General features: G+C 70.5%; 57 protein-coding genes, 1 tRNA gene and 1 pseudogene (1 of these 59 cut by a window edge). 33 read left to right on the top strand and 26 right to left on the bottom strand.

Translation table 11 applies throughout. The features are described 5' to 3' along the window. Nucleotides 1-1,347, top strand: the 3' portion of a protein-coding gene (locus tag ACIBCT_RS09815) for a serine/threonine-protein kinase (RefSeq protein WP_399186991.1). 534 nt of this gene lie to the left of the window's left edge; the window shows 1,347 of its 1,881 coding nt (coding positions 535-1,881); its start codon lies beyond the left edge, outside the window; the stop codon is at nt 1,345-1,347. 174 nt (nt 1,348-1,521) lie between these two features. Here the strand turns inward: ACIBCT_RS09815 and ACIBCT_RS09810 are convergent, their stop codons facing one another. Both ACIBCT_RS09810 and aceE read right to left on the bottom strand, forming a co-directional pair. Beyond that, nucleotides 1,522-3,099: an alpha/beta hydrolase gene (locus ACIBCT_RS09810; RefSeq protein ID WP_399186990.1), complete on the bottom strand. Its 1,578-nt coding sequence runs from the start codon at nt 3,097-3,099 to the stop codon at nt 1,522-1,524. Between the two features lie 92 nt (nt 3,100-3,191). After that, the gene (gene aceE / locus ACIBCT_RS09805) at nt 3,192-5,945 is read right to left on the bottom strand and encodes a pyruvate dehydrogenase (acetyl-transferring), homodimeric type (protein WP_399186989.1); all 2,754 of its coding nucleotides are present in this window, start codon (nt 5,943-5,945) and stop codon (nt 3,192-3,194) included. A gap of 557 nt (nt 5,946-6,502) precedes the next feature. On the opposite strand from aceE, the gene ACIBCT_RS09800 reads away from it, so the two are divergent. From ACIBCT_RS09800 to ACIBCT_RS09775, 6 genes are all read left to right on the top strand, one after another. Continuing rightward, the gene (locus tag ACIBCT_RS09800; protein WP_344896094.1) at nt 6,503-6,910 is read left to right on the top strand and encodes a secondary thiamine-phosphate synthase enzyme YjbQ; all 408 of its coding nucleotides are present in this window, start codon (nt 6,503-6,505) and stop codon (nt 6,908-6,910) included. Between the two features lie 123 nt (nt 6,911-7,033). Continuing rightward, nucleotides 7,034-7,462, top strand: coding sequence for a DUF3052 domain-containing protein (locus ACIBCT_RS09795; RefSeq protein ID WP_344896091.1), 429 nt, complete (start codon nt 7,034-7,036; stop codon nt 7,460-7,462). Nucleotides 7,463-7,552: 90 nt separating this feature from the next. After that, complete coding sequence (locus tag ACIBCT_RS09790; RefSeq protein ID WP_399186988.1) at nt 7,553-8,011, top strand: peroxiredoxin; 459 nt, start codon at nt 7,553-7,555, stop codon at nt 8,009-8,011. Between the two features lie 57 nt (nt 8,012-8,068). Beyond that, complete coding sequence (locus tag ACIBCT_RS09785; protein ID WP_399186987.1) at nt 8,069-8,380, top strand: hypothetical protein; 312 nt, start codon at nt 8,069-8,071, stop codon at nt 8,378-8,380. Nucleotides 8,381-8,540: 160 nt separating this feature from the next. Further along, a complete protein-coding gene (locus ACIBCT_RS09780) occupies nt 8,541-9,539 on the top strand; it encodes an ROK family protein (protein WP_399186986.1) in 999 nt (332 codons plus the stop codon). Nucleotides 9,540-9,569: 30 nt separating this feature from the next. Continuing rightward, a tRNA-Val gene (locus ACIBCT_RS09775) sits at nt 9,570-9,644 on the top strand. Nucleotides 9,645-9,831: 187 nt separating this feature from the next. On the opposite strand, the gene ACIBCT_RS09770 is transcribed toward ACIBCT_RS09775, so the two are convergent. From ACIBCT_RS09770 to ACIBCT_RS09755, 4 genes are all read right to left on the bottom strand, one after another. Then, on the bottom strand, nt 9,832-10,275 hold the full coding sequence (locus ACIBCT_RS09770; RefSeq protein ID WP_399187166.1) for a DUF6036 family nucleotidyltransferase: 444 nt from the start codon (nt 10,273-10,275) through the stop codon (nt 9,832-9,834). 82 nt (nt 10,276-10,357) lie between these two features. After that, nucleotides 10,358-10,579, bottom strand: coding sequence for a hypothetical protein (locus ACIBCT_RS09765; protein ID WP_399186985.1), 222 nt, complete (start codon nt 10,577-10,579; stop codon nt 10,358-10,360). A gap of 589 nt (nt 10,580-11,168) precedes the next feature. Beyond that, a complete protein-coding gene (locus ACIBCT_RS09760) occupies nt 11,169-11,573 on the bottom strand; it encodes a type II toxin-antitoxin system VapC family toxin (RefSeq protein WP_399186984.1) in 405 nt (134 codons plus the stop codon). Further along, the gene (locus tag ACIBCT_RS09755) at nt 11,566-11,847 is read right to left on the bottom strand and encodes a type II toxin-antitoxin system Phd/YefM family antitoxin (protein WP_399186983.1); all 282 of its coding nucleotides are present in this window, start codon (nt 11,845-11,847) and stop codon (nt 11,566-11,568) included. The genes ACIBCT_RS09760 and ACIBCT_RS09755 overlap by 8 nt, the downstream gene beginning before the upstream one ends. A gap of 245 nt (nt 11,848-12,092) precedes the next feature. Between ACIBCT_RS09755 and ACIBCT_RS09750 the strand changes: the two genes are divergently transcribed. From ACIBCT_RS09750 to ACIBCT_RS09740, 3 genes are all read left to right on the top strand, one after another. Beyond that, a complete protein-coding gene (locus ACIBCT_RS09750) occupies nt 12,093-12,377 on the top strand; it encodes a helix-turn-helix domain-containing protein (RefSeq protein ID WP_399186982.1) in 285 nt (94 codons plus the stop codon). A gap of 763 nt (nt 12,378-13,140) precedes the next feature. Next, nucleotides 13,141-13,389, top strand: coding sequence for a hypothetical protein (locus ACIBCT_RS09745; RefSeq protein WP_399186981.1), 249 nt, complete (start codon nt 13,141-13,143; stop codon nt 13,387-13,389). A gap of 216 nt (nt 13,390-13,605) precedes the next feature. Further along, complete coding sequence (locus tag ACIBCT_RS09740) at nt 13,606-13,944, top strand: helix-turn-helix domain-containing protein (protein WP_399186980.1); 339 nt, start codon at nt 13,606-13,608, stop codon at nt 13,942-13,944. Between the two features lie 185 nt (nt 13,945-14,129). On the opposite strand, the gene ACIBCT_RS09735 is transcribed toward ACIBCT_RS09740, so the two are convergent. Beyond that, on the bottom strand, nt 14,130-14,867 hold the full coding sequence (locus ACIBCT_RS09735) for a LysR family substrate-binding domain-containing protein (protein WP_399186979.1): 738 nt from the start codon (nt 14,865-14,867) through the stop codon (nt 14,130-14,132). A gap of 55 nt (nt 14,868-14,922) precedes the next feature. Here ACIBCT_RS09735 and ACIBCT_RS09730 point away from each other — a divergent pair, with 55 nt between their 5' ends. From ACIBCT_RS09730 to ACIBCT_RS09700, 7 genes are all read left to right on the top strand, one after another. Beyond that, the gene (locus ACIBCT_RS09730; protein ID WP_399186978.1) at nt 14,923-15,294 is read left to right on the top strand and encodes a DUF5997 family protein; all 372 of its coding nucleotides are present in this window, start codon (nt 14,923-14,925) and stop codon (nt 15,292-15,294) included. A 529-nt stretch (nt 15,295-15,823) separates the two neighbouring features. Then, nucleotides 15,824-16,339: a GyrI-like domain-containing protein gene (locus tag ACIBCT_RS09725; protein WP_399186977.1), complete on the top strand. Its 516-nt coding sequence runs from the start codon at nt 15,824-15,826 to the stop codon at nt 16,337-16,339. A gap of 83 nt (nt 16,340-16,422) precedes the next feature. Then, nucleotides 16,423-16,854, top strand: coding sequence for a hypothetical protein (locus ACIBCT_RS09720; RefSeq protein WP_399186976.1), 432 nt, complete (start codon nt 16,423-16,425; stop codon nt 16,852-16,854). A 307-nt stretch (nt 16,855-17,161) separates the two neighbouring features. Then, on the top strand, nt 17,162-18,055 hold the full coding sequence (locus ACIBCT_RS09715; RefSeq protein WP_399186975.1) for a sulfotransferase domain-containing protein: 894 nt from the start codon (nt 17,162-17,164) through the stop codon (nt 18,053-18,055). A gap of 123 nt (nt 18,056-18,178) precedes the next feature. Continuing rightward, nucleotides 18,179-18,682 carry an SRPBCC family protein gene (locus ACIBCT_RS09710; RefSeq protein ID WP_399186974.1) on the top strand — a complete coding sequence of 168 codons (504 nt, stop codon included), beginning with the start codon at nt 18,179-18,181 and terminating at the stop codon, nt 18,680-18,682. After that, on the top strand, nt 18,679-19,020 hold the full coding sequence (locus ACIBCT_RS09705) for a YciI family protein (RefSeq protein ID WP_399186973.1): 342 nt from the start codon (nt 18,679-18,681) through the stop codon (nt 19,018-19,020). Before ACIBCT_RS09710 ends, ACIBCT_RS09705 begins: the two co-directional genes overlap by 4 nt. Before the next feature lie 34 nt (nt 19,021-19,054). Beyond that, entirely contained in the window at nt 19,055-20,272 is a 1,218-nt protein-coding gene (locus ACIBCT_RS09700; RefSeq protein WP_399186972.1) for an RNA polymerase sigma factor, read from the top strand. 266 nt (nt 20,273-20,538) lie between these two features. On the opposite strand, the gene ACIBCT_RS09695 is transcribed toward ACIBCT_RS09700, so the two are convergent. Next, nucleotides 20,539-22,410, bottom strand: a complete 1,872-nt coding sequence (locus tag ACIBCT_RS09695) for an RICIN domain-containing protein (RefSeq protein ID WP_399186971.1) — start codon at nt 22,408-22,410, stop codon at nt 20,539-20,541. Between the two features lie 387 nt (nt 22,411-22,797). On the opposite strand from ACIBCT_RS09695, the gene ACIBCT_RS09690 reads away from it, so the two are divergent. Beyond that, nucleotides 22,798-24,090, top strand: coding sequence for a hypothetical protein (locus tag ACIBCT_RS09690; protein ID WP_399186970.1), 1,293 nt, complete (start codon nt 22,798-22,800; stop codon nt 24,088-24,090). A 39-nt stretch (nt 24,091-24,129) separates the two neighbouring features. Here the strand turns inward: ACIBCT_RS09690 and ACIBCT_RS09685 are convergent, their stop codons facing one another. Further along, nucleotides 24,130-24,732 (bottom strand): peroxiredoxin-like family protein, encoded by a 603-nt coding sequence (locus tag ACIBCT_RS09685; protein WP_399186969.1) that lies wholly within the window; start codon nt 24,730-24,732, stop codon nt 24,130-24,132. Nucleotides 24,733-24,774: 42 nt separating this feature from the next. Between ACIBCT_RS09685 and ACIBCT_RS09680 the strand changes: the two genes are divergently transcribed. Then, a complete protein-coding gene (locus ACIBCT_RS09680) occupies nt 24,775-25,389 on the top strand; it encodes a TetR/AcrR family transcriptional regulator (RefSeq protein ID WP_399186968.1) in 615 nt (204 codons plus the stop codon). A 181-nt stretch (nt 25,390-25,570) separates the two neighbouring features. On the opposite strand, the gene ACIBCT_RS09675 is transcribed toward ACIBCT_RS09680, so the two are convergent. The 6 genes from ACIBCT_RS09675 to ACIBCT_RS09650 all read right to left on the bottom strand — a co-directional run bounded on the left by ACIBCT_RS09675 (nt 25,571) and on the right by ACIBCT_RS09650 (nt 29,817). Continuing rightward, a complete protein-coding gene (locus tag ACIBCT_RS09675; RefSeq protein WP_399186967.1) occupies nt 25,571-26,308 on the bottom strand; it encodes a sulfite exporter TauE/SafE family protein in 738 nt (245 codons plus the stop codon). 46 nt (nt 26,309-26,354) lie between these two features. Beyond that, entirely contained in the window at nt 26,355-26,843 is a 489-nt protein-coding gene (locus tag ACIBCT_RS09670) for a GNAT family N-acetyltransferase (RefSeq protein WP_399186966.1), read from the bottom strand. 84 nt (nt 26,844-26,927) lie between these two features. Further along, nucleotides 26,928-27,263 carry a hypothetical protein gene (locus ACIBCT_RS09665; RefSeq protein ID WP_399186965.1) on the bottom strand — a complete coding sequence of 112 codons (336 nt, stop codon included), beginning with the start codon at nt 27,261-27,263 and terminating at the stop codon, nt 26,928-26,930. 156 nt (nt 27,264-27,419) lie between these two features. Next, a complete protein-coding gene (locus tag ACIBCT_RS09660; protein WP_399186964.1) occupies nt 27,420-28,961 on the bottom strand; it encodes an alpha/beta hydrolase in 1,542 nt (513 codons plus the stop codon). Between the two features lie 110 nt (nt 28,962-29,071). Further along, nucleotides 29,072-29,428 carry a DUF1905 domain-containing protein gene (locus tag ACIBCT_RS09655; protein WP_399187165.1) on the bottom strand — a complete coding sequence of 119 codons (357 nt, stop codon included), beginning with the start codon at nt 29,426-29,428 and terminating at the stop codon, nt 29,072-29,074. Further along, on the bottom strand, nt 29,425-29,817 hold the full coding sequence (locus ACIBCT_RS09650; protein ID WP_399186963.1) for a DUF1761 domain-containing protein: 393 nt from the start codon (nt 29,815-29,817) through the stop codon (nt 29,425-29,427). Before ACIBCT_RS09650 ends, ACIBCT_RS09655 begins: the two co-directional genes overlap by 4 nt. Nucleotides 29,818-29,933: 116 nt before the next feature. On the opposite strand from ACIBCT_RS09650, the gene ACIBCT_RS09645 reads away from it, so the two are divergent. After that, a complete protein-coding gene (locus tag ACIBCT_RS09645; protein WP_399186962.1) occupies nt 29,934-30,305 on the top strand; it encodes a YciI family protein in 372 nt (123 codons plus the stop codon). Further along, nucleotides 30,302-31,564 carry an RNA polymerase sigma factor gene (locus ACIBCT_RS09640; protein WP_399186961.1) on the top strand — a complete coding sequence of 421 codons (1,263 nt, stop codon included), beginning with the start codon at nt 30,302-30,304 and terminating at the stop codon, nt 31,562-31,564. Before ACIBCT_RS09645 ends, ACIBCT_RS09640 begins: the two co-directional genes overlap by 4 nt. Nucleotides 31,565-31,697: 133 nt before the next feature. Here the strand turns inward: ACIBCT_RS09640 and ACIBCT_RS09635 are convergent, their stop codons facing one another. From ACIBCT_RS09635 to ACIBCT_RS09615, 5 genes are read right to left on the bottom strand one after another with little or no spacing between them, the layout of a single operon-like run. Continuing rightward, the gene (locus tag ACIBCT_RS09635) at nt 31,698-32,621 is read right to left on the bottom strand and encodes a Gfo/Idh/MocA family protein (RefSeq protein ID WP_399186960.1); all 924 of its coding nucleotides are present in this window, start codon (nt 32,619-32,621) and stop codon (nt 31,698-31,700) included. A gap of 58 nt (nt 32,622-32,679) precedes the next feature. Beyond that, nucleotides 32,680-33,897 (bottom strand): ROK family protein, encoded by a 1,218-nt coding sequence (locus tag ACIBCT_RS09630; protein WP_399186959.1) that lies wholly within the window; start codon nt 33,895-33,897, stop codon nt 32,680-32,682. Nucleotides 33,898-33,917: 20 nt separating this feature from the next. Further along, nucleotides 33,918-34,784 carry a carbohydrate ABC transporter permease gene (locus ACIBCT_RS09625; protein WP_399186958.1) on the bottom strand — a complete coding sequence of 289 codons (867 nt, stop codon included), beginning with the start codon at nt 34,782-34,784 and terminating at the stop codon, nt 33,918-33,920. Continuing rightward, the gene (locus tag ACIBCT_RS09620; RefSeq protein WP_399186957.1) at nt 34,781-35,794 is read right to left on the bottom strand and encodes a carbohydrate ABC transporter permease; all 1,014 of its coding nucleotides are present in this window, start codon (nt 35,792-35,794) and stop codon (nt 34,781-34,783) included. The genes ACIBCT_RS09625 and ACIBCT_RS09620 overlap by 4 nt, the downstream gene beginning before the upstream one ends. 34 nt (nt 35,795-35,828) lie before the next feature. Beyond that, complete coding sequence (locus ACIBCT_RS09615) at nt 35,829-37,229, bottom strand: ABC transporter substrate-binding protein (RefSeq protein ID WP_399186956.1); 1,401 nt, start codon at nt 37,227-37,229, stop codon at nt 35,829-35,831. A gap of 151 nt (nt 37,230-37,380) precedes the next feature. Here ACIBCT_RS09615 and ACIBCT_RS09610 point away from each other — a divergent pair, with 151 nt between their 5' ends. The 4 genes from ACIBCT_RS09610 to ACIBCT_RS09595 are packed head-to-tail and all read left to right on the top strand — an operon-like array spanning nt 37,381 to nt 42,831. After that, on the top strand, nt 37,381-38,427 hold the full coding sequence (locus ACIBCT_RS09610) for a zinc-binding alcohol dehydrogenase (RefSeq protein ID WP_399186955.1): 1,047 nt from the start codon (nt 37,381-37,383) through the stop codon (nt 38,425-38,427). A gap of 14 nt (nt 38,428-38,441) precedes the next feature. After that, a complete protein-coding gene (locus tag ACIBCT_RS09605) occupies nt 38,442-39,266 on the top strand; it encodes a sugar phosphate isomerase/epimerase family protein (protein WP_344898092.1) in 825 nt (274 codons plus the stop codon). Then, nucleotides 39,263-40,735, top strand: a complete 1,473-nt coding sequence (locus tag ACIBCT_RS09600) for an MGH1-like glycoside hydrolase domain-containing protein (RefSeq protein ID WP_399186954.1) — start codon at nt 39,263-39,265, stop codon at nt 40,733-40,735. The genes ACIBCT_RS09605 and ACIBCT_RS09600 overlap by 4 nt, the downstream gene beginning before the upstream one ends. Next, the gene (locus ACIBCT_RS09595; RefSeq protein WP_399186953.1) at nt 40,732-42,831 is read left to right on the top strand and encodes a glycogen debranching N-terminal domain-containing protein; all 2,100 of its coding nucleotides are present in this window, start codon (nt 40,732-40,734) and stop codon (nt 42,829-42,831) included. Before ACIBCT_RS09600 ends, ACIBCT_RS09595 begins: the two co-directional genes overlap by 4 nt. Nucleotides 42,832-42,858: 27 nt before the next feature. On the opposite strand, the gene ACIBCT_RS09590 is transcribed toward ACIBCT_RS09595, so the two are convergent. Then, the gene (locus ACIBCT_RS09590; RefSeq protein WP_399186952.1) at nt 42,859-43,053 is read right to left on the bottom strand and encodes a DUF397 domain-containing protein; all 195 of its coding nucleotides are present in this window, start codon (nt 43,051-43,053) and stop codon (nt 42,859-42,861) included. A 74-nt stretch (nt 43,054-43,127) separates the two neighbouring features. Then, nucleotides 43,128-43,871 (bottom strand): annotated as a pseudogene (locus tag ACIBCT_RS09585) (helix-turn-helix domain-containing protein); the annotation flags it as partial. A 513-nt stretch (nt 43,872-44,384) separates the two neighbouring features. On the opposite strand from ACIBCT_RS09585, the gene ACIBCT_RS09580 reads away from it, so the two are divergent. Further along, a complete protein-coding gene (locus tag ACIBCT_RS09580) occupies nt 44,385-44,858 on the top strand; it encodes a hypothetical protein (protein ID WP_399186951.1) in 474 nt (157 codons plus the stop codon). A 14-nt stretch (nt 44,859-44,872) separates the two neighbouring features. Here ACIBCT_RS09580 and ACIBCT_RS09575 read toward each other — a convergent pair whose 3' ends face one another. Both ACIBCT_RS09575 and ACIBCT_RS09570 read right to left on the bottom strand, forming a co-directional pair. Beyond that, entirely contained in the window at nt 44,873-46,861 is a 1,989-nt protein-coding gene (locus tag ACIBCT_RS09575; protein ID WP_399186950.1) for a hypothetical protein, read from the bottom strand. 28 nt (nt 46,862-46,889) lie between these two features. Then, complete coding sequence (locus ACIBCT_RS09570; RefSeq protein WP_344898078.1) at nt 46,890-47,198, bottom strand: hypothetical protein; 309 nt, start codon at nt 47,196-47,198, stop codon at nt 46,890-46,892. Nucleotides 47,199-47,406: 208 nt separating this feature from the next. Here ACIBCT_RS09570 and ACIBCT_RS09565 point away from each other — a divergent pair, with 208 nt between their 5' ends. Together ACIBCT_RS09565 and ACIBCT_RS09560 are read left to right on the top strand one after the other, a co-directional pair. Further along, the gene (locus ACIBCT_RS09565) at nt 47,407-47,703 is read left to right on the top strand and encodes a hypothetical protein (RefSeq protein ID WP_399186949.1); all 297 of its coding nucleotides are present in this window, start codon (nt 47,407-47,409) and stop codon (nt 47,701-47,703) included. A gap of 192 nt (nt 47,704-47,895) precedes the next feature. After that, nucleotides 47,896-48,252, top strand: coding sequence for an MmcQ/YjbR family DNA-binding protein (locus ACIBCT_RS09560; RefSeq protein ID WP_399186948.1), 357 nt, complete (start codon nt 47,896-47,898; stop codon nt 48,250-48,252). Nucleotides 48,253-48,700: 448 nt separating this feature from the next. Here the strand turns inward: ACIBCT_RS09560 and ACIBCT_RS09555 are convergent, their stop codons facing one another. After that, nucleotides 48,701-49,051: a hypothetical protein gene (locus tag ACIBCT_RS09555; RefSeq protein WP_399186947.1), complete on the bottom strand. Its 351-nt coding sequence runs from the start codon at nt 49,049-49,051 to the stop codon at nt 48,701-48,703. Nucleotides 49,052-49,519: 468 nt separating this feature from the next. Here ACIBCT_RS09555 and ACIBCT_RS09550 point away from each other — a divergent pair, with 468 nt between their 5' ends. Genes ACIBCT_RS09550 through ACIBCT_RS09540 form a run of 3 tightly spaced genes read left to right on the top strand, consistent with a single transcriptional unit; the run spans nt 49,520 to nt 51,494 of the window. Continuing rightward, nucleotides 49,520-49,882, top strand: coding sequence for a GntR family transcriptional regulator (locus tag ACIBCT_RS09550; RefSeq protein ID WP_399186946.1), 363 nt, complete (start codon nt 49,520-49,522; stop codon nt 49,880-49,882). Beyond that, nucleotides 49,879-50,793 (top strand): ATP-binding cassette domain-containing protein, encoded by a 915-nt coding sequence (locus tag ACIBCT_RS09545; protein ID WP_399186945.1) that lies wholly within the window; start codon nt 49,879-49,881, stop codon nt 50,791-50,793. The genes ACIBCT_RS09550 and ACIBCT_RS09545 overlap by 4 nt, the downstream gene beginning before the upstream one ends. Next, the gene (locus ACIBCT_RS09540; protein ID WP_399186944.1) at nt 50,790-51,494 is read left to right on the top strand and encodes a hypothetical protein; all 705 of its coding nucleotides are present in this window, start codon (nt 50,790-50,792) and stop codon (nt 51,492-51,494) included. The genes ACIBCT_RS09545 and ACIBCT_RS09540 overlap by 4 nt, the downstream gene beginning before the upstream one ends. A 40-nt stretch (nt 51,495-51,534) precedes the next feature. Here the strand turns inward: ACIBCT_RS09540 and ACIBCT_RS09535 are convergent, their stop codons facing one another. Beyond that, nucleotides 51,535-52,344, bottom strand: coding sequence for an SAM-dependent methyltransferase (locus ACIBCT_RS09535; RefSeq protein WP_399186943.1), 810 nt, complete (start codon nt 52,342-52,344; stop codon nt 51,535-51,537). Between the two features lie 207 nt (nt 52,345-52,551). On the opposite strand from ACIBCT_RS09535, the gene ACIBCT_RS09530 reads away from it, so the two are divergent. After that, complete coding sequence (locus ACIBCT_RS09530; RefSeq protein ID WP_399186942.1) at nt 52,552-53,469, top strand: ATP-binding cassette domain-containing protein; 918 nt, start codon at nt 52,552-52,554, stop codon at nt 53,467-53,469. Beyond that, a complete protein-coding gene (locus tag ACIBCT_RS09525) occupies nt 53,466-54,323 on the top strand; it encodes an ABC transporter permease (RefSeq protein WP_399186941.1) in 858 nt (285 codons plus the stop codon). Before ACIBCT_RS09530 ends, ACIBCT_RS09525 begins: the two co-directional genes overlap by 4 nt. Nucleotides 54,324-54,434: the final 111 nt, after the last annotated feature.

The following is a 54,434-nucleotide window of genomic DNA, read 5'->3' as shown; positions in this document are numbered from 1 at the left end:
AGCGGCACGATCACCACCCGCGCGGTCGGCACCCCCGCCTACATGGCGCCCGAGCAGATCGCCGGAGAGCGGGTGGGCTTCCCCGCCGACGTGTTCGCCTGGGGCTCGACCATCGTCTTCACCGCCACCGGCAAGGCACCCTTCGGAAGCGAGACGATCGTGGCGACCCTCAACCGGGTCATCAACCACGAGGCCGACCTGAGCGGCGTGCCCGAAGGGCTGCGCGAGATCGTCGCGGCCTGCCTGAACAAGGAGCAGCGCCTGCGGCCCACCTCCGACGCCCTGCTGCGGCGCCTGCTCGGCCACCCGCCCGGCGAGGGGGAGGCGTCGGAGGAGGAGCTGGCCGAGGGGGCGCAGAACGCCACCGTCGACCTGACGGGACCCGGGGAACGGACGGGCACGGCCGGCACGGCGGGCACGGCGAGGACACGACGACGCCGTACCGCGATCACCGCCGTCGCCGGGGGCCTGGCGGTCCTCGGGGTGGCGGGCGCCTTCCTGGCCGCCCGGTCCGGCCTGCTCACCGCCGAGGCCGTGCCCACCCGGACCCTGGCGCAGACACCCCCGCCGCAGACCTCGGTACGGGCCACCCGGACCACCGCCCCCTCGCGCCTGCTCGACCGGATCAGGACCACCCGCACGCTCCGGGTGGGCTACCGCGACGGCCTGCCCGGGATCTCGCTGGGCGACCCGCCCCGGGGCTTCGAGATCGACGTGGCCGAGCGCGTGGCCACGGGCCTGGGCGTGCCGGCCGGCGGCCTGAGGCTGGTGCGCCTGGGTTCCATGCCCAGGGAGGACGCGATCGAGAAGGGCAGGGTCGATCTCGTGATCTCCAACTTCTCGATCGAGAACGCCGACCGCGAGCGGGTCGCCTTCGCCGGGCCGTACTACATCGCCCACCGCGACGTGCTGGTCCGGGCCAGCTCGAAGATCGACAGGCTGGGGGAGCTGCGGGGCAGGAGGATCTGCCTGACGCGGGGCCAGACCACCGGATCGTTGATCCGCGAACGGGGCGTCGCCTTCGTCGACGTCCGGGCGGACGACCCCGTGCAGTGCGCGTCCCAGGTGGCCGACGGCAGCGCCGACGCCATGACCGGGGACGACCTGCTGATCGCCGGGTTCGGGAGCCGCCTCCACGGCATCAGGCTCCAGATCGCCGGGCTCAGGCTCACCACCGAGCGGTACGGCGTGGCGATGAGGCGCGGCGACCCGGTGGCCTGTCGCAGGATCAACGAGGTGATCACCGCCATGTACGCGGACGAGAGCATGGAGCGCCTGCTCAGGAAACACCTGGGCAGGGTCGGGTTCCGCTTCGAGACCGCGCGGCCCCGCCTGGAGACCTGCTAGGCACCGGGAACCCTGCGGCCCCGCGATCGGGACGTGCGCGGACCTTCACGGCCTCACCGGTCCCGCGGCCGGGACGTGCGCGGATCCCGGAGCTCTCCGGTCCCGCGGCCGGGACGCGCGCGAGGGCACGTCCCCCGCGGCACCGCTCGCCGCCCCGCGGGGGACGGCCGGGGCTCACGAACCGACGCAGGTGACGCCCTTCGCCGGGACCTTCCCGCCGATCAGGTAGTCCTCGGTCACCTTCTTGACGCACGAGTCGCCCGACAGGTAGGCGCCGTGCCCCTCGCCCTTGTAGGTCACCAGCACGCCGGTGCGCAGCTCGGCCGTGAGCTTGGGCGCCCACTCGTACGGGGTGGCGGGGTCGCCGGTGCCGCCGATCACCAGGATCGGCGCCGAGCCCGAGGCGTCGACCCGCCTGGCCGCGTCACTGCCGGGGACCGGCCACATCGAGCAGATCAGCCCCATGCCGGCGCCGCCGAAGAGCGGGGAGATCTTCATCGTCTCGGCCTCGATCGCGGCCAGCTGGCCCGGGTTCGGCCGTTCGGCGGTGTCCACGCAGCTGATCGCCGGGAAACTGCTCATCAGGGTGGTGTAGTTCCCGTCCGGGAGGCGGCCGTTGTAGCTGTCGGCCATCGCCAGCAGGATCCGCCCGTCGCCCTTGATCGCCTCGCCCAGCGCCTGGTCCAGCAGCGGCCAGGTCAGCTCCGAGTACAGCGCCGCGGCGATGCCGACGCCCGCCAGCCCCTGCGTCAGCTGCCGGCCGCCGACCTTGAGGGGCCTGTCGTTCAGCTCGTCCATCAGCGCGGTGACGTTCTTGCCGGCGACGGTCACGTCGGCGCCGATCTCGCACTCGCCGGCCCGCTTCACGCAGTCCTTGAGGAAGGACTCGTAGGCGTGCTGGAACCCCTGGGTCTGGACCCTGGAGCGTTCGGCCATGGACACCCGCGGGTCCAGCGGGGCGTCCAGCACGAACCGGCCCACGTTGCGCGGGAACCTGGTCGCGTACACCGCGCCGAGCTGCGTCCCGTAGGAGATGCCGAAGTAGTGCAGTCTCTGCTCGCCCAGGGCCGCTCGGAGGCGGTCCATGTCGGCGGCGGCGTTCACGGTCCCGACGTGCGGGAGCAGCCGGCCCGAGGTCCGCCCGCAGGCCGCCGTGAACCTCCCGGTGACCCGCTGGATCTCGGCCCGCTCGGCGGCGGTGGCGGGCAGCGTGTCCATCGAGGTGTACTCGTCCATCACCGCCCTGTCGCCGCACCTGACGCCGGAGCTGCGGTCCACCCCGCGCGGGTCGAAGCTGACCAGGTCGTAGCGCTTGTTCAGGTCGGTGAAGGCCTTGGCGGCCTGGGCCAGGGTGTCGACACCCGAGGCGCCGGGGCCGCCGAAGTTGAACACCAGCGAGCCGATCCGTGCCCCCGGCCCCTGGGCCTTGATCCGGATGACGGCGATGTCGATGGCCTCACCGGCCGGGGCGGCGTAGTCGAGCGGGACCCTGAGCCTGCCGCACTGCTGGCCGGGGTCGGGCTTGGCCGGGATCTGCTCGCCGGGCCGCTTGACGTCGGTGCACGGTCCCCAGGTGATCGCGCCCGCGGGCACGGGGGTGGCGGGCGCCGCCGAGGGGCTGGACGAGGCCGGGCCGACGGCCGGTCCCGAACCGGCCGGGGCCGCGCGGTTCCCGCCCCCCTCACCGCTGCAGGCGGCGAGCGCGGTGGACAGGACGGCGATCGTCACGGCCGCCCTGAGGATTCTTGCCATGGAACAGCTCCCCTGGAGTCGTCTGCCGGGGGAAGCGATTCCACCCTAACCGGACGGGCCCCCCTGGAAAAGGAGAACCCGCCCGGACAGGATCACACTCCCATGGACTGGGTGTCGTTGCTCTCGGCGCCCCCGGCCTCGGTCACGCCGTTCTTCAGGTGGTACATGGCGATGGCGTCGCCCAGCACCTCCGGGTCGAGCTCGCCGCGCCCGACGAGCTGGGTGAGCACGGCCAGCGTGATCGACGCGGCGTCCACGTGGAAGTGGCGGCGCAGCGCCGACCGGGTGTCGGACAGGCCGAACCCGTCGGTGCCGAGCGAGCTCCAGTCACCGGGCACCCACTGGGCGATCTGGTCCTGGACCGCCCGCATGTAGTCGCTGACGCCCACGAACGGCCCCTGGGCCGCCGAGAGAGCCTGGGTGACGTACGGCACCCGCTTCTCGGCGTCGGGGTTGAGCAGGTTGTGCTCCTCGGCGGCGAGCGCGTCGCGGCGCAGCTCCGTCCAGGAGGTGGCCGACCACACCTCGGCCGCCACGCCCCAGTCCTCGGCCAGCATCCGCTGGGCCTCCATGGCCCACGGCCCGGCCACGCCGGAGGCCAGGATGTTGGCCTTGGGCGCCGAACCGGACACGGACGGGGCCGCGGCGAACCGGTAGAGCCCCTTGAGCAGCCCCTGCACGTCCAGGCCCTCGGGCTCGGCGGGCTGCGGGTAGGGCTCGTTGTAGACGGTCATGTAGTAGAAGACGTTCTCCGGCTCCTCGCCGTACATCCTCCGCAGGCCGTCCTTGACGATGTGGGCCACCTCGAAGCCCCAGGAGGGGTCGTAGGAGACCGCCGCCGGGTTCGTCGAGGCGATCAGCGGGGTGTGGCCGTCCTCGTGCTGCAGGCCCTCCCCGTTCAGCGTGGTACGGCCGGCTGTGGCACCGAGCAGGAAGCCCCGGCCCATCTGGTCGGCCAGCTGCCACATCTGGTCGCCGGTGCGCTGCCAGCCGAACATCGAGTAGAAGATGTAGATCGGGATCATCTGCTCGCCGTGCGTGGCGTACGACGAGCCCACCGCGATCGCCGAGGCCATCGACCCGGCCTCGCTGATGCCCTCGTGCAGGATCTGACCCTCGGTCGACTCCTTGTACGACAGCAGCAGCTCGCGGTCGACCGCGTCGTAGGTCTGCCCGTGCGGCGAGTAGATCTTCGCCGTCGGGAAGATCGCGTCGAGGCCGAAGGTGCGCGCCTCGTCCGGGATGATCGGCACGAACCGGTGGCCGATCTCCTTGTCCCGCATGAGGTCCTTGAGCAGGCGGACGAACGCCATCGTGGTGGCGACGTTCTGCTTGCCCGAGCCCTTCTTCAGCTGCGCGTACGCGGAGTCGCCGGGCAGCGTGACCGGCTTGGCGCGTACCACCCGCTTGGGCAGGAAGCCGCCCAGCGCGGCGCGGCGCTCCTTCATGTACTGGATCTCGGGGTCGTTCTCGCCCGGGTGGAAGTAGGGCGGCAGGTCGGCCTCGAGCGCGGAGTCGGGGATCGGCAGGTAGAGCCGGTCGCGGAACTCCTTCAGGTCGGCCTTGGACATCTTCTTCATCTGGTGCGTCGCGTTGCGCGCCTCGAAGTCCTTGCCCAGCGTCCAGCCCTTGATGGTCTGGGCGAGGATGACCGTCGGCTGGCCGACGTGCTCGCGGGCCGCCTTGTAGGCCGCGTACACCTTGCGGTAGTCGTGACCGCCGCGCGAGAGCTTGCGGATCTCCTCGTCGGACAGGTGCTCGACCATCTTGCGCAGGCGCGGGTCGTCGCCGAAGAAGTTCTCCCGGATGTACGCGCCGTCCTCGACGGAGTAGGTCTGGAACTGCCCGTCGGGGACCGTGTTCATCTTGTTGACCAGCACGCCGTCGACGTCGGCCGCCAGCAGCGGGTCCCAGTCGCGGCCCCAGACGACCTTGATGACGTTCCAGCCGGCGCCCCGGAAGTACGACTCCAGCTCCTGGATGATCTTCCCGTTGCCCCGCACCGGCCCGTCCAGGCGCTGCAGGTTGCAGTTGATCACGAAGGTGAGGTTGTCGAGCTCCTCGCGGGCGGCCACGCCGATCGCGCCGAGCGACTCGGGCTCGTCCATCTCGCCGTCGCCGAGGTAGCACCAGACGTGGCTGCGGCTGGTGTCCTTGATCTTCCGGTTCAGCAGGTAGCGGTTGAACCGGGCCTGGTAGATCGCCCCGATCGGGCCGAGGCCCATGGAGACCGTGGGGAACTCCCAGAAGTCGGGCATCAGGCGCGGGTGCGGGTAGGAGGGCAGGCCCTTGAACCCGTGCGAGAGCTCCTGGCGGAAGGCGTCGAGCTGACCCTCGTTGAGCCGGCCCTCCAGGAAGGCGCGGGCGTAGATGCCCGGCGCCGCGTGCCCCTGGAAGAAGACCTGGTCCCCGGACTCGCCGTGGTCCTTGCCGCGGAAGAAGTGGTTGAAGCCCACCTCGTAGAGCGAGGCCGCCGAGGCGTAGGTGGCGATGTGGCCGCCCACGTTGGTGCGGGCGTTGGCCCGGGTCACCATGACGGCCGCGTTCCAGCGCGTGTAGGCGCGGATCCGGCGCTCGACGTACTCGTCCCCGGGGAACCAGGGCTCGCGCTCCGGCGGGATGGTGTTGATGTAGTCGGTGCTGCGCAGGCCGGGCACGCCGACCTGGTGCTCACGGGCCCGTTCCAGCAGCCGGAGCATCAGATAACGGGCGCGAGTGCGGCCTTCCGTCTTGATGACGTTGTCGAGCGACTCGAGCCACTCCTGGGTCTCACTGGGATCGACATCAGGAAGCTGGCTGGGTAGGCCGTCACTGATGATCGAGAAACGCTGGCGTCCGGAAGCCACTGGGTCTCGCCTTCCGAGGATGGACTTTTGTCTGGTGTGGGTCGTCTTCCATCCTGGTCGCTTACCCCGGAAAGTGCATCTCTACTTCCCGGTAACCAGGAGATCACTGCTGGCAGAGGTAGGAAAGTGGCCTAGACCACCGATGGTAGGACGAATTGCCACCAAAGGTTACATGGTGGTTCCCCCTTTTTTACAGGTTCATCTCCCGGGAATCCGTCCGGCCCCGCCCGATCTTCCCGCGCCGGGCCCGGCGGGACGGTCCCGGCGGCCCGTACGGCGCCGCGGGCCACCTGCCCTCCCGCCTCCCGTGACCCTCCGGCGGCCTTCGCCGGGGCCGGTCCACGGTCTCGTTCCTTCCTTATATATGTAACGAACGACCTACGTCCGTGATGCCCGCCCGGGCCGCTTTCCGGGGTGGGCAGGGGGCGGGAGCGGGGTGGTACGTCCCCGTGTGGGGCGATCCGTCCGGGCAGGCACGCGCCGGACGGGGCGGCCCGGCGCGGCCGTGGCGGACCTCGGCCGTCACCGCAGCTCAGGATGGATCGTAGGATCGGTATGTGAGATCTCAGACGATCGAGGTGGTAACGGGTTCCCGGGAACGGGTGCACGACATCACCTCCGAGTGCGAGAGCTTCGTCCGGTCATGTGGGGGCGACGGGCTGCTGAACGTCTTCGTGCCCCACGCGACCGCCGGCGTCGCCGTGCTGGAGCTGGGCTCCGGCAGCGACGACGATCTGCTCGCGGCCCTGGGGGTCCTGCTCCCGGCCGACGACAGATACAGGCATGCGCACGGATCCAGGGGGCATGGACGGTCGCATGTCATGCCGGCCCTCATTCCGCCGTACGCCACCGTCCCCGTGCTGTCGGGACGGCTCGCGCTGGGAACCTGGCAGTCCATCGCGGTGGTGGACCTCAACGTCGACAACCCGGAACGCCAGGTCCGTTTGTCATTTTTGTCGGACTGATTCATACGTAGCCCAGTCGTTGCCGTGGCGACCGTTGACGACTGAGGGTCACAGCGTGTGGACTGTGCCGAAGCACTCTGAGCACCGTGTGAATGCGGGGCCATCCAAGCAGGAGGGACAAACGTGAGCGCGACCGCGGGTCAGGCGCAAGGCGAACGCGGCCTGGCCGAACGGCTCGGCCTCAAGCCGGGTCAGGTGGTGCAGGAGGTCGGATGGGATGAGGACGCCGACGACGATCTGCGCGACTCCATCGAGGAGCTGACCGGCAACGAGCTGGTCGACGAAGACTTCGAGGACGTCGTCGACGTCGTGCTGCTCTGGTGGCGCGACGGTGACGGTGATCTTTTCGACGCCCTGAGCAGCGTGGTGACCAACCTCACCGACGGAGGCCAGATCTGGCTGCTCACTCCCAAGGCCGGCCGGGACGGGCACGTGGAGCCGAGCGACATCGGGGAAGACGCCACCACTGCGGGTCTCTCGCAGACCAGCAGCATCAGTGCCGCCCCCGATTGGTCGGGGACGCGTCTGGCGACGCCCAAGGCGCGCCGCTAAGGGTCCGCCCTGCCGTACGGCTCGCGCGAGCCGTACGGCAGGATGATGACGCGTGCCGTCATCCCGCCGACGTCCGAGAGAGGACCCGCCATGGTGATCGAGGTGGGCGCCCAGGCTCCGGACCTCGAGCTGCGCGACCAGCACGGCACCCCGTTCAGGCTCTCCGCCCACCGGGGCGGAAGGATCGTGCTGATCTTCTACCCCCTCGCGTTCAGCGGCGTCTGCGGCAGCGAGCTCGACGCCCTCAGGGACGAGTTCCTGCCCGCCCTGCCCGGCGACGTCACGGTGGCCACCGTCTCGGTCGACTCGATCTTCGCCCAGCGCGCCTGGGCGGACCGGCAGGGCTACACCTTCCGGCTTCTCTCCGATTTCTGGCCACATGGACAGGCCGCCCGGGCATACGGTGTCTTCGACGAGGAGAACGGCTTCGCGAAGCGCGGGACCTTCGTCATCGACGGCGAGGGCGTGGTCCGCTGGCGTGTCGTGAACCCGATCCCGCAGGCTCGCGACGTCACCGAGTACCTCAAGGTGCTCGCCGAACTTCCCTAAGCGGTGATCCGGTGGCCGCCCGCGAGGCGCCGCCGGTCCGACCTCTCGGAGGCGATCATGCCCTGCTTCTCCTGCGGGGCCAGGCAGACCGACCCCGTACGCGGCGCCAGCCCATGGACGCGCGGGGTACGCGACGAGACACAGGTGCTCATCTGCCCGGACTGCCGGCGCACCCACGACGTCGATCTCGACACGTGCTCCTCGTGCGGCTCGGCCGCGCTGATCTGCCGCCTCGGCGAGGTCGAGTGCCGCTCCTGCGGCGCGGTACGGCTCGCCCGCGGCGGCGGCCGGCCGGTCGCCTCCTGCGCCCCGGGCCTGGCCGACGAGGTCGAGGCCGCCCTGGCCCGGGTCCTGCGCCGCGTCCCCTGAGCGGTCGCGGCCTGTCGCCGACCGGCCGGACCGGGGCCATCTCGCCCTGTGGGCGACGGTCCCGGTGGAACAGGGAAAAGGACATCCGGCCCGTGGCGGCTCGTCGGGGGTGCGCTAGGGTCGGGCTCGATCCCGCCCCTTCGACCCGCTGGATGGGTGCATGAGCTCCTTCGTCGTTGCCCTGGACGTCGGTGGGACGTCGATGAAGGGCGGCCTCGTCACCCGCTCCGGAGAGATCGTCCGTACCGGACGCCGGGCCACCCCGCGCGACCGGGGCCCGGACGCCGTCATCGCGGAGATCCGCTCCTTCATCTCCGACCTCGCCGCCTCCGGCGACGGCCCTCCCGCCGGGGTGGGACTCGCGGTTCCCGGCCTGGTCACCGCCGAGACGGCCGTCTACTCCGCCAACATCGGCTGGCGCGACGTCCCCGCCACCGACCTCGTCCCGCTGGACGTCCCCGTGCGGCTCGGCCACGACGTGCGCACCGGCGGCCTGGCCGAGAGCGTCCTGGGCGCCGGCCGGGAGCTGTCGGACTTCCTGTTCCTGCCGATCGGCACCGGCATCGCGGGCACCACGATCCTGCGCGGCGAGCCGTACGCCGGAAGCGCGGGCTGGGCCGGAGAGATCGGCCACATCCCGGTCCTGCCGGAGGGGGAGCGGTGCGCGTGCGGCCAGATCGGCTGCCTGGAGACCTACGCCTCCGCCTCGGCCGTGGCCCGCCGCTACTCCGCCCGGCTGGGCACCTCACCCGTCTACCCGCCCCTACCGGGGAGCGTCACGGCCGCGGGCCAGGGGCCCGTCACCGCAGAGAGGGTCGCGGCCCTGACCGCGGCGGGGGACCCGCTCGCCACCGAGATCTGGGGCGACGCGGTCGAGGCCCTCTCGCTGGCCCTGGCCACCTACACGCTGCTGCTGGACCCCTCGGCCATCGTCCTCGGCGGCGGCCTCGCCGAGGCGGGCCCGCTCCTGACCGTCCCCCTGGCCGAACGGCTCGGTGCCCGTCTCGCCTTCCGGGAAGCCCCGCCGCTGCGCCGGGCCGCCCTCGGGATGTCCGCGGGCATGCTCGGCGCCGCCCTCCTCGGCTGGTACGCCGCCGGTGTCACCGATGCGGGCGATACGTGGTCGGTCGATGTGCCGGAATCCCCTCCGGTGGCGTAAGGTTGTCCCGTCTATCCGGCGGGATCCCCGGGGCGCTTAGCTCAGCGGTAGAGCGCTCGCCTTACAAGCGAGATGTCACTGGTTCGAACCCAGTAGTGCCCACCAGCCAAAACGCCCCGTATCCGATCTTCGGAACGGGGCGTGAGTGACTACTTCGGAAGATTCCGTCCATCGCCTCCGCGCCATGCGTGAGCATCGGGTGGTCCTGCTTGTAGCAGACGGTTTCCGGACATCATTTCGAGACGAACCCTTGATCCCAGATGCCCGTCAATTTGGATCAAACCCAGCGTGTTCAGCCTTCGTCGAACAGGTCTTCCAGCATGAGACGAGCCCGATCAGGGACGGGTTCATCGGGGAAGACCTCCGCACACAGGGCGAGGATCTCGTCGGTCGAGCCAAGGGCGAGGCGCTCGACAAGAGCCTGGATGTCGCTGATATCCCTTCGGCGGGCAGCCAGGACCTTCATCGCGAGTAGATGTTCCGGTGATGCTGCGGATACACGTAGCCCAGGATGATCGAAGACGCGCCGGGCCGAACTGTCTCCACCCGGAGCAACGTAAGCACTGGCCTGCTCATTGAGCCACCACGACGGCAGCCCGAGTTCTGATGCGACCGCGCGTGCCTCGTCAAGGACAATCCCGTGCGGTTCGAAGACGGCGTCGATGTCACGGGTGGACCGGCGGGCGTCGTAGGCCAATGCCATAGCCGCCCCACCGAAGATGTAGAGATCGACAATGACCCCTCGGCGGACGAGGCGATCACCGAGTCGCCGGAACGCGTCCTCGATCGCAGCCCTCGATCGAGGAGAGGGACGTCGTTCATGTGACCTCTAGCTCCTGAGGGTGGATGAAGACTCCACGACGGCGGAAGGAAGCCGGTGCGTGGACGAACGCGTCGACACGGGCTGCCGGAGTGTTGAACGGAAACCAGAACTGGTGGAGTCGCCGTGATTCGACCCAGGAGGGGCCGGCATGGCCGTCTTTCGCGGCGAGATACTCGGCGAGCGCGGCAAGGAAGACGTCCCAGTGAACATCACCCACGCTGGAGGGCTCCAGGGACAACAGGTCGAGCCGGACCACAGATGGCTCGCGCCGGTACTCCTCCAGGAATTCGGCGATCAGGCGCCCAGCGTGTCTCCTCGTTGGGATGATCGGCCAGCCAGCCTGCGAGCACCGAGATGGAGGCGGCTTGATACTGTCGGACGCGCTTCATGGACATCACGGTAGCCCAATGCCCGACGCAGGGTGATCGGTTGGATCAGCCCTGCTCGTGGAGGTGTGCCAGCCTAAACCCGCACCTGTGAGAGCGAGGCGCGGGGAAGTACATCACCCAGCAGGTCGGCTGTCAGAGACGGAGTCTCACTTGGTTCCGGAGCCGAGTCTGTCGACGCGGTCGGCCGAGCGGCAACTTCCGTTCTTTGCTTCCTTTGAGGTCGAGAGTGACCTCGCTGAGGAAGACGACATACGTGAGTGACCAACTGGGTGACAACGACCCCGGACGGGGGCCAACGGTGGAAGGTCGTGGGCCGTACGCCCAGGCCAGGACCGGTATCGGCCCTGGTCGCGCCCCCGCTCGGAGTTCCCGCTGTGCCGAACGCGTCCGCTGGACGTGACCCCCTGTGCGGACTTGTCAGACGGGTACCGTGGTCAAAAGGCTTTCCAGCCCCTTGAAGTCGGCTTCGTTTCGCGTGTAGAGCGGTAGGCCTCGGGCGGAGGCCACTGCTGCGATCATCAGATCCATCCGGCGAGGCCGGGGATCGCGATCGGCGGCGATGGTGAGGGCTACCAGGGTTCCGTAGCGAGCGGCGGCGTCACCGTCGAAGGGCAGCGGGTCGAAATCGGCGACGGCCGCTCCCAGCTTTTCCATGCGCGCGGCTCTGGTTCCGGCATCTTTGGCCATGGCGATGCCTTGGTGAAGCTCGGCGAGAGTGATCGCGGTGATCTCGGGAACGGTCGGCAACCGTGCTGGATCGATCAGACCCAGATCGATGTACGTGCAGGTGTCGAGCACTCCCGACTCGTCGCGACTAAGCATGGTCACGCTCCCAGGGATCGTCGTCACTGCCGACGCGATCTTCCGTGCCGAAGAACTCGTCGGCTTCCTGGCGCATGAGGTGGTGGTTCACAGGGGGTAGCCGGCGGTGGCGGGCAACCAGCTCTTCCGCGGTCAGGCGCCGCCGCCGGGGCAACGGTCGCAGCTCGGCGACCTCGGTGCCGTTGCGAGTGATGTGATAGATCTCGCCCGCCTCCACCGCGTCCATGACGGCTGCGGAGTTGTTGCGAAACTCACGCTGAGTAATCGTCTTCATACATAACAATGTAGCCGTCTGTGTCTCAGGGTGCTACATGAAGGGAGTGACGCCTTCGTCGGTGGATCCAGAATCGCTCACGGGAAGATCGTGTTGCTCACGGTTTTCCGTAAGACAAAGCAGCATGATCAGCGGCAGATCGACAGGGCGGTCCGGGCGTAGAAAATTTGTGAACGCGACCACCATGGGCCGGTGGCCGAGATCTATGAGAGGCAGGCGTGATGGCTGGTCGTCACACTCGCTGGGTGCGGCCTGAAGCCTCGGTCGAGGATCCCGAACGGATCATGATTCGAGAGGTGTCGGCCTTCGGTAGGGCTTTGTACGACCGGTGTGGCGCGCTTGGACTGACCGTGGCGGAGTTGGCCGCGCGTGCGGGCATGACCGAGGATGAGATCGAGTGCATCGAGGAAGGTGGGACCGCGTCGGCGGTCGCCCTGCTGCGGCATCTGGCCGCGGCGCTGAACGCCGATGTTCGTCTTGCCTCTGGTCACGATCTGGGTTCGGTCTGGTTCGAGCCCCACGCGGCCTGATCGATGGACGATGGTCACCTGATGCGTGGGAATCTCACTCGCTGTTGGTGTTCTGTGGGACATCAAGATCATCCCTGATGGCGGAACGCGTAGAGAGCACGAGTGCTGGGTGACTATCTGGGTGACGACGATTCCGGACGGGGCTGTACAACCATGGACGGCCATAGACCGTACGCCCAGCTCAGGGCTGATGTCGGCCCAGGTCAGGCCCCCGCCCAGTCCTCCAGCCGTAGAGGATGATGGCTGCCGAAGCCCTGGTCGTGGTTGCACATCCGCATCGCCGCCTAACACGGCAAACGCGAAGACCAGGCTCAGACAAACTGAGTCGTTTGTCGCGACGTGTCATGACACCGTATGTGACATGAACGAGCGCAGCCCCCGCCGGTTCTCCGATCGCGGCGACCCCCGACAGTACCTGCGTGCGACCCGGGTCTTGGTGCGCTGCCCGCGCTGTGCGGACTGCGCTGTGGTGAGTGGCGGTCGTGTGAGCTGTCTGTCCTGTGGATACGCCAAGGAGGCGCCCGGGGCCGGTTGGCCGGGCCGAATCACGATTTATGCCAGCGGGCGGTGTGGCAGCTGCGGTCGTGACATCCACCGTCGCAGCTCACGCTCGAGTGGGCCACCACCATCGCCGATGCTGGTGAGATGTACCGGCTGCCGGACAGTGACCAGCCTCCCCCTGCGCTGGTGGCCCGCGAATCGGTCAGACGAGGCGTGCTATGCCGGACTCGAGCTGTGGCTGCAGACGCCATGCAGAAATCACGTGCTGTGGGCCTATGACGCCGAGCATCTGGATTTTCTGGAGCGATATGTCCGCGCCTTCATCCGTGAGCGGGAACCTAACCGCAACGGAAGCCTGGCCAGCCGGCTTCCGGCATGGTTGAAGGACGCCAAGAACCGTGACCTGGTTCTTACCCGCTGCGCCACCCTCCGTGTCCGCCTGCACCAGGTATCCCGCTACAGGTTGGACGTCGGTCGACGTCGGGTCACCGACAGCGACCTTATGCCTTGAACCATCACCATCTACAAGGGGCGGCCATCCGCAACCTCAAGGAGCTGAGACCCGGATCCAGCGGGCGCAGCGAGGTGCGGCTGCTCTTCGTTCTCGACCCCTGGCGTTGTCCTCCTGGTCGCCGGAGACAAGTCCGGCGACCAGGAGTGGTTGGTATGACATGGCGATCAAAGCAGCAGAGGTGCGTTTTGCCCGATACCTCAGAGAGAGGGATCAATGAGCGATCAGGCGGTGACATGGGAGGAACTACGTGCTGAGCTTGTCCGGCCCGGCGATGAGCAAGAGGTCGCCCAGTTCCGCGATGGGCTCGTAGCTCGCCGGCGTGCTTACCAACTCGCCGAAGCCAGACGCAAGCTCGGTCTACGCCAGGAGGATGTCGCTCAGGCGATGGGCGCGTCACAGGCTCGCCTCTCACAGATCGAGAGCGGAGTGATCGGCGAAGTTGCCACTCTGGCTGCTCACGTAACGGCGCTCGGAGGTCAGCTCAAGATCGTGGCCGACTTCGGTGATTCGGCCATGGTGCTCGAAACGCCTCGTGGTCGGCGTAGGGGGTGATCATTCCCTGAAAACGGACGGTGGTCAGGCAGGCGGTGGCGGACCCGGGCCGGAGCGCTTCGCCGAACCTGTGGCGTGATCAGCAGCGGGTCAGAGCTCGAGCTCAGGGTCGAAGGCCATGGCCACCCCCGCGTACGCCGCTTTCCGGGCGGGCGCGGTCCCACGTCGGCGCACCGGTCCGCCAGTCACCGGGGCCGGTTGCCCTTCTTCTTGCGGTCGGTCGGCACGGCCCGGCGAGCGGAGCCCTTCTGCGCGGGTTTCTGGGCCTGCCGCTGTGCCGGTTTCTTCACGGGAGCGGCGGGGGTGGCGGGGGTACGGCCTCGCGAGCTGTTCACCGTCCGGCCGCGGACGATGCCGATGAAATCCTCCACCAGGTCGGTGGTCGCGTCCGTGGGCCAGGCCAGCGCGACCTGGGACTGCGGCGCGTCCGGCACCGGCCGGTACGTGAGATCCCTGCGGTGGTGGAGGCGCGCCAGCGACAGCGGGACCAGGACAAGCCCGGTGCCGGTCGCCACCAGCTCGACCGCCTCCGCCGTCGTGGCCGGACGGGTGAACGCGGGCAGCCCAGGCCTGGTCGCCCATTCGATGACGTCGTCCAGGGGATGGAACACCTCGTCGTCGACGAGGTCGGCGACGAACACCTCGTCGGCGGCGGTCACCGCGTGGTCCTTGGGCACCATGACCACCGTGGTCTCCACGTAGAGGGGGATCACGCTGAGCCCGTCCCGGTCGGCGGGCGGCCTGACGAATCCGGCGTCGGCGCCGCCGTTCCGCAGGAGTCCCACCGCCTCGGCGGCGGGAACCGCGATCAGGGTGATCGGCACACCGGGCGTTCGCTCGTTCCAGACGCCGACCCATTTCGCGGGTGTCACCCCGGGCACGTAGGCCAGTCGGAACGTCCTGCCGGTCTCTCCATCGGTCACTTCCTCAGGGTACCGATGTCAGGGGAACCCGTTCCGGCTGACTATTCTTGACGCCATGACCTCGCCCAAGCCGAAGAGCGTCCAGACGATGAAGCCCGCGACCGCGGCCAAGAAGCTGGGTGTCCCCCTCTCGGCCACTCCCGCCGAGTTCCAGGCGAGCGTCATCTCCCGGGACGAGCTGAACGAGCTGCAGTCGTCGCCTCCCGCCTGGCTCGCCGACCTGCGCCGCAACGGCCCGCACACCAAGCAGGTCATCGCCGCGAAGCTCAGGATCTCCATCGCGGGCCTGCTCAGGGGCGGGATCACCGGGCCGCTCACCACCGCCGAGATCGAGGCGCTGAAGGCGGAGAACCCGGAGTGGCTGGAGCGCGAGCGGTCCCTGCAGGCCGAGATCCGCAAAGAGGCACTCCGCCCCAAGCAGGGCTGACGGCTGAGGTTCCGCACGTCCCCGGCCCCGGACGCGTCTTCAGGTCGCGTCGCCACCGCCTCCGCCTCCGCCTCGCCGGGTCGACGGAGCGTGCGGACGTCTCCCCTTCCGAAGATCGATGATGAGCACTCCCGGCCGAGGACCAGGGCGGGGGAGTCGTGGGAACCCGCGGGGAGCGCCGAGCCGGACGGCGACCGCCCTGGAAACGGTGGGTCGTACGGGCGGGACCGGGAATTGGGGACGATTCTGAACGGATCCCCTTTTCACTCTTGAACCATGAGTGGAATCCGGAATTCACGGCATATCCCGTTTGTCGGATGGCGTGGGCGAAATTCGCGGTGAGCGGGAGATTCCGTGCTCGCCCTCTGACCGGAGTGGCCGTGACGTCGAAAGCGAGCGATCCCCCTCACCGAGGAGGCGAGGAGGCCCGTTCGGGCCCGTCCGGAACATCGACTCGGCACCGTCCGATGGGGCATAGTGATGCCGCCCGTGAGCATCGGGGAGCGGTCGAGGTCGCGTGGAGGTACGGGTGGAGATCGTCGAGGGTCCCTCGGTCAGCGTCAGGCCGGATCGGCACTGTGCCGGCATCCGGGTGGTCACGCCGTTCCGCGGCATGTTCGCCGTCCGGGACGAGCTCATGGGGGAGCTGTACGAACGGCTCGACGATCGGGGCGTCGGTTTCGGACCCACCTTCTTCCGTCTGCACGTGGTCGACATGGCCGGCTCGATGGACGTCGAGGTCGGCGTCGTCACCGACAGGCCGGTCGAGGGCGACGGCCGGGTCACCCCCGGCCTGCTGCCGGCGGGCCGGTACGCGACGCTGACCTACGTCAACCACGGCCGCCGGGCGAACCGCGCCCTGATCGAGTGGGTACGGGAGCAGGGCCTGACGTTCGACTGCGTGGAGGACCCGGCGGGCGACCGGTTCGGCTGCCGGTACGAGGCCTATCTCACCGACCCCCGGTCCGAGCGGATGAAGACCCGCTGGCGCATCGAGCTGGCGATCCGCCTGGCCGACGAGCCCTCCACGGCGGGTGCCCCATGAGGTGAGAGGCGGTCAGGAGGATCTGCATCGTATCCTCACATCGTCTGCGCTCAACGGTCATAGGCGTCTGTTTTGATTGCGCCGTGGCCGAGCGAAGCGCGTCAGGGGAGAGCGATGCGCTCTGGGCCATGGGGTGCGGGGTCTCGGTGGCCGTCGCGCCGGCGTGTGCGGTGCTGGGAACCTTCGTCGACGCCCTTCTGGTCTCCAGGGCCCACGGATACTGCCTCGACGAGTCCGGTACGGGAGAGGATTTCTTCGGCTTCACCTGGATGGCGGGCAGGCTCATCGTGTTCCCCATCGTCACCGGGGTATCGCTGCTCGCCTCGTTCCCGATCGTCCTGATCGCCCACCGGGTACGGTTCGCGGACCACGGATGGTGGAAGGCGGTGATGACGGCTTTCGCGGTCCTCGTCTCCATCGCCGGGCCGGTGGCGACGATCGTCCACGATGTCGCCGCCGAAGGGATCACGGGTGACTGTGACCCGCCCTGGTGGCCGTCCTGGCTTCCCTCGTGACGCGGCCCGGGATCGCGACCGCGTCCGCGTCCGCGTCCGCAGGGGGGCACGCCGGGTGAGAAGACCTCAGGCCGCCGCGACGGCTTCGATCTCCAGCGACCAGGCCTCGTCGTAGATGCCGGTGACGGCGCCCTTGGCGGGTCGCGGTATCGTCGGCGCTCCCGATCCCTGTGAAGACCCGCGTCGCTCCCGGACGTCCGGTCCCTGAGTCGTGAGTCGTGAGGCCGTGCGCGGTAAGGCCGTGAGTCGTGCGTGGTGAGGCCGGCAGCCGTGCGCGGTGAGCCGGATGCCCGGAAGGAGAAGACGAGTGGTGGACAGGCCCGTGCGGTACATCTCCCCCGAGGAGGACAGTGCCCGGTGGGACGGGTTCCCGTTCCGGCGGGGCGACATCGTGATCAGCACGCGTTCGAAGAGCGGTACGACGTGGATGCAGATGATCTGCGCGCTCCTGGTCTTCCGGACCCCTGAGCCGCCCCGGCCGCTGTCGGAGACGTCGCCGTGGCTGGACCACCTGGTCGTCCCGAAGGACGAGGTGTACGCGCGGCTGGAGGCTCAGCGGCACCGCAGGTTCATCAAGACGCACACACCGCTCGACGGGATCCCGATCGACGAGCGGGCCACCTACATCGTCGTGGCCCGCCACCCGCTCGACATGGCCGTGTCCCTCTACCACCAGAGCGACAACCTCGACCGCGAACGCATCCGCGTGCTCACGAACGGGCCGGAGCCGTCCGCGCCGCCACGGCCGAGGCCGCCGTTGCGCGAATGGCTGCTGAGCTGGGTGGAGCAGGACGTCTCGCCCATGGAGGAGATGGACTCCCTGCCGGGGGTGATGTGGCATCTGTCGGACGCCTGGGCACGCCGGGTCCGGCAGCCGAACGTCCTCCTGGTGCACTACGACGATCTGCTGGGTGATCTGGACGGTCAGATGCGCGGGCTCGCCCGGTCACTGGGCATCGAGGTGCCACCGGAGGACTGGCCGGCGCTGGTGAGGGCCGCGACCTTCGCCAGCATGCGGTCCCGTGCGGCCGAGCTCGCCCCCGATCCCGTCGGGATCCTCAAGGACACCACCGCCTTCTTCCGACGCGGTACGTCCGGGGCGGGCCGTGAGACGCTCACCGGCGACGAGCTGCGCCGCTACCGCGAGCGGGCGGCCCGGCTGGCCCCGCCGGATCTCCTGGAGTGGCTGCACCGCTCCTGACCTCCCCGGCCGGTCGTCCGGAGAAATCCCGGAGCGGCCCGTAGTGGAGCGCCCTTCCCGTTCGTCATGCAGGTGACGAGGACGACGAGGACGACTGAGGACGTCAAGGAGAGGAGAGCACCCATGGACACGGTCACCGGTACGCAGGTGGCGGTCACCCTGCCCGTCCCCATACCGCGCGAGCGGATGTGGGACACGGTCACCGCGGTGGACAGGACCGCGGAGTGGAGCCCGGAGGTCATCGGCGGAGGCTGGTGCGACGGCGCCCGGGGACCGGTCGCGGGGGCCCGGTTCATCGGCCGCAACCGGTTTCCCGGAGGGCATGAGAGCATGGTGACCTGCGTGGTCGTCGAGGCGGAGCGGCCGGGCGTCTTCGCGTGGGCCGTTCTCGACGACACCGGCCGGATCAGCTCGACGTGGCGCTACGAGCTGCGTGAGGGGGACGAGCCGGGGAGCACCGTGGTCCATCACTCGTTCACCCACGGCCCCGGCGCCAGCGATCCCCGCCGGAGGGCCGGGACCGATCCGCGGGTGCTCGGCGACCGCCTGGTCACCCTGTGCCAGAACATGATCACCACGATCGCCGCGATGACCACCGCCGATTCCGCGACAGGAGCGACCCGATGAAGTACCTGATGCTGGTGTGCACCGACCCGACGTACACGCCCGGCCAGGACGACGACGTCCCGGACGTGCGGGACTGGGTCGCGGAGATGGACGGCAAGGGGGTCCGGCTGATGGGCAACCGCGTCCGGCCGACCGGCGACGCGACCACGGTCCGCGTCCGCGACCGCGAGGTGCTGCTGACCGACGGCCCGTACGCGGAGACCAAGGACCAGATCGCCGGGTTCGACGTCCTGGAGTGCGCCGACCTCGACGAGGCCATCGACGTCGCGTCCAGGCACCCGATGGCGTGGAACGGGATGATCGAGCTGCGCCCGTTCTGGCCCGACGACGAGGACTAGGGGACCGGCGAGGCGATCACGACGGGCGGCACGGGTGACGGATCCGCTGAAGGACCGGATCGCCGGGATCTACGCCGACGGCTGGAGCCGGATCGTGGCCACCATGATCCGGTTCACCGGCGGTGACTGGGACCTGGCCGAGGAGTGCGCGCAGGACGCGTTCGCGCAGGCACTCCGGCGGTGGCCGGAATCGGGCGTACCGGACCAGCCCCTGGCGTGGCTGACCACCACGGCGCGCAACCGCGCCATCGACCGGATGCGCCGCGCGTCGACCGAGACGGCGAAGCTGCGGAAGGCGGCCGCGTTGGACCTGGAACCACCGCCCTACCCGAGCGACGGCGAGATCCCCGACGAGCGCCTGGAGCTCATGTTCACCTGCTGTCATCCGTCGCTGGGCCTCGACGCCCAGGTGGCGCTGACCCTGCGGAGCCTGGCCGGCATGAGCACCGCCGAGATCGCGCGGGCGTTCCTGGTGCCGGAACGCACCATGGGCCAGCGCCTCTTCCGGGCGAAACAGAAGGTCGCGCACGCGGGCATCCCGTTCCGGGTGCCGCCCGCGCACCTGCTGCCCGACCGCCTTCCCGCCGTGCTGCACGTGCTCTACCTGCTGTTCAACGAGGGGTACGGGGACCCGGGCAAGGCCCGGCTGTGCCGTGAGGCCATCCGGCTGGCACGGGTGGTGACGGAGCTGATGCCCGACGAGCCCGAGGCGCAGGGCATGCTCGCGCTGATGCTGCTGCACGACGCCCGGCGGGCGGCGCGCACGGACGCGTCCGGCGACGTGGTCACCCTGGCCGAGCAGGACCGCTCGCTGTGGGACCGGGAACGGATCGCGGAGGGCGCCGCGATCTGCGAACGGGCGCTGCGCCGGCGCCGGGCCGGGCCGTTCCAGCTCCAGGCCGCCATCGCGGCGTGCCACGCCACCGCGGAGGTCGCCGACCGGACGGACTGGCCGCAGATCGTCGGGCTGTACACGCATCTCGCGCGCATCGCGCCGAGCCCGGTCGTGGACCTGAACCGCGCCGTGGCGATCGGCATGGCCGACGGTCCGGAGGCGGCGCTGGCGCTGGTCGAGGAGATCGCCGGGAGCGGGCGGCTCGACGGCTACCACCTGCTGCACGCCACCCGCGCCGACCTGCTGCGACGCCTCGGCCGTACGGGGGAGGCGGCCGACGCCTACCGGGCGGCGCTCGACCTCGCGCCGACCGACGCCGAGCGCCGCTTCCTGCGGGACCGGCTGCGGGCGCACTGACGGTGTATCCGGGCCCGCGCCGTCCGCGACCGGGTCCGTGACGGGGTTCACGGCCGGGTTCACGATCCGGTCCGCGACCGGGTCCGCGACCGGCTCCGCGACCGGCTCCGCGACCGGGTCCGCGACCGGGTCCGCAGCCGGTCGCCGATCCGGTCCGCGGCCGGGTCCGTGACCGTCCCGCAGGTCCGCGTCGTCGTGGACGTCGTACGGCCGCCCGGCGGGACAGGGCCGGGCGGCCGCACGAGGATCACGAGGGCGTACGGGGATCAGACGGGGTCGAGGTACCAGATCTGGTTGCCGGCGACGATGCCGAGGCCGGAGTCGGTGTTGCCGGTGATGGTCTGCTGGTCGAGGGTGGTGCCGCTGCCGGGCGGCAGGTCGAGCACCTTACCGCTGTGGCGGTTGACCAGGTAGAACGTCCCGTCGGCGACCCGTTTGAGGGTCCACTGCTGGCTGTTGGCACTGCCGCAGGTCGCCTGCCTGATCTGGACGCCGTTGGACGTGCTCGCCGAGACGAGGTCCAGGCACTTGGAGCTGTTGACGTTCATCAGCTTCCAGTACGACCCGGTGGCCTGGAGCTGCCAGCGCTGGCTGGTGGCACCGGACGGCGCGTTGTGCGTGACCAGCGCGCCGGACGCGGTCGAGCCGCCCGCGGGCTCGGCGTTGTCACGGCTGCCCAGGCCCCGCAGGTAGTAGACGCTGTTGTTGACCGGCGCGATGCCCGTGACCTGGTTGAACACCCACTTCTGGTTGGCCGCGCCGGTGTAGGTCTCCTGGGTGACGGGCGCCGGGTAGGCGCCGCCCGCGGTCAGGGCCAGCCCGGACAGCCAGTCGAAGATCGCGAACGTGTTCCCGCCGGTCGGCAGGTAGGCGAAGCGCATGCCGTCCTGGCCGGCGCAGGCGTACTGCAGCAGGGTCGTGCCGGGTGTGGTGCCGCTGTAGGCGCTGTCGGCGCACAGGCGGCTGCCGACGTTGATGAACTGCAGGCCGGTCGTGTAGCCCATCAGCCACTTCTGACCGGGGGTGTCGACGCGGGCGCGCTGGCTCAGCTCGGTCAGCGGCGCGGTGGAGGCGCCGATGGGTTCCAGCGCGCCTCCGGTGGAGGCGTTCGTGATGACGTAGGTGTTGCCGACCTTGGGGTGCGGGTCGCTGTCGGCGGTGCCGCCCGCGATGAGGTAGGCGCTGTTGGCGGTGTTCCAGTGGGTGGCGAGGTAGCTCCCGGCGGCGGGGGCGGCGTTGTAGTAGTCGTCCCGGTTGCAGTCGGGCAGCCGGTAGTCGTTCCACTGCAGGCAGCTCCACGAGGGCGTGCCGCCGTAGCACATGAGGTCCCACTGGTCGAGGCAGTGCCAGCTGCCGTCGGAGTGGGGCGCGCTGAGCTGCACCGCTCCGAAGGTGTGTCCCAGCTCGTGGGCGATGGCGTTCGCGCCGAAACAGCCCGGGATGGCGTCCACGCGGGCGTAGGCGCGGCCGTTGTTGAGGTTGGCGGACCCGGTCGTCAGGTCGTCGCCCTGGATCTCACCCATGCCGCAGATCGCGGTGGCCTCGGTGAGCAGGAGGTAGTGGCGGTCGTTGCTGGTGTAGCCGAGGGCCTGCACGGCGCTCACGCTGGAGTAGAAGTCGACCAGCGAACCGGCGGGGACCACCAGGTTGCGCACGACGGCGGCGCAGCCGCCGGACACGGCCGTGGTGACGTACCGGATGTGCCTGCTGCGGTTGGAGGTGGCCGCGGCGTCGTTGAACGCGTCATCGGCGTTGGCCAGCCAGGCGCGGAACATGGGCAGGAACTGCGTGTAGCGGTTCGGCATCGTCGCCTCGCGCACGTACAGGACCTCGACCCGCTTGCCGCTGGTGCCGTCGCCGTCGCAGGCCACCACCTGCGGGCTCACCTTCGCCTCGACCTGGCTCTTCGCGAGGGCCTCGGGGCCGACGCGCTGGCCGATCTTGGCGCCGGGGAAGACGTCGGACACGACGTGGGGACGGTCCTTGCCGGGTGGTGGTTCGGCGGCCGACGCCGCCTGGGGTGAGGCGACCAGACCGGCCGCGATGAGGAACCACGCGGCGGCCAGGGAGAGGTTGCGCCTGAGCTGCATTCCGATGAACTCCGATCGGTACGGATACGTCCTATACGGACGACTCATCGGCAATGATCACATTATAAATATACAAATATGTTGGTTTGTAATATATGTCACAAAGCGTTGACTTCAATAAGCGATGAATGTGCGGTTGGGACGTAATTACTTCCTGTAACCACTGCAGTAAACATGAATATTCATGTTTTAAGACGGTGGTCATATTTAGAGGCACGTGAATCATCCTTTATTCCGTTTTCCTTCGTCGGAAATGTGGTTATCGCATGTCCGCGCGCGCTTTTCGGTCATCGTCCTGCCGGCCGGACGCCGGTCGCCGCCTCCGGGCCCGGCAAGGGCCCGGCAAAGGCCCGGCAAGGGCCCGGCCTTCCGAAGGCCCGCCCGTCCCCGCCCGTCCCCGTCCGTCTCCGGCGCGCCCGGCGCTACCATCGACGGATGCTCGAGCCACCGGGAAGGAGCCGGGTCCCGCGGTGGTCACGACGGGTGCTCGCCGTCGCGGTCGGCCTCTGCGCGCTGGTAGGGATGGTGCGGCTGGTCGCGCCCGCCACCGCGGGGACGACCGGCGAGCCGCCCGGGGTGCGGCGGCAGCTGACGTTCCTGCGCTCGGCGCTGGACGCGGGCGCCGGGGACGAGGCGCAGCGGCTGTTCCCCGAGGGCTACTTCTTCCTGCACGTCCTGTACGGCCTGGCCTGGGTGGAGCTGGGGATGCGCGAACCGGCCGGTGAGCGGTCGGCGGCGCTGCGGGAGGCACGCTGGGCGCTCGGGCGGCTGGAGTCGCCGTCCGGCCGCGCCCCGTTCAGCCCGGACCTCACCCCGCCGTACGGTGTCTTCCACCGCGGCTGGAGCAACTGGCTGCGCGGCGGGGTGCTGAGCCTGCAACCGGCCGGGCGGCGCGATCCGGCCGAGTCGCGCCGGTTCGCCGACGACTCCGCCGCCCTCGCCGGTGCGTTCGGCGCCTCGGCGTCACCGTACCTGGAGGCCTACCCGGGACAGGCGTGGCCGGTCGACTCGACCGTGGCGATGGCGTCGCTGCGGCTGCACGACACGCTGCTGCCGCCTCGGTACGCCGGCACGGTAGAGCGGTGGCTGGAGGGGGTGCGGCGCAGGCTCGACCCGCGTACCGGGCTGGTCCCGCACCGGGTCGATCCCGGCACCGGAGAGCCCGCCGAGGTGGCCAGGGGCACCTCGCAGAGCGTCGTCCACCGGTTCCTGCCCGACATCGACCCGGCCTTCGCCGCCGAGCAGTACCTGCGCTTCCGTGACCGGTACGTCGCCTTCCCGCTCGGCCTGGGACCTGCGGTCCGGGAGTACCCCGAGGGCATGGACGGCCCGGCCGACGTCGACTCCGGCCCGCTCCCGCTGGGGGTGAGCCTGTCGGCGACCGTGGTCACCCTCGGTGCGGCCCAGGTCCACGGTGACGCGCCGCTCGCCGGGGCACTGGCCGGGTACGGCGAGCTGGCGGGCCTGCCGGTCGACACCCCGTGGACCAAGCGCTACGCCTTCGGCCTGCTCCCGGCCGGTGACGCGTTCCTCGCCTGGTCGAAGACGGCGCGGCCGTGGGTGGCGCGGCCACCGGGCCCGCCCCCGGCGAGCGTCTCGCGGTGGTGGCGGCTGCCGCTGCTGACGGTACTGGCCGCGATCGGCGTCGCGCCGTGGCTGTCCGCCCTGGTACGGCGCCACCGGCGCCACCGGCGCCACCGGCGCCTCCGTACCGGCCTGCGCGACTGACGTCGAAGCGATGTCCTCACGCCACCGGGCCCGGTGGGGTCAGCGGGCCGTCTCCGTCCGGCCTTCGCGGGCCGCCAGCGCGAGCACGTCGGCGACCGACCACTGGTCGTAGGCGTGCTCGCCGTACCTGCACGCGAGCACCCGCCCGTCCGGAGCGATCAGGAAGTCGGCGGGGAGCCCGAGCCGCCCGCCGTTCACCCGGCGGGACGGTGCGCGCTCCCGCCCGAGGGCGATCGTCCACAGGCCGCGCGCGACGGCCCGGACGATCGCTCCCCAGGCCCGGGGGTCGAGCAGCGAGCGCGGGGACGACTCCACCCCGAACTCCGCGTACAGCCTCTTGTCCGGGTCGGCGAGGACGGCGAACGGCAGGCCGTCGACGTGCGCGGCCAGCTCCTCGGCCGGGGAGTGGAACACCACCACCTCGCGGACGCCCGCGGCCTCGATCCCGGCGTGCCCCGTGACGAAGGAGCGCAGGTGCAGGTTGCAGATCGGGCAACCGGCGAAACGCCGGAACTGCAGATGGACCAGGCGCGAGCGGTCCGGGACGGAGACCACGGGGCCGGTGACGGAGGGCAGCTCGCGAACGGGGACGACGGTGCCGGGCTGGAGGCGCATGGGGACTCCCCTGTAGGTGTACGACATACGCTTACCATTGTAGGCGTATGCCGTACACTTTCAGCCGTCATGCCCCGACCGCGTTCGCTCACCCAGGACCAGATCGCCGAGGCCGCCCTCGCCGTCATCGACCGCGACGGCCTCCCCGCGCTGTCGATGCGCGCGGTCGCCGCCGAACTCGGCATGAGCACGATGGCGCTCTACCGGTACGTCGACGACCGCCAGGAGCTGGAAGGGCTCGTGGTCGAGCTGGTGCTCGGCGGCGTCGACCTGTCACCGCCGTCCGGCACGTCGTGGCGCGAACGGATCGCGGTGCTGGTCGCCCGGATGCGCGACCACGTGGGCGCGCACCCGGGCGCCGTACCGCTGACGATGACCCACCGGCACCGCTCCCTGGGGATACTGCGCTGGTCGGAGGCGGTGCTCGGCGTCCTGGCCGAGGCGGGCGTCGAGGGCAGGGAGCGGGTCGTCGCGCTGCGCGGCCTGCTGAGCTACACGATCGGCGCGATCCAGCTGGAGCACCTGGCCTCCCTCTCGGGCACTGGCACGACCGCCCTGGCCGGGCTGCCCCGCGCGGAGTTCCCGTACACGGCCGAGACCGCGGGGCACGCGCGGCTCGTCGACGCCGACGAGGAGTTCCACGGGGGCCTCGACCTCCTGCTGCGCGGGATACGCGGCACCTGATCGGCACCCGCCGCGGCCGTGCGCGGCCGGTACGGCGCCTATGGCGCCCATGGCGCCCGTGTGCCCGTGTCCCCGTGCACGACCGTGTCGTGCCCCGTGCGCGGGCCGGTGCCGTGGCCGCGCACGGGGTCGTGCTCGGGTCGTGCGAGGGGTCGGCCCGTCCCGGGACGGTGGGCGTGCCTCAGAACAGCAGGCGTACCGCGGCGAGCAGGGTGAGGCCCAGCGTGATCCTCTCGAACAGGGTCCGGTCGATGCGGTCGATGACGGCACGGCCGGCGGCGGCTCCGGCCAGGACGACCGGGGCGCCCAGCGCGGCGAAGAGCAGGGTGGAGGGGGTGATCAGGCCGAGCGCGACGCTGAACGGCACCTTGAAGGCGTTGACGGTCAGGAAGAACCAGGCGCCGGTGCCCAGGAGACCCAGCACGGGCAGCCCCGCCGCCAGGAGGTAGATCGACATGACGGGCCCCGCGGCGTTGGCCGTCATGGTGGCGAAACCGGCCAGCACGCCCGCGAACGCGGCCACCGAGCGGTGGTGCACGAGCGAGTCCTCCGGTGCCCGGCGCCGGTTCCACAGGTGCACGACCACGATCATCAGCAGGATCGCCCCGAGCAGCCGCCTCATCTGCGTGTCGTCGACCTGGCGCACCACCCCGGCACCGATCACCACGCCCAGGGCGACCCAGGGGAAGAGCCTGATCAGCCGGGGCCAGTCGGCGTGGCGCCGGTAGGAGACCACGGCGGCCAGGTCGCCGACCAGCAGCAGGGGCAGCAGCATGCCGGTGGACTGCCGGGTCGGCAGCACCAGCGCGAACAGGGCGATCCCCACCGTACCGGCGCCGGAGACTCCGGTCTTGGAGAAGCCCACCAGGAACAGGGCCCCGGCCAGCACGACCCACTGGAGGGCGTCGAGGGAGGGCATCAGCCGTGCCGGTGGGAGGGGGAGGAGACGCGCGTGGCGGGAGAGGTCACAGAAGACGGTACATGATGTGCAGGCCCACGAAGCCCCTGGTCGGATGCTCGAAGCCCTCCGGCAGGGTGGCCATCACCTCGAACCCCAGCGAGGTCCACAGGGCGACCGCCCGGGTGTTGGTCTCCACGACCGCGTTGAACTGCATCGCCCGATATCCCTGGGCGCGTGCCCATTCCAGCGCGTACTCGCCCAGGGCCCTTCCGACGCCGCGCCCGGAGTGGCCGGGGTCGACCATGAAGCTCGCGCTGGAGATGTGCGAGGCCCCGCCCATGTGGTTGGGGTTCATCTTGGCGCTGCCCACCACGGTCCCGGCGGCGTCGACGGCGACGACCGTGTGTCCCGGAGGGCTCAGCAGCCACATCTCGCGGGCCCGCTCCCGGCCGGTGTCACGGTCCCAGGTGAAGGTCTCGCCCGCCGCGACGATCCCGCTCAGGAAGGACCAGATCGCGGGCCAGTCGTCCGCGGTGGCCGCTCTGATCAGCATCCGGCCAGCATCACCCTCCCGGCCCGCGCACCGCAAACCCTTTTCCCGCTCTCCCCGGCCCACCCGGACCTCGGGACGGGGGTCCTAGCCGGAGAACCTCTCGGCGCGGTCCCGGGCCCATCGTGCGGCCTCGGCCGCCTGGGCGCCGGTGACGGGCGCGCCGGGTATCCGGCTCAGGCGCTCCACCTGATCGGCGTAGCGCAGGTGCTCCCGGTGGGCGTGTTCCCGGCAGGGCAGGCAGGTGACGCTCTCCGGACGCGCGGAGGTCATCGCGTAGGGCACCTGGAGGCCGCAACCGGTGGTGACGACGCTCGGCGCGTCGGGCACGAGCCCCAGCAACGACACGATCACGTTGCGGAAGCCGGCACCGGCCTGCACCGCGTCGTGGGGGACGTGGATGTGCGGGTCGGTCCGGCTCATCTGCGCCCACCCCTTCGTCCGGGTCGTCCCGAACCAGGCTAACGCGCGGACGGCGTCCCGGTCGTGTCCGATGCCGGCCACGATCCGCGCCGGTGGGAGCACGGCGTCCCGCGCCGGTGGGAGCACGGCGTCATCCGGCCGCCGGCGACGGCGGGCTCACCCGCGCGGCTCGCAGGTGACGTCCCTGGCGGGCAGGGGGCCGCCGCGCAGGTAGTCGTTGACGGCCCGGTCCACGCACGCCACCGGCCGGAGCCCGCCGAGCGCGCGCCCGTAGACGCCGTGGGCGCGGATGTCCGCCGTCACCAGTCGCGAGGAGGTGAGCCTGCGGTGCAGCGCGAGGGCACCGTCGTAGGGGACGTTGTTGTCCCTGCGGGCCTGCACCATCAGCACGGGCACGTCGTTGCGGATCGAGGTTCCCGGTTCACGCGGCTGGACCTCCCAGAACGCGCACGGGGCGATCATGCCGTTGACGAACGGGGCGAACACGGGCTGGGTGGCGCGGCCGCGCACGATGTTGCGCCAGTACGTCTCCGGGTCCTTCGGCCAGCCTCCGGCGGGCCAGCCGCCGTCGCCGCACATGAACAGCGCCCCGCCCACCATGCCGTCCGCCAGCTCGGGCGAGCCGAGCAGCCCGAGCAGCCCGGTCAGGTCCGGGCCGGGCTCGACCGGCTTTCCCGCGGAGATGCCGGCCAGGTCGCGTACGACGTTCGCCAGGGTCGCGTCGTGCTCCCGGTTCTGGAGCAACTGCCTCATCACCAGCCGCAGCACGGGGGCGTCGAGGCGCGTCCCCCCGACGGGGACCGGCTTCCTCTCGGCGCGGTCGAGCAGGCCGCGGACCACCGCGCGCACCTGGGAGCTCGTACGGCCGAGCCGATACCCGCCGTGCCGGGCCACCCACCCGGCCCACTCGTCCAGCGCCTTCTCCAGCGGTTCACCGGTCCGCCGGAACAGCTCGTACTGCGTGGCGGCCGGGTCGGTGGAGGAGTCGATGACCATGCGGTCGGCCCGGCCGGGGAACATCTGCGTGTAGACCGCGCCCAGGTCGGCGCCGTAGGAGACGCCGTAGTAGGACAGCCTTCGCTCACGCAGGACGCTCCGGATCACGTCCATGTCCCGGGCGACGTTGCGGGTGGAGGCGTGGGGGAGCAGCCGCGCGTTGTCCCCGTGGTCCACGCAGCGCCGAGCGGTGTCACGCGCGGACCGTACCGATGCCTCGAAGTCCCTGCGGGGGGACGTCGACGCCGGCGGGGGGACGGGCCGGGCGGCGGCGCATCTGATGGGTGTGCTCTCCCCGAGGAACCGCGGATCGAAGCCGATCAGGTCGTAGCGGCCCGCCACGTCCTTCAGCGCGGGGCGGAGGGCCAGGGTGTTCGCGAGGCCCGTCCCGCCGGGCCCGCCCGGGTTGGACAGCAGGATGCCGCGCCGCTGGGCCTTGGAGCTCGCCGCGACGCGGGAGATCGCGATCTTGATCGTGGGCCCGCCGGGATCGGCGTGGTCGAGGGGAACGGTCACCTTCGCGCACCGCGCACCCGCCCGGTTCAGCTCCTTGTACCGGGCCGGGCACGGTCGCCACGTAAGACGCTGGTGCTCGTAGGAGGCGGAGGACGGGACCCATGAGTTCGCGACCGCCGCGGGCGTGAATCCCGCCAGCAGGATCGCACCCAGGCCGATCGTCATCGTGAACGTCGCGCGCATCATTTCCCTCGGGTCCGGTGGCGGTGTCGTGAGCGACGCTAGGGACGCGCCACGGCTCCGGGCATCGGCCGGACGGCCGATGGCCGCCGCCGTCCGGCCGATACGGACGTCCCTCAGCTCCCGAGTCGTTCGACGAGGTGAACGGTGATCGTGTCACCGGCCTGTTTCCCCGTCGCCCGGCGCAGCGCGGCCGAGACCGGCAGCTTGTGGGTCCCGTCCCCCAGCGCCATGAACGAGCTACGGAACGGGTGCCCGTCCATGGTCCCGCGTACCTTGACCAGCCCCCGGGTGCCGAAGTACTCGGCCGAACCGGGCATCACCACGTAGGTCCACCCGCCCTCGGCCGGGCTCTTCCGCATCGTCGCGGTGAACCGCCTGTCCAGCGCTCCCGGGGCTTTCCCGTCGTTCATCTCCGCGTTGTTCATCTCCACGGCTTTCCTCTCCACGTCCCTCGTCTCCACGTCCCTCATCTCCACGTCCCGACGATGACCGTGATCGCCACCAGCTTGAGCAGCCAATCCCCGGCGTGGACGGCGGCCAGCCGCCAGGGAACCCTCTCGTGCAGCACCGAGCCGGCCAGCAGCACGCAGGGGAAGCCGATCCACAGCACGCCTGCCAGCGCGAGCGCACCGGGCCACCCGCTCACGCCCGCCTCGCGGGTGAGCCACGCGAGGACCACCGCGACCAGCGCGCCGCGGCCCAGCTCCGCCACCACCGTCCAGGCCGGCGGCCGCTCCGCGGTGGCGTAGGCGCCGGACAGCCTCGCCAGCCGGGCACCGAAGGCCGTGTACCAGGCCGTGCTCAGCAGGAACGCCGTGACCGTGGCCACCGCGACCGCGAGGTGGTTCAGTTCTGTCACCTTTCGGACCTCCTTCGTCCAGGAGTCCTCGGCCGGAGGACTCTCAGGGGGGACGTCGGGGCCGGGCGACTATTCTCGACACGCCACACCAGAGAATTCCGGGGCGGGTACCTGTCGTGAAATACGTGATCCTGATCTACAGCAACCCGGAGTCCCGGCAGCTGTGGGACGAGTTCCCCGCCGAGCGGCGCCGTGAGGGGCTGGAGGCCTACGCCGCCCTCGACGAGGCGCTGGCCGCGACCGGCGAGCTGATCGTCTCGGAGGCCCTCGCGCCCCCGGCCACGGGCAGGCGGGTCCGCGTGGAGGCGGGGGTGACGACCTCGGCCGACGGCCCCTTCGCCGAGGTCAAGGAGGTCGTGGCCGGTTTCTACCTCGTCGAGTGCGACGGGCTCGACCGAGCGGTCGAGATCGCCGCCCGCGTCCCCGAGGCGGCCCTGGGCCTGGTCGAGGTCAGGCCGGTGACGGCGCTGTCCGGTTTCGGGGCATGAGCGACCACCTTCGCGACATGAGCGACCACGCCGGGTTCGCGTGGCAGCGGCGGCTGCGCGAGCTGGCCCCGCAGGTCCTCGGGGCGCTGGTGCGTCACCACGGAGGCTTCGACGCCTGCGAGGACGCGCTGCAGGAGGCCCTGCTGGCCGCGACGACCCAGTGGCCCGCCCAGGGAGTACCGGCCGACCCCAAGGCGTGGCTGATCACCGTCGCCTCCCGGCGGTTCATCGACCGGTACCGCAGCGACACCGCCCGCGCCGACCGGGAGCGCGCGCTCGCCGTCCTCGTGCCCGCCGATCCGGGGGCCGTCCCGGACGTCGACGACACCCTCACCCTGTTCCTGCTGTGCTGTCATCCCGCTCTCACCCGGCCGTCCCAGGTCGCCCTGACCCTGCGGGCGGTGGGCGGGCTGACCACCGCGGAGATCGCCCGCGGGCTCCTGGTGCCCGAGGCCACCGTGGCGCAGCGCATCAGCCGGGCCAAGCACCGCATCAGGACCTCCGGCGTACGGTTCCGGCCGCCCGGCGCCGCCGACCGCGCCGAGCGGATCCGGAGCGTCACGGAGGTCCTCTACCTGGTCTTCACCGAGGGGTCGACCGCCAGCTCCGGCCCCACGGTCGATCGGGCCGACCTCTCCGCCGAGGCGATCCGGCTGGCGCGCCGGCTCCACGCCCAGGTGCCCGGCGACGGTGAGGTCACCGGACTGCTGGCCCTCATGCTGCTCACCCAGGCGCGCGGGCCGGCCCGCAGCACCCCCTCCGGCGACCTCGTGCCCCTGCCCGAGCAGGACCGCGGCCTCTGGGACACCGCGATGATCGCCGAGGGGACCGCGCTGATCACCCACGCCCTGCGGACCGCGCCGATCGGCCCGTACCAGCTTCAGGCGGCCATCGCGGCCGTCCACGACGAGGCCGCCCGGCCCGAGGACACCGACTGGCGCCAGATCCTCGTCCTGTACGACCTCCTGGCCCGGCTCGCCCCGGGCCCGATGGTCACGTTGAACCGGGTCGTGGCCGTCGGCATGGCGCACGGCCCCGCCGCCGGGATCGAGGAGCTCCACGCCGCCCGGGCGGAGGCGGCCGTCGCCTCGCACTACCGGTTCGACGCGGTCCACGGCTACCTGCTCGACCTCGCCGGTGAGCACGAGGCCGCCCGTGCGTGCTACGCCCGGGCCGCCGCGCGCACCCTCAGCCTGCCCGAACAGCGCCACCTGCGGTCCCGCGCCACCGGCGGCCCGGCCCCCGGGAAGGACCGGTAGGCCCCGCCACCGCCACCGGCCCCGTCACCGCCACCGGCCCCGTCACCGCCACCGGCCCCGTCACCGGCTCCGCCACCGGCTCCGCCACCGTCACCGTCACCGTCACCGTCACCGTCACCGTCACCGTCACCGGTCAGGACGCGGTCGCGGCCTCGATCAGTTCCTGCAGCCGCAGCCCCCGGGCCGCGTCCAGCTCGCCCGCCCGGCCCGACCGTACGGCCGCGGCGAACTCGGCGCGCAGCACCGGCCAGCACTCCTCGTGGTCGATGCCCGCGGTGTCGAAGACCAGCTCCCCGGCCGGTCCGAACAGCTCGATCCTGGTACGCGCCCCAGGCAGCGGGACCGTACCGGACAGGGAGGCCTGGCTGACCGCGCCGTTGCCGTGCTCGCAGGTCAGCTCCACCCAGCGGCGCGGGTCGCCGGTCGCGCGGACGGCGGTGACGGGACCGACGGCGGCGTCCAGCAGGTCCAGCAGGTGCGGGCCCAGGTCGAGCAGGGCCCCCCGCTCCAGCCGCCAGCCGGTGGCGGACTCCCCGCCGAGGAAGGCGCCGTGCAGGTAGCACGAGCGGGCCCCGGTCACCTCCAGGCCGGCCGCGCGGCGCAGGAACTCCCGCGTGGCCGGGTGGTAACGCTTGGTCAGCACCATCTGGGAGACGACCCCGGCGGAGGCGACGGCGTCGGCCACCGCGCGGGCCGACGCGAGGTCGGGCCCCAGCGGCTTGTCCAGCAGCAGGGCCCTGCCCGCGCGGGCCGCGCGTACGGCGAGCTCCGCCTGCACGGCGGGCGGGACGGCGAACGCGACGGCCTCGCACCGCTCGAACAGCTCCTGTGGCGTTCCGGCGACCGCTGCCCCGTACGGTTCGGCGACCTCGCGGGCCGCGGCGGGGCGGCGCGCCCAGACGGCGGCGAGCCGGGTCTGCGGCCCGGCGGCCAGCATCCGGGCGTGCATGGTCCGGGCCCACGGCCCGGCGCCGATCAGGCCGACCTCGACGGGAGGACCGGACCAGGCCGGGACGGCGGGCGCGCCGGCCGCGGGGCCGGGGGAGGGGGCGGTCACGGCCGGCTCCCGGGGAGTCCGGTGGGACGGGCCGCCGGGCACGGCGGGGCGGGGGTCCTCATGCGTCGCTTCCGGTGGCCAGGTGGGGCGGGCGGGCGGCCAGGCGGGCGTCGGCCTGGCCGGGGGCGTACAGGTGCTCGACCACCATCGCGGCGATCCCGGCCAGCGCGGCGCGGTCGCCGAGGCCGGAGGTGACGACCTGAAGGTTGCGGGTGGCCCGGGGCAGCGCCCGCTGGTACAGCAGCTCGCGTACCCCGGTGACGAAGTGCGTCTCGGCCAGATCCCCGGCGATCATGAGGACGCCGGGGTTGAGCAGGGTGACGACGGTGACGAGCACCTCGCCGCAGCGCCGCCCGGCCTCGCGGGCCAGGCGTCCCGCGTCGGGGCTGCCCGCGTCGAGCAGGGCGCGGACGTCCGCGCCGGACTCGGCCGGCACGCCGAGGGCGGTGAGCTGCCCGGCCAGGGCACGTCCGCTGGCGACGGCGGCCAGGCAGCCGTACGAGCCGCACATGCAGCGCACGTCGGGCTGGTCGTGCAGGCGGATGTGGCCCAGGTCCCCGGCGCCGCCGTCGATGCCGCGGAAGATCCGCCCGTCCACGACGACGCCCGCGCCGATCCCGTTGGAGACCTTGACCAGCACGAACGCCGAGCAGTCCGGGAACGAGGCGCGCTGCTCGCCCAGCCCCATCAGGTTGGCGTCGTTGTCGACCAGGACCGGGACGGCCGCGTCCACACCGGCGCGCAGGTTCACCAGGGCCTGCATGCGCTCGGGGACCGGGTGGCCGTCCCAGCCGGGCATGACCGGTGGCCGCACCACCCTTCCCGTGGACGTGTCCACCGGCCCCGGCAGCGACAGGCCCACCCCGCAGACCGCCTCGGGAACGGTCCCGGTGGACTCCAGCAGGTCGGCGAACCAGACGGCCAGCCGGTCGAGGACCCGTTCGGGACCGTCCTCGATCGGCTGGCCGCCGGAGCGCTCGGCCAGCACGCCGCCGGCCAGGTCCAGGACGGCGGCGCGGGCGTGGGTGGTGTCCAGGTCGGCGGCGAGGACCACCGCGTGCCGGACGTCGAACTCCAGCAGGGTGGACGGGCGCCCCCCGGTCGAGTGGCTGCCCGGGACGGCGCGCAGCCAGCCCGCGGCGAAGAGCTGGTCCAGCCGCTGGCCGACCGTGGACCGGGACAGGCCGGTCACGCTCTGGAGCTCCCCCCGGGTCCGCGCCTGCCCGGTGCGGATCAGTTCCAGGAGATGACCTGCGGTGCTCCAGGGCGTTGCCATCCGGTACGTCTCTCCCAGCCTCAGCTCTTGTCCGCCCCGCTGGTGAGGCCCTCGGTGAGGAGCCGTTCGGCGGCGTAGAAAAGAAGTACCACGGGGATGGTCAGGATCACCGACCCGGCCATGAGAACCGTCTTGGGCACCTCGATGCCGTTGGCGAGCTGCTGCAGGCCCAGCGAGACCGTCCAGCTGTCGGGGACGGCCGCCAGGAACAGCAGGGCGAACAGGAACTCGTTCCAGGCGATCATGAAGACGTACAGGCCGGTCGCCATGAGCGAGGGCGCCGCGAGCGGCAGCACGATCCGGCGCACGGTCTGCAGCCGCGAGCAGCCGTCCAGCGCGGCGGCCTCCTCGACGCTTTTGGGGATGGTGACGAAGTAGTTCTTCAGCATGTAGATCGACACCGGCACGGTCTGCGCGATGTAGACGATGACCAGGCCGAACAGGCTGCCCTGCAGGCCCATCCGGGCGAACATCACGAACAGCGGGACCGCCAGCAGGGTGGCCGGGAACAGGTAGACGGCCAGGAACACCGCGCTGACCTGGCGCCCGCCGAAGAACCTCAGCCGGCTGACCGCGTAGGCGCCGGGGATCGACGCCAGCAGGGTCAGCGCCACGGTGGCCAGGGCGACGAGCGCGGAGTTGCCGAGCATCCTCAGAAAGCCCTGGCCGCCCTCCTCGACCGACTGCAGGACGTTCTGGTACGTGCTGAAGGTGAGCTCGGACAGGTTCACCCAGATGCGGCCCGGGTCGAGCAGCAGCTCGTCGATCGGCTTCACCGAGAGCACGAGCATGTAGTAGAAGGGGAACAGGGTGACGACCGCCAGGACGGCGATCACGATCCAGCGCAGGACGCCGAAGATCCTCTGTTCGGTCCGAGCGCGGCTCATGACGCCTCCTCCTGAACCCTCTTGGCGAAGAATGTGAAGTAGATGCCGAGCAGTACGGCGAGGATGACGGCCAGGACCAGGGCCTGGGCGGCCGCGGCCCCCACGTCGTAGCGGGCGGTGAGGAAGTCGTAGACCCGCACGGCGACGACGTCGGTGCCGGAGCCGCCGCCGGTGAGCAGGTAGACGTCGTCGAACTTGTTGAACGTCATGATGAACCGCAACACCGACAGCAGCGCGATCACCGGCATCAGCTGGGGCAGCAGGATGTAGCGGAAGCGCTGGGTGTGCGTGGCGCCGTCCACGGTGGCGGCCTCCTCCAGCCCGACCGGCACGGCCTGGAGCCGGGCCAGCAGGAACAGGAACGCGAACGGGAAGTAGCGCCAGATCTCGAAGGCGATGACGGTGAGCAGCGCGAGCGGGATCTCCACCTGCCAGCCGAGGACGGAGATCTCGTGGGAGCGGGTCGACAGGAAGGCCAGCGGCTCGTCCCAGCCGAACAGCGTGGTGCCCCACTGGTTGACGATGCCGAACTGCGGGCTGAGCGCGATCTCCCAGACGAACGTGACGGCCACCACGGGCGCGACGTAGGGCAGCAGCATCGAGCCGCGGAACAGGGCCCGGCCGCGGAAGGGACGCCGCAGCGCGAGGGCCGCGACCAGCCCGATCAGGATCGAGCCGACGGTGCTGCCGATCGTGTAGACCAGGGTGGTCCACAGCGAGGTCCAGAAACCGGGCGAGGTGAAGACCTGGACGAAGTTGTCCAGGGTCCAGTTGGACAGCAGTCCCATGCCCTGGATGTCGACCAGCCGCGCGCGCTGGAAGGCGAGCAGCACGGTCCAGGCGATGGGCAGGATGACCACGAACGCGACCACCAGGACGGTGGGGGAGACGAAGGCCATTCCGGCCCGGTTCTCACGCTGGGCCAGGGTGAGGAGTCTGCGCGACCCGGGCCGCGGCTCCGGGTCCGGGGCGGGGGAGGGGCGCTGCTCGGCGTCTTGCACGGTGCTCATCGCGGCTTCCTAGGGGGACAGGGCCGGGGACGGCTCACTGGAGGGACTTCTGCAGGGCCCTGACTTCCTCGGCGGCCTCCTTGGCGGCCTCGCCGGGGGAGATCTGGCCGGAGGTCATGGCGCCGACCGCCTTGGGGATGGGCAGCTCGCCGATCGTGGCGCCGACCAGCGCGCCCTGACCCTCGGTGATGCCCCAGCGCTTCATGTCGCTGACACCGGCGGCGAGCGCGTCGAGGAGCTCGGCGGAGAAGACGTCCTCCATGGGCTTCTTGGTGTCGACGCCGATGTCGCTGGCCCGCCAGGCCTTGCGGTATTTCTCGGGCTCCTCGGCGGTGCCGTTGCGGACCGGGATCTTGCCCTCGGCGGCCATGCCGAACCAGTCCTCGTACCCGCCGCTCATCATGTACGACACGAACCTCTCCGCGGCCGCGGTCTCGGCGTTCCGGGTGACCACCCAGGAGGAGATCTCCCCGAACTGCGCGGGCTGCGCGCCGGCCGAGCCCTTCAGGGCCGTGACGATCCCGCTGTTCTCGGACAGGAACTGCGGGTCGGGGCCGCATTCCCGGCAACTGGGCAGCGCGTCGGCGCGCAGGCCGGCCAGCTCGTCCAGCAGGAAGGTGGACCAGACGATCATCGAGGACTGGCCGGCGAAGTAGGTGGCGCGGGTGGAGTCCACGCTCTGGGTGCCGGGAGCGCCGTAGTCGGCGGCGAGCCGGTGGTAGGTCGTGAAGGCCTGGACACACTGCGGGCTGTCCAGGCCGATCCGGCCGTCGGCGCCGACGAGGCGGCAGTCGTTGGCGAGCGCCAGGTCCTCGAAGCTCTGCTGGGTGAAGACGTCGCTCGGGTCGGTGGCGAGCGACATGCCGCTGTTGCCGGGGGCGTTCAGGGCCTGGGCGGCCTTGAGCATGGCGTCGTAGGAGTCGGGGACGGCGAGCCCGGCCTTGGCGAACAGGTCCTTGCGGTAGACGAGGATCTGCATCCAGGCGTCGCTGGGAACGCTGAGCCGGGTCGACCTGTCGCCGGTCAGCGTCAGCGCGTTGGGGTTGAAGGTCCCGGCGCCGAGCCCCTGGACGATCCTGCCCGCGGCGGCGGTGTCGAGCAGGCCGTTGGTGTACATCTGCCAGACCGGGGCGAGCGGGACGCTGCCGATGACGTCGGGCAGGGTCCCCGCGGCGGCCGCGGACATGATCAGCTGGGGGAGCTGGCCCTCGTCGATCCCGACCAGCTCGACCTGGACGCCGGTCTCCTGCTGGAACGCCGCGACGATCTTCTTGGTCACCTCCATGCGCGGGGTGAGGTTCTCCAGGCTCCAGACCGTGATCCGGTTGTCCGGAGCGCCCCTGCCCTGGGTGCCGCAGCCGGACACCAGTCCCGCCGCCAGCGTGACGGCCACGCAGGCCGCCACCGCTCTCGCCCTTCCCGTCCACCCTCGCATGGATCTTCCTAACTGCCGCCGCGTGTTACGTACGCGTTGCATCAGAGCACCACTTCTGTCTGTTAACAAGACCTAAGCTTGGTATATCTTCGACATAAATAAGCATCATCTGCGTAACGCTCACCCCAAAAGCGACCTCCCGGAGCCCCCTGTGGTACGCGTCGTCCAGTTCACCGGTCCCCGCCAGGTGGAGATCGCCACCGGCGAATCCGCCCCCCTCCCCCCCGGCCACCTGCGTGTCCGGACCTGCTACTCGGGCATCTCCGCGGGCACCGAGCTCACCGCCTACCGGGGCACCAACCCGTACCTGACGCGCTCCTGGAGTCCCGAGACACGCCTCTTCCGCGATGCCGGAGGTGGGATCTCCTACCCGGTCGCGGGTTGGGGATACTCCGAGGTGGGCGAGATATGTGAGATCTCCCCGGAATTAGCGGACACGCCCGGAATACCCCAGCCCGGCGACATGGTGTGGGGCGTGTGGGGCCACCGCAGCGAGGGCGTCGTCCCCGCCGCCCTGCTGAGCGGCCACCGCCTCCCCGCGGGGCTGTCCCCGCTCGCCGGCGCCTTCGCCCGGGTCGGGGCCATCGCCTACAACGCCGTCCTCGCCGGCGACATCCACGTCGGCGAGGAGGTCGCCGTCTTCGGCCAGGGCGTGCTCGGCCTGCTCGTCACCCGGCTGGCGGAGCTGAACGGCGCCCGCGTCACCGCCGTCGACACCCTCGGCTCCCGCCTGGCCAAGGCCAGGGAGTACGGCGCCCTGCGCACCCTGAACCCGCGCGCCGACGCCGTCGCCGAGCGGATCCGCGAGGCCACCGGCGGGCGCGGCGCCGACGTCGCCATCGAGATCAGCGGCGCCTACCCGGCCCTGCACGAGGCCGTGCGCTCGGTCACCGTGGGCGGGCGCGTCGTCGCCTCGGGCTTCTACCAGGGCGACGGCGCGGGCCTGCGGCTGGGCGAGGAGTTCCACCACAACCGCGTGCAGCTCGTCTCCTCGCAGATCGGCGGGGTGCCGCCGCAGCTCGCCGGGCGCTGGACCGTGGACCGGCTCCAGCAGACCTTCCTGCGCCTGGTCGCCGACGGTCTCGTCGACGTGAAGTCCCTGGTGAGCCACGTCATACCGGCCGCCGACGCGGCCGAGGCCTACGTCCTGCTGGATGAGCGTCCCGCCGACGCGCTCCAGGTCGTCCTGGAGTTCTGAGAGGACCTCGACCAATGTTCAGCATCGCCTGCCAGGAGCAGCTGCTTCCCGGCGAGACACTGCAGCGCAAGTGGGAGTTCGCGTGCGGCGCCGGATACGACGCCATCGAACTGCGCGGCAAGGGCGGTCACGCCTTCCGCGACCGGCTCCCCGAACTGCGCGCCGCCCGCGCCGACGGCGTCGTCATGCCGACCGTATGCGTGGACATGCCGCACTTCTTCGGAGCCTTCGACGCCGACCTGCGCCGCGACGCCGTCGAGCAGATGAAGTCCCAGCTCTCCGTCATCGCCGAGCTCGGCGGCCTCGGCGCCCAGACCCCCGCCTCCTACGGCATGTTCTCGCGCCGGCTGCCCCCGTTCGACCCGCCGCGCGACGAGGAGGAGGACCGCGAGATCCTGCTGAAGGGCCTGGCCGAGCTGGGCGAGCACGCCCGCGGCGAGGGCGTCACGCTCTTCCTCGAACCGCTCAACCGCTACGAGGACCACATGGTCAACCGGCTGGAACAGGCCGCCGAGCTGATCCGCGCCGTCGGCCTGGACTCGGTCCGCATCGGCATCGACAGCTACCACATGAACATCGAGGAGGCCGACCCCGCCGCGGCCGTCCTGGCCGCCGGGCCCCTGATCGGCCACGCCCAGGTCAGCGACTCCAACCGGCTCCAGCCCGGCGCCGGGCACCTGGACTGGCCCGCCTGGCTGGGCGCGCTGGACGCCATCGGCTACGACGGCCACCTGGCCGTCGAGTGCCGGCTCGCAGGGGACCCGGCCGAGGCCGTGCGCGCGATCCCGTCCTTTCTGCGCCGGGCGATCCCGTCGCTCTCGCAGCGGGTGGCCGGATGACCACGATCCTGGAGACGCCCCCTCCCGGCGGGGGCCGGTGGACGCCCCTGCGCCAGGCCGCCACCCACGTCCTGCTCGACAACTGGACCGGGGCGGCGACCGTCCCCTCGCGCGCGCTGTACCCGCACCAGTGGAGCTGGGACTCGGCGTTCATCGCCATCGGGCTGCGCCACGTCGCCCCGCGCCGCGCCCAGCGCGAGCTGGAGACGCTGCTGGGCGCGCAGTGGGACGACGGTCGCATCCCGCACATCGTCTTCAACCCCGCCGTGCCGCTCGACGCCTACTTCCCCAGCCCCGACTTCTGGCGCTCCTCCACCGCGGGCCGGGCCGCAGGCGCCCCCCGCGCCGTCCAGACCTCCGGCATCGTCCAGCCGCCCGTGCACGCGCTGGCCGCCTGGCAGGTGCACCTCGCCGACCCCGCCGAGTCGCGGCGCCGCGGCTTCCTGCCGCGGATCTACCCGCGCCTGGCCGCCTGGCACCGCTACCTGGCCACCCGGCGGGACCTGGGCGGCGGCGGCCTGGCCGCGGTCGTGCACCCCTGGGAGCCCGGCCTGGACAACAGCCCATACTGGGACGCGGCCCTGGCCAGGGTCGAACCCGCGCCACCGCACTCCTTCCGCAGGGCCGACCTCGCCCACGGCTCGCCCTCCGACCGCCCCACCGACCTGGACTACGCGCGGTACGTGCGCCTGGCAGGCGTCTACCGCGACCACGACTACGACGACGCGCGCACCCCGCACGCCTTCGCCGTCGAGGACCCCTGCTTCAACGCGCTGCTCATCGCCTCCGAGCACGCGCTCGCCGCGATCGCCCGGACGATCGGCGCGGATCCGGCGGACGCGCGGGCGCACCTGCGCCGCGCCGAGGAGACGACCGCCGCCCTCGTCGACCGGCTCTGGGACCCGGCCGCGGGCGTCTTCGGCGCCCGCGACCTGCTGACGGGCGAACCCATCGGCGGGTACGGCGTGTCCGGGCTCGTCCCCCTGATCGTCCCCGGCCTGCCCGCGCGGGTGACGGCGGCCCTGCTGCGCACCGCCCACGGGCCGCGCTTCCGCCTCGGCCAGGTGCACCTGGTGCCCAGCTACGACCTGACCGCGGAGGAGTTCGACGGCAACCGCTACTGGCGCGGGCCCAGCTGGTTCAACACGGCCTGGCTGATCTACCGCGGCCTGGTCCGGCAGGGCCGGGCAGGGTCGGCCCGCGTCCTGCGCACGCAGATCCTGACCGCGGCGGGCAGCACCGGGTTCGCCGAGTACCTGGAGCCGTACACGGGGCAGGGGCGCGGCATCCGGCGCTTCGCCTGGACCGCGGCCCTGGCCCTGGACCTGCTGCACTCCGGCGAACGGGACGTCGACGAACGGGACGTCGAGGACGTCGAGGAGATCGAGGACGTCGAGGAGGCCGAGGAGCGGGACACCGGCGGCGACGGGGCGTCGACGACGCGCGGGGGAGCGGGGGCGGCGCGGTGACGGCCGGCCGGCTGCTCGTCGGCGGCGGCACGTTCGCCGCGGTGACCGACCGCGGGGACGTCCACGGCACCCGGGGCGCCTCGACGGACGGACTGTTCGTCCGCGACGCCCGGCACCTGAGCCGATGGTCGCTCACCGTGAACGGAGCCACGCCCACCCTGCTGACCTCCTCCGGCGAGGAGTGCGTACTGACCCCGCCCGGCACCCGCGACCTGCCCCCCGCCTGCACCCTGTTCCGGCGGCAGGCGGTGGCCCCGGGTGCCCTCACCGAACGGCTCCGGCTGGTGAACAACCAGGGCGAACCCACCGTCGTGGAGCTCGAACTCCATGTCGACGCCGACTTCGCCGACCAGTTCGAGCTCCGCGCCGACGACCGCGCCTATCCCAGGCCCGACGCGCACCGCGCGGTGCACGACACCCCGGACGGTCTCGTCTTCCACCACCGGCGCGGCGAGAACTGGTCCTCGCGCACCACGGTCACCACTTCACCCCGGCCGCACCGCATCGGCGTCCCCGACACCACCGGAGGCGGCCACGGGGGCGCCACCGGCGGCACCGCCCGGCAGGGCACCGGGGACGGTCAGGGAAGCGAGGCCGGTGCCGGCGGTCACGAGGGCGGTCACGAGGGCGGGAAGGGCGGCGACGGTACCGGGGGTGGCGCCGGGGGTGGTGGCACGGCCCGCGTGCTGACCTGGCGGTTCGAGCTGCCCGCCCACGGCACGGCCGAGCTCGCGCTCACCGCGCTGGCCGTCCCGCACGGCCTGCCGGAGCCGTCCCCGCCCGGATCTCCCGGCGAGGTACGGCAGCGGATCCGGGCCGACACCGGCGACTTCGTGAACGCCCACCCGCGCCCTCGTGACCTCACCGTCTGGGAGGAGCTGGCCCGCGCCTGCGAGCAGGGCCTGACCGACCTGGCGCGACTGCGCATCCCCGTCACGGGCCCCGACGGCGAGGCGCTGCGGGTACCCGCGGCCGGGATCCCCTGGTTCCTCTGCCTGTTCGGCCGCGACGCGCTGCTGACCTCGCTCTTCGCGCTGCCCTACCGGCCCGCCCTGGCCGCGGACACGCTGCTCGCGCTGGCCGCCGTCCAGGGAACGCGGGACGACCCGTTCCGCCTGGAGCGACCGGGCAGGATCGTGCACGAGGTACGGCACGGCGAGCTCGCGCACTTCCGGCAGGTCCCCTACGGCCGCTACTACGGCAGCATCGACGCCACCCCGCTCTTCCTGGTGCTGCTGGAGGCGCACGCCTCGGCCACCGGCGATGCGTCGCTCGCCCTGCGCCTTGAGCCGCAGGCCCGCGCCGCGGTGGAGTGGATGTTCCGCGACGGCGGCCTCGGCGAGGACGGCTACCTCCGCTACACCTCCGACGCGGCGGGCGGCGGCCTGGTCAACCAGAACTGGAAGGACTCGGCCGGCGCCGTCTGCTTCCCCGACGGCCGCCAGGCCGAGGGCGCCCTGGCCGTCTGCGAGGTGCAGGGGTACGCCTACGACGCCCTGGTCCGCACGGCGCGGCTCGCCCGTACGCTGTGGAAGGACGCCTCCGAGGCGGATCGCCTGGAACGGGCCGCGGCCGGCCTGCGGGCCCGCTTCCACCGCGACTTCTGGATGCCCGAGCACGGCTTCCCCGCCCTCGCCCTGGACGGCCGGGACCGCCGGGTCGACACGCTCGCCTCCGACGCAGGCCACCTGCTCTGGTCCGGCATCCTGGACCCGGACCAGGAACGGGCGGTGGGCATGCGGCTGCTGCGGCCGGACTTCTTCTCCGGGTTCGGCATCCGTACGCTCGCCTCGGGCCAGGCCCCCTACCACCCGCTCTCCTACCACCGGGGGAGCATCTGGCCGCACGACAACGCCGTCATCGCCCTCGGCCTGGCCCGCTGCGGCCTCGCCGAACAGGCCGGCACCGTCGCCCGCGGCCTGATCCTCGCCGCGGCCCTGCACGACTGGCGCCTGCCGGAGGTCCTGGCCGGGTACGGCCTCGACGAGCACCCCGTGCCGGTGCCCTACCCGCACGCCTCCTCGCCGCAGGCCTGGGCGGCGGCGACCCCGCTCGCGCTGCTGACCGCACTGCGCGCCACCGGCGAGGACGTCTGATCCGGCCTGCTCCCCGTTCCGGTCCTCTCAGAACGCGCCGGTCTTGATGCTGGTGATGAGGGACGTCCACGTGGCGGGGGTGAGGAGCAGTTTGGGGCCGTCGGGGTTCTTGCTGTCGCGTACGGCGACCAGGCCGGGCAGGTTGGTGGCCACCTCGACGCACTGACCACCACTGTCTCCGGAACGCGACGACTTCCGCCACACCGCGTTGCTCGGGTCCATTCCTGCCTCACATCCTCGATCATTCTGAGGGACATGTGCTCAGGGTAGGCCCAGAGTCGTATCGCCTCATAGCGCTTCCATGCCGTTGTCACAGAAGCAAGATCGGTCATGATCTGCCCTTCCGCTGATGATTCTGCATGAACGGCACCCGGCTGCCCGTCTGGAAGTTCGGCGATCGTGAAGGCGCCCATCAGGCCCGTGAGGCATTCCGGGCTAACGATTTGGATGTAAACGGTCGGCCTGTGAGCGATCTTGAGTAAATGACTGAGCTGTTCGTACATCACCTCGTCTCCACCGACCTTGCGCCGGAAGACGTTCGCGTCGACGAGCGCAATGAGGGTGGGAGGATTTTCCCGACTCAGAACCCACTGCCGGTTCATACGAGCTTGGACCCGTTCTTCCACCTCGTCGGGGGTGATCTGTGGTGCTTGAGCGAAGATATGCCGAGCATAGGACTCCGTCTGGAGAAGTCCTGGGATGAGGAGAGGGTCCCAGGACCGTAGGGCGAGAGCGGCCGGCTCGATCTCCTCGACCCAGCTCTGGAACCAGATCGGTCCGCCGGGCTGGGCGAGGATACGTTCCCGAAGACGGGTGAAGGCGTTGCCGCCGGCCGTCTTGAACAGCAGATCCAGCCTCTCGGCATCGGACTTCGACGGGGTGCGGCTGGCGCCTTCCAAACGGCTGATCTGCGTCTGCGTGCACCCCAGCCGGGCGGCCACGGAGGACTGCGAGAGTTGCACGGCCTCCCGCAACCGGCGCATCTCGGCACCGAACCGCACACGGGGAGACCCGGGGTCGAGAGACGGCGCCTCGTCCATCGCATTTCCTCCCGAATTAGAAAAAGTGGACATTTCTTTGGTCGGCATCGCGGAATTCGGTGGACATGCCGACGGCTGTCATAGCCTGTGTTGACCTGGATTACCAAACCAGTCGCCGACCAACTACTGGGAAGGCATTCTAAGCGCAAGATTCTCATTACGGCGCCTCAATGGAGAAATGAGCGTATGACCTTCCCAAGTGAACAGAACAACTCACGGATGAATATGACGCCGCTTTTTCGCGCCTGAGCCACGAACATCGGAAACCGCTCACATGGTGGGTCGGTGACCATGGCCCCGCCACCTCTCAGGGGTGCGCGCTTCACACTGGATGACGTTCTCGATCCGAGGCCGCCGACATGACCGGCGCGGGACGATCCCGTCACCCGAATGGACGGATCGACTCAGACAGCCACCATCGGTGACAGACGGATATGGAAAGGATGTGGCGGCGACGCGCCGGGTGGGTAAGGATTGACACATCCCAGCTTCCGCTGCCCTTGGAGGTTCTAAATGCGCTTCACCCGGTCGCTTGCCGTCGGCCTGATGCTGATGATGGCGACCTCGGGGTGTTCCTCCGAGCGCTCCCTGAAGGATGCGGCAGCGGAGTTGCAGAAGGACGTGCGACGCCTGGAGACCGATGACGTCTTCAAAAATCCGCTCATGAATCTACGCATCGTGCAGCGTCCAGACAAGGATCTTCCTTGTGGGGGAGAGAAAGTTAAGCGAGTATTGCGGGCAACGGCTGACGAGGAACATGCTGACGAATCACAGGACTCTCGTCTGGATAAAGCCCAAAGAGTTATGGAGAACACTCTGTCCCGAATCCTCGGTTACAAAGTGGAGTACGATATCAGCCAGGCAGATGCTCAAGAGGGGCGGTTCATTCATGGGAGTAAGGAGGTGGGTGTTGTAGTAAATGTTTATGTGGCACCGGAGGCTCCGACTTGGCGGATATACGCACAGACCGCCTGTTTGCCGCGATGAGAGAGTCGCCAGTGTCAGTTCTGAATCTTCAGTAAATTCTCAGCCAGATCGCTGGTTTGGAACCGCGAAGAGTGCTCGGCTTTTTTGTCGAGGTCTGCGTTGCCGTCCATCCAGTTTTCGTAAGCATTCAATTTTTCCTGAAGCACCTGTTCCCACTTCTTGTCGTCAGTGGCTCCTTTCTTAGCCTCGATCGTAAGCTGTTCGTATGTCTTGAGGGCTCCAGTTTTCGTGTTGAGAAGTTCAGCGGGAGGCTCACTTGCCGGGTAGCCGCCACTGTGAAGAAGGTAAGCCATCTCATACTTCATACGTTTAGACAGGTCAGCTCGGCTGTCCGTGGCCGCTTCGACCTGCGTTTCGAAACTATCGGCCCAGAAGTCTGATGCGGTGCTGACGATGTAAGCCTGGGTCAGCTCCCAGCCGACTTCGGCGACCGGCTGCACGACGGCTACCCCACCAAGCATGAAGCCAAAAGTATTTTTAACGAAGTCGCGGGCCAAGTCGGCGACGGCGTCTTCTTCGCCGAGTACGTCTTTTGCCGCCTTGAATGAGATGCTGCTGAAATCGCCGAACATCATTGCAATATCGCGGAAGTAGTCAGTGTTGCCCTGCGCGTCTAGGCGGGCAGCGGCCAGCAAGGTTTCATGACGGAGCTTCGCCACTGTCGAGTCGAACGCGTCGGCGGTCTTGTTTTCACCGATAAAGGTTTTCATGAATTGATAGGTGTCGCCGGAACTGAGATAGAACGCGGGGGTCACCCCGGGGAAGGCTTCCCAATGTTTGGGAATCTGCATACCAGAGAGGCGGTCGGCGGCTCTGTCGAAGCGTCCGCCCGAGACCATCTCATGGACGTACGACTGTGCGATCACCCCCATGGAGCCCTTCGCGGGTTTCGGCAGGTCGGCGCCGAAGGCGGCGGCTGCACGGATGGCGTCGAAGGCGAAGGCGGCAGCGGCCGGACTGTGCTGACCGGCCTTCTCGGTCGTGGCCTCGGTTCCCGACTCCATCGCCCGGCCGAAGGCGTCGGCCACCTCGTCCCCCGTGCCCACCCCCTTGGCGTAATTGAGAAACAGCTTCATTGTGTCGACCTGGCTGAGCGTGGTGTCTTTGTCGCCCATTGCGGAGAAAGCGTTCCGGACCGCCGCGCCATCTCCGGCCAGCACCTCCAAACCCATGGCGACCAGATCGTCAGGCAGGCCGTACTCCTTGCTGCCGAGGGATCCGGCGCGCCAGTCCTGTCCGGGTTTCTTCGCGAACTCGTCCAGAACCAGGGAACGGGCCGCCGCGCTGCGGACGGAGGAGGGGGCGTTGGCGCGGCTGAGCAGCGCGAGTCGGTTCCACGCGGTGACCTTGCCTTCAACCGGTTTCACGAGGTCGTTCCTGACCTCGGCGAACGCCGGGACGAGGGAAGGAGCGCGCAGTGCCGCTCCGAGAGCCTTGCTGAAAGCGCCCAGGTCCTGCTTGGCGGTCTTACTGCCGGTGGCCGCGATGATGCTGGGCAGTGCGTCCCGGACCTTGGGCGACAGCAGGGCGAAGAAAGCGGCGGCGGCCTGGGGGTTGTCGGCGAGCTGGGCGATCTCGTCGGCGTGCTCGTGGATGAGCGCGGCCTGAAGCTCACCGCCGTGGTGCACGAGGATGTCCTCGCCGTACATGGAGGCCAGGCCCCGGGCGACCTCGAAGCCCTTCAGCTCGTCGGGAAGGCGGACGAGCCCTTGCCCGCCGGCCGCCATGGAGGCCGTGCCGCCCGCCCCACCGAGCTCCGGGGCGCCGGCGCCCAGGGTCCTGATCAGGTCGATCCGGCCGTGCAGCATGGAGACCTGCGTCCCGGCCCAGTCGGCGATGTCGGCGATCTCCCGCAGCGCGGGGGTGGCGATCCCGTACCGGCCGAGCTTCTCGTCGAACTCCCTGCTGAACGCGGTCAGCCGGTCGGCCGCGCCGCGCAGGGAGGTGGCGAGCTCGCCCATACCCTCGGGGTCGATGCCGCAGAACTCGGAGGCGGAGGCCATGGAGCGTTCTCCTTCGCGGTCGTGACGGTCACGTGCGTCCGGCCATCTCCCGGCGCATGGCGTTCGCCTCGCTCTCGGTCACCAGCGGAGGCTGGCGGCGCAGCTCCTCCTCGACCGCGTCCACCACGTTCTGGGCGAGTCGTCCCAGCCGGTGGTGCCGGTCCTCCAGCTCGGTGGTCCAGGTGGCGGCCGTCGGCCCCGTCCACACCTTTCCCGACCGCATCGCCGAGGAGGCGCGCTGGTACGCCTGCCGAACCTCGTGAGCCCTGTCCTCGGCCTCGACGAGCAATTGTCTCAGCCGCTCACGCCGGGGATTGGGCACCATCCGCTCGGCCACGCCACCCCCGTTCCTTTACAGGGCCCCGCGATGAAGGAAAAAGTCGCATACCACAGTAGGTATTGATCGTCTGAGTCGGCAAGTCCCGTACCCGCTCGGTATCGCGCTTTCCCGCCGCGGACATGGCCGTACACGGCAAAGAGACTGATATTTCGGTCATTCCTCTTATGGCAGAGCACCACTTCCCACGACGGCATCGGAGTAACGGATGTCACTATTCGAAGAGCACATCGAAGCGCTGGAAATCGCCGCCAAAGCCCTGGCGTGGATGGGTTTCATCGCCGTTGTCGTATTGCTCTTCGCCGGTCATGTGAGCGTGCCCATGGCCGTCGCGGCCGGCGCCGTCCTGGTCTCCCGCGTCATCCTGTACGAGTTCCGGGAGATCCGGGCGTGCCGGGACCGGGAGAGCGCGGGGGAAGCGGAACTACGCCGTGAGCAGCGGCGCGAGCATCGCGAGCGAGAACTGCGTCTCCAGATCCTGCGCTTGCAGCGGCCTGAGCGGTGACCGCGCACCGTCCCGGCGGCGCACGCGGACGAGACCCGCCATGCCGTCACCACCGTGCCGACCACCGACGCGGGGGTCCACGTGCGGCGTCATACGCGGGACGGCGCGTCCACGCCGTCGACGCGGCGGCGTCTTCCCGCAGATGGTGGACGGTACGGTGAAAATGTCGGGGCATCCTGGTAGAAGTTGGCCATGGCTGTGAGTGTCGGTGAGTTCCTGGAGATGCTGAACGAGCTGCCCGAGGTCGTGCAGAGCGACGGTGGTGAGTGGGTCTCCCTGAAGGTGCACGGGAAGGGCTTCGGCTACCTGTGGGAGAAGACGGCGACGGTCGGGCTCAAGGCGACGATCCAGGAGCAGGTCGCGCTGGTCGCGGAGCGGCCGGAGGTGTTCGAGGCCCAGTTCACGGCGGGCCAGTTCGGCTGGGTCGTGGTGCACCTCGCGAAGATCGAGGCGGATGAGCTGTTCGAGCTCGTCACCGAGGCCTGGTGCCTGACGGCGCCCAAGCGGCTGGTCGACGCGCACGAGGCCGGGTCGCCCCTGCTGCGGTGACGGGCGACGCCCGAGATCGTGACGGCCCGCTCGGCGGCGTCATGAGGACGACAGGGGCATGAGGGCGACGGCGTCATGGGGACGACAGGCCGACCGCCAGGTGGTGGCACTGTCGCCGCGGGAAGAGGACGGGCCCGCCCCTCGCGTCCGGCATGGACGTCCGGGGGCGGGGACGTCCCGGGCACGGACGTCCTGGGCAGGGGCGTCCGGGCAGGGGCGTCCGGGCGGGGACGGCGCGCGAGCGCGGGCGGTGATGCACCGCGCCGGACACGCCGTCCTGCAGCGCGAAGCCGCGACCCTTTCTTGTGATTTCTCCGTTTTTTCCGAGGGCGGGGCCCTTCGACGATGTGATATTACTTTGTAAAGGCGCACGTGTTCCGAACTCGGCACCGCCGTAGTGGTCGCCGTCGTGCGCCGCCCCGGGAGACGGGCCGTCCTCCGGCCTCCGTCAGTTGTCGATCCCTCCGGCCGGTCCGCGTCCCGGAGTGATGCCGTCACTGATGCCGTCGCTGATGTTGCCGGTGCCGCTTCCCGTACCGCTCGCGCCCCCGCCCGCCGTACCTCGGCGGGCGCCGCTGCCGGTGCCCTGGCGGGCGCCGTCGCCGTCCTGGCCGCGCCTGGCACGGCACCTGTCCGGGTTCTTCTTCTTCCTGCACGGCTTCTGGGCGGAGACCTGGGCGGAGGAGTCGGCCGCGGCCACGGTGCCCGCGGCGGTGAACGTGGCCGGCAGGGTGACGGGCGCGACGAGGGCGGAGGCCGCCATCGCCCCGGCCGCGAGAACGTTGCTGAGTCTGGTCATGGCGGACCACCCCATGTCGAATCGGTGGCGCCCCGGGCGATGCCCGAGCCTGCGGAGCGCCGTACCGGCATCGAGGGTGACGCGGGTACGGCGCGGGACCTGTCTCCACGGTAGGCACGCGAGCCCGCCCGGGTCGGCCATCGGACCCCAAAGCCTCGGGAGAGCGGGATTACCCGTCGGTAGCGGAGCGGAGCGACCGGTCACGCTCGGTCACCGTGTCCTGCCGGAACGCGTCCGTCGGAAGGTCTCCGCGGGGGAGCGGACCACAAAGCTCCCATAGATCCGGAAGCGAGGCGGCTCCGCGGGAGGGTCTCCCGTACCTTCCGCCCCTGTCTTTCGGTGCGTCGTCCCAGGTCCGTCAGCCGCGAAGGCCGTCGTCGGCCTTCCTTCCGGCGGCCGGTGTTGACGGACACCTTCTTCGCTCCTATGGTTCATTACAAGAGTAATGAACCAGCTAAGCGGGTGTTCATGTTCGATGATCAAAGTCCCATCTATCGGCAGATCGCCGATCGCATCAAGACCGAGGTGTTGAACGGGACGCTGAGCGGCGGCGACCAGGTCATGTCGACCAACCGGTACGCCGCCTTCTACCGGATCAACCCCGCCACGGCGGCCAAGGCGTTCCAGCAGCTGGTCGACGAGGGCGTTCTCTACAAGAAACGAGGCATCGGCATGTTCGTCAGTCCGGACGCCCGGGAGGCGCTCAGGACCCAGCGGCGGGAGAGCTTCTTCGCCGAGGTGGTCGCACCGATGGTGGCCGAGGCGAAAGTGATCGGCATCCCCCTGACCGACATCGTGAAGCGGATCAACGAGCTGGAGGAGCACGCATGAACATCGTGGCCGACGGACTGAGAGTGGACTACGGAACCGTCAGGGCGGTCGACGATGTCACGTTCTCCCTCGACGGCGGCAAGATATACGGCCTCCTGGGACGCAACGGATCGGGCAAGACCAGCCTGCTGTCGGTGCTGGCCGCCTTCCGCAGGCAGTCGGGGGGCACGGTACGGGTCGGAGGGCGGCCCGTGTTCGAGAACGCGGACGTCACCCGCGACATCTGCCTGATCCGCGACGCGGGCGAGACGGTCGACATCGGCACCGCCGCGGACGCGCTCGACTTCGCCGAGTGGCTCCGCCCGAACTGGGACGCGGAGTACGCCCACGCGCTGATGGACCGGTTCAAGCTGAAGCGGAACGCGAACGTCAAGGCCATGTCCAAAGGGCAGCGGTCGGCGCTGGGGGTGGTGGTGGGGCTGGCCTCGCGGGCGCCGCTGACCATGTTCGACGAGTCCTACATCGGGATGGACGCCCCCTCCCGCTACGCCTTCTACGATGCCCTGCTCGCCGACTACATGGAGCACCCGCGCACGATCATCCTCTCCACCCACCTGATCGGAGAGGTCAGCTCGCTGTTCGAGGAGGTCCTGATCATCAATCAGGGCAGGCTGCTCCTGCACGAGCGGAGCGAGACCCTGCTCGCGCGGGGCACCTCGGTCACCGGGCCGGTGGCCGCGGTCGACGCCTTCACCACCGGGCTGACGGTGCTGAACACCGACCGGCTGGGCCCGACCAAGGTGGCCATGGTCTACGGCGACCTCGACGAGACCTCGCGCCGCAAGGCCGCCGAGGCCGGGCTCGAACTCGGCCCGATCGCCATGCAGGACCTGTTCGTCCGCCTCACCGACCCCGACCCCGCCGCCCTCACCACCCCCGTCCCCACCGAGCCCGCCGGAGAGGTCCGATGAGATTCCCGAGCCGCCTTCTGGGCGCCCCCCTGATCTACACCGCCTTCATGTGGGCGGGGTTCTACGTACTGGTCGCGCTGATCACGATCGGTGTGGCGATCTTCGGAACGCTGAGGATCAGCGGGTGGGAGGTCGCCACGCAGATCCCCCGCTGGCTGGCCCTGTTCATCGGCGTCTCGCTGATCAGGGAGTTCCTCCCGCTCTACATCGCGCACGGGCAGACCCGCAGGGAGTTCGGCGCGCAGGCCGCGGTCACCGTCGTGCTGTACGCGCCCGCGTTCTCCGCCCTGATCACCCTGGGCTACCTGCTGGAGGCGCTGCTGTACAACCTGCTCGGCCGGCCGCAGACGCTGACGGGCGTCCACCTGTTCTCCTCACCGACACAGGTGCCGCTGGTCTTCGCCGAGTACCTCGTCCAGGGGATGACCTGGATGGTCGCCGGGGTGCTCATGGCGGCGGCGTTCTACCGCTGGCAGGCCGCCGGGATGCTCTCCCTGCCGTTCGGCATCGCGCTGGTCGCGCTGGGGGAGTCGGCCATCGGAGGGAACCTGCGGCTGCCGTTCTTCACCTCGGCGCTGGACTTCGACCTCGCGCCGAGCGTCCCGATGGCCCTGGGCGTCGGCCTCGGCTGCCTCCTGGTCGGCCTGGCGCTCACCTGGCCGATCATCCGCGACGTCCCGCTCCGCAACAGGGTCTCCTGAACGCGGGCCGCCTCCCGTGGGCCTTCGCGCCGGTCCGTTCTCAGGACCGGCGCAGCAGCCCGACCCCGACGTAGCCGTCCACGCCCGGGAGCTGGGGAAGCCGGGGGTGCTCCGCCTCCGGACGCCAGTCGTCGGTGGAGACCAGGCCGGGTTCCACCAGGTCGAAGCCGTCGAAGAAACGCATGATCTCCTCATGCGAGCGGGGCGTCGCGGAACCCGCGGAGGTCTTGGTGTAGAGCGCGCGGCCCTCGCGGACCTTGTCCTCGGGAAGGTCGCCGAAGGACAGGTGGCTGATCGCCACGCAGCTGCCGGGGGCGAGGCGGTCGCGCAACGTCGTGACGATCCGCTCGGCCACGTCGTTCTCCGGGATGAAGTGCAGGACGGCCAGCATGAGCAGGCCCACCGGCCGGCCGAAGTCGATGTGGTCGTTGACCTCGGGGTCGTCGAGGATGGCCAGGGGCTCCCTCAGGTCGCCGTTCAGGACGATGGTCTGCCCGTTGTCGGCCAGCAGGGCGCGTCCGTGGGTGAGCACGATGGGATCGTTGTCGATGTAGACGACGCGGGAATCGGGCGCCAGGCCCAGCGCCACCTGGTGCACGTTCTCCTGCGTGGGAAGCCCTGCGCCGATGTCGAGGAACTGGCGGACGCCCGCCTCGGTCATGAACCGCACGGCCCGGCGGAGGAAGCGCCGGTTGGCCCGGACCCCCTCCTTGGCGTTGGGGGTGATCTCGAGCAGCCTCTCGGCCGCCGTACGGTCGGAGACGAAGTTGTCCTTACCGCCGAGAAGGTAGTCGTATATCCGGGCGACGCTCGGAACGTTGGGGTCGATCTCCACCGGCACGTGCGTCATGTGCGTCCATCCCATGCTCAATGCGTCACTCGTTGATCTTAAGGTAACGGATGAAGCGGGTGATGTTGCCACAAGGGACCAAAGCGGAACGAAGCAGGCGACCACCCGCGGGCCGAGCAGCCGGTCCCGTGCTGCAGGGATAACCCGAAACCATCACGGAGGCGCTCCCGGTGGTGCCGGACGGCCCGCAGGCCGATCGTGGACAGGGTGATCGAAGCCTATGAACTGACCAAACGGTACGGCGGCCGGGCCGTGGTCGAGGACCTGTCCTTCACCGTCCGGGCCGGCCGGGTCACCGGTTTCCTCGGGCCCAACGGGTCGGGGAAGTCCACCACCATGCGGCTCATCCTCGGCCTGGACCGTCCCGACTCCGGCCGGGCGACCATCTCCGGCCGCCCCTACCGCGAACTGGACACGCCCCTGCGCGCCGTCGGCGCCCTCCTCGACGCCAAGGCCGTCCACCCCGGCCGCAGCGCCTACGACCACCTGCTCCATCTCGCCCGGTCGCAGGCACTGCCGCGCACCCGGGTCCAGGAGGTCCTGGAGGTCGTCGGGCTCGGCCAGGTGGCGCGCAGGCGCACGGGCGGATTCTCCCTCGGCATGGGGCAGCGGCTCGGCGTCGCCGCCGCCCTGCTCGGCGACCCCGAGGTCCTCGTCCTGGACGAGCCGGTCAACGGCCTCGACCCGGAGGGGGTCGTCTGGATCAGGGAGCTGATGAGGAGGATGGCCGCCGAGGGCCGCACGGTCTTCGTCTCCAGCCACCTGATGAACGAGATGGCCGTCACCGCCGACCACGTGATCGTGATCGGCCGGGGCAGGGTCATCGCCGACTGCGGCGTGGACGAGCTCGTCAGGCGCGATCCCAGGCGGTCGGTGCTGGTCCGCACCCCCGACGCCGGGCGGCTCGGCGCGCTGATCACCGCCGCGGGCGGCGACGTGGGCACCGGCGAGGACGGGGCGCTCACGGTGGCCGGCATGGAGGCCCACCGGATCGGCGAGCTGGCCCTGGACGCCCGGATCGTCGTGCACGAGCTCACCCCCAGGCGCGCCTCGCTGGAGGACGCCTTCATGGAACTCACCAGGGACAGCGTCGAGTACGCGGACGCCGACAGGAGCCGGTCATGACCGCGAGCACCCCGTCCACCACGCCCGCCCGGCCCACCGGCCCTGCCAGGTCCGCCGTGCCCGTCGCGCGTGCCGGGTTCGTCCACCTGATGGCCTCGGAGTGGACGAAGATCCGCTCCGTCAGGTCCACCGTCTGGTCGCTGGTCGTCATGGTCGTGCTCACCGTCGGCTTCACCGTGCTGATGGCCGCGACAACGGTGATGAACTGGGCGACGGCGTCGCCGGCCCGGCAGCGGCAGATGGTGGGCGACCCGCTCGCGCTGCTCGTCCAGCCCGGCGTCTCCTTCGCCCAGCTCGCGGTCTGCGTCCTCGGCGTGATGGTGATCACCGGCGAGTACTCCACCGGGGCGATCCGGTCGAGCCTGCTGGCGGTGCCGGGCCGCGTCCCGATGCTCGCCGCCAAGGCCGCCGTCCTCGGCCTGCTGGTCCTCGCGGTCACCGAGCTGATCGTCGTGCCGTCGTTCCTGGTCGGGGCCGCGATCCTCGGCGAGCGGGTGGACGTCTCCCTCACCGACCCCGAGGTGCTCCGCGCGATGGCGGGCGCCGGTCTCTACCTGGCCCTGCAGGCGCTGTTCGCGCTCGCGATCGGCGCGCTGCTGCGGCACACGGCCGCTGCGATCACCTGCGTCCTGGCCCTGGTGCTGGTGGTGCCCAACCTCCTCCTCATGCTGCCCGGCGAGGCGGGCAGGACGATCCACTCCCTCTTCCCCACCGTGGCGGGCCGGGCGGTCCTCGCCGGAGACGCCCAGCAGGTCGTGTCCCTCTCCCCCTGGGCGGGGCTCGGCGTCCTCGCGCTGTGGACCGCCGCGCTGCTGGCACTGGCGGCCCACCTGCTCAGGCGGCGCGACGCCTGAGCGGGGCCGGGGGGGCTCGTAGGTCCCGGGCGTGGTGGCGACGCGTTCCTCGTCCCGCCACTTCCCGGACCGGGAGGGGAAGACCCGTCCCTGGAAAAATCGTTCACGGGC

This window comes from Streptosporangium sp. NPDC050855 (assembly GCF_044456585.1).
GTDB lineage: Bacteria > Actinomycetota > Actinomycetes > Streptosporangiales > Streptosporangiaceae > Streptosporangium > Streptosporangium longisporum.
This window is presented reverse-complemented; position numbering and strand designations above follow the sequence as displayed.

Bases quoted from the DNA above. Each gene is read 5' to 3' on its own strand.
- ACIBCT_RS09810 (WP_399186990.1), bottom strand. From the start codon at position 3,099: ATGGCAAGAATCCTCAGGGCGGCCGTGACGATCGCCGTCCTGTCCACC.
- ACIBCT_RS09790 (WP_399186988.1), top strand. From the start codon at position 7,553: ATGGTGATCGAGGTGGGCGCCCAGGCTCCGGACCTCGAGCTGCGCGAC.
- ACIBCT_RS09785 (WP_399186987.1), top strand. From the start codon at position 8,069: ATGCCCTGCTTCTCCTGCGGGGCCAGGCAGACCGACCCCGTACGCGGC.
- ACIBCT_RS09780 (WP_399186986.1), top strand. From the start codon at position 8,541: ATGAGCTCCTTCGTCGTTGCCCTGGACGTCGGTGGGACGTCGATGAAG.
- ACIBCT_RS09760 (WP_399186984.1), bottom strand. From the start codon at position 11,573: ATGCTTAGTCGCGACGAGTCGGGAGTGCTCGACACCTGCACGTACATC.
- ACIBCT_RS09755 (WP_399186983.1), bottom strand. From the start codon at position 11,847: ATGAAGACGATTACTCAGCGTGAGTTTCGCAACAACTCCGCAGCCGTC.
- ACIBCT_RS09740 (WP_399186980.1), top strand. From the start codon at position 13,606: ATGAGCGATCAGGCGGTGACATGGGAGGAACTACGTGCTGAGCTTGTC.
- ACIBCT_RS09730 (WP_399186978.1), top strand. From the start codon at position 14,923: ATGACCTCGCCCAAGCCGAAGAGCGTCCAGACGATGAAGCCCGCGACC.
- ACIBCT_RS09710 (WP_399186974.1), top strand. From the start codon at position 18,179: ATGGACACGGTCACCGGTACGCAGGTGGCGGTCACCCTGCCCGTCCCC.
- ACIBCT_RS09705 (WP_399186973.1), top strand. From the start codon at position 18,679: ATGAAGTACCTGATGCTGGTGTGCACCGACCCGACGTACACGCCCGGC.
- ACIBCT_RS09695 (WP_399186971.1), bottom strand. From the start codon at position 22,410: ATGAGTCGTCCGTATAGGACGTATCCGTACCGATCGGAGTTCATCGGA.
- ACIBCT_RS09690 (WP_399186970.1), top strand. From the start codon at position 22,798: ATGCTCGAGCCACCGGGAAGGAGCCGGGTCCCGCGGTGGTCACGACGG.
- ACIBCT_RS09685 (WP_399186969.1), bottom strand. From the start codon at position 24,732: ATGTCGTACACCTACAGGGGAGTCCCCATGCGCCTCCAGCCCGGCACC.
- ACIBCT_RS09680 (WP_399186968.1), top strand. From the start codon at position 24,775: ATGCCCCGACCGCGTTCGCTCACCCAGGACCAGATCGCCGAGGCCGCC.
- ACIBCT_RS09675 (WP_399186967.1), bottom strand. From the start codon at position 26,308: ATGCCCTCCCTCGACGCCCTCCAGTGGGTCGTGCTGGCCGGGGCCCTG.
- ACIBCT_RS09670 (WP_399186966.1), bottom strand. From the start codon at position 26,843: ATGCTGATCAGAGCGGCCACCGCGGACGACTGGCCCGCGATCTGGTCC.
- ACIBCT_RS09665 (WP_399186965.1), bottom strand. From the start codon at position 27,263: ATGAGCCGGACCGACCCGCACATCCACGTCCCCCACGACGCGGTGCAG.
- ACIBCT_RS09660 (WP_399186964.1), bottom strand. From the start codon at position 28,961: ATGATGCGCGCGACGTTCACGATGACGATCGGCCTGGGTGCGATCCTG.
- ACIBCT_RS09655 (WP_399187165.1), bottom strand. From the start codon at position 29,428: ATGAGGGACGTGGAGACGAGGGACGTGGAGAGGAAAGCCGTGGAGATG.
- ACIBCT_RS09640 (WP_399186961.1), top strand. From the start codon at position 30,302: ATGAGCGACCACCTTCGCGACATGAGCGACCACGCCGGGTTCGCGTGG.
- ACIBCT_RS09630 (WP_399186959.1), bottom strand. From the start codon at position 33,897: ATGGCAACGCCCTGGAGCACCGCAGGTCATCTCCTGGAACTGATCCGC.
- ACIBCT_RS09625 (WP_399186958.1), bottom strand. From the start codon at position 34,784: ATGAGCCGCGCTCGGACCGAACAGAGGATCTTCGGCGTCCTGCGCTGG.
- ACIBCT_RS09620 (WP_399186957.1), bottom strand. From the start codon at position 35,794: ATGAGCACCGTGCAAGACGCCGAGCAGCGCCCCTCCCCCGCCCCGGAC.
- ACIBCT_RS09615 (WP_399186956.1), bottom strand. From the start codon at position 37,229: ATGCGAGGGTGGACGGGAAGGGCGAGAGCGGTGGCGGCCTGCGTGGCC.
- ACIBCT_RS09605 (WP_344898092.1), top strand. From the start codon at position 38,442: ATGTTCAGCATCGCCTGCCAGGAGCAGCTGCTTCCCGGCGAGACACTG.
- ACIBCT_RS09600 (WP_399186954.1), top strand. From the start codon at position 39,263: ATGACCACGATCCTGGAGACGCCCCCTCCCGGCGGGGGCCGGTGGACG.
- ACIBCT_RS09590 (WP_399186952.1), bottom strand. From the start codon at position 43,053: ATGGACCCGAGCAACGCGGTGTGGCGGAAGTCGTCGCGTTCCGGAGAC.
- ACIBCT_RS09580 (WP_399186951.1), top strand. From the start codon at position 44,385: ATGCGCTTCACCCGGTCGCTTGCCGTCGGCCTGATGCTGATGATGGCG.
- ACIBCT_RS09575 (WP_399186950.1), bottom strand. From the start codon at position 46,861: ATGGCCTCCGCCTCCGAGTTCTGCGGCATCGACCCCGAGGGTATGGGC.
- ACIBCT_RS09565 (WP_399186949.1), top strand. From the start codon at position 47,407: ATGTCACTATTCGAAGAGCACATCGAAGCGCTGGAAATCGCCGCCAAA.
- ACIBCT_RS09560 (WP_399186948.1), top strand. From the start codon at position 47,896: ATGGCTGTGAGTGTCGGTGAGTTCCTGGAGATGCTGAACGAGCTGCCC.
- ACIBCT_RS09555 (WP_399186947.1), bottom strand. From the start codon at position 49,051: ATGACCAGACTCAGCAACGTTCTCGCGGCCGGGGCGATGGCGGCCTCC.
- ACIBCT_RS09550 (WP_399186946.1), top strand. From the start codon at position 49,520: ATGTTCGATGATCAAAGTCCCATCTATCGGCAGATCGCCGATCGCATC.
- ACIBCT_RS09545 (WP_399186945.1), top strand. From the start codon at position 49,879: ATGAACATCGTGGCCGACGGACTGAGAGTGGACTACGGAACCGTCAGG.
- ACIBCT_RS09540 (WP_399186944.1), top strand. From the start codon at position 50,790: ATGAGATTCCCGAGCCGCCTTCTGGGCGCCCCCCTGATCTACACCGCC.
- ACIBCT_RS09535 (WP_399186943.1), bottom strand. From the start codon at position 52,344: ATGACGCACGTGCCGGTGGAGATCGACCCCAACGTTCCGAGCGTCGCC.
- ACIBCT_RS09525 (WP_399186941.1), top strand. From the start codon at position 53,466: ATGACCGCGAGCACCCCGTCCACCACGCCCGCCCGGCCCACCGGCCCT.